Raw genomic sequence first — 55447 nt, 5'->3', positions numbered from 1 at the left:
AGGACCTCGGCCGACCCGTTCCCCCACCTCCGCGTGCCGGGCATCCTCGCCCGCGAGGCGGCGGACCGGGTCTTGCGCTGGCTCAAGACCCGGGCGCCCTGGACCCTGCGGGTGGAGAGCTTCTACGAGCAGCACGAGATCTCCCTCCTGGCGGCCGAGCTCGATCCCGAGGTGGCGGCCCTTGTCTCGCCGGCTTTCGTCGAAGCGGTCCGCCGTGAGCTGCGGTCACGCTTCGCGCTCGGTGACGAACTCGTCCTCGTCGACATCGGGGCGCACAGGCTGACCTCCGGCCAGACCATCCGCATCCACAACGACTTCCTGGGCGGCGCGGAGACCCACCGGCTCCTGATCCAGCTGAACGACGGGTGGAGCGCGGAGCGCGGCGGCCTGCTCATGCTCTTCGCGGACGAGGCGCCGGAAAGCTTGCGCAGCGTCGTGATGCCGACCCACGCGAGCGGCTTCGCCTTCGAGATCTCGCCCGCTTCCTTCCATGCGGTCTCCTCCATCAAGGACGGCGAGCGCTACACGCTCGTCTACACCTTCCGCAGGCCCGCATGAGCACGGATGCGGACCTCGTCCACGCCGTCCTCGACGTCCGGAACGCCCGCTGGTTTCCCGGCTTGGCGGGGGCGCTCGCCCGGTCCCGGTGGGATGCCGTCCAGGCGGCGACCGGCCTGACCCGGGCCGCCTACGGCACGGCCCGCTATCTCGCCGGCGACCCGGGCCTGCCGAGGGACGACTTGCTGGCCTTCGAACCGCCCGCGGAGTTTCGGGCCGCGGCCCCGATGGCCGTCGAGACGCTGCACGGGGCCGTCTCGCGGCGATACGCGGAACTCGGGCTGGAGTTCCACGCACCCGGCTTGCTCGATGCCGGTCGGCTCCGCGTCCGGCTCGACGCGGCGTTCCGGAGGCTCGGTGAGGTGCCGGACGCCGCCGCCGCCATCGGGGCGGTCCTGGCCGTCCTTCACGTCGCCAAGCCAGCCGGCCCCGACTACGACGTCAGCTACAGCGATCCGGTCCTGCCGTTCTCGATCTTCGTCGGCATCGACGCGGCCGACCAGGCGCATGGCGACCTGCGCCTCGCGGAAGGCATCCTCCACGAATGCATGCACCTCCAGCTCACGCTGATCGAGGCGGCCGTCCCCATGGTCGCGGGCACCGACGAGCGGCACCACTCCCCCTGGCAGGGGACCCTGCGGCCCGCCCAGGGCGTGCTGCATGGCCTCTACGTCTTCCGCGTGATCCAGGACTTCCATCGGGCGCTGCTCGACGGGGGCCGCTGCACGGTCGATGAGCGGGCCTATCTTGCCCGACGTGTGCGCACCATCATGGAGGAGGTCGGCGTCCTCGGCGACCTTTCGGCCAGCCGCGACCTGACCATGGCCGGCAGGCGGCTCGCCACTGCCCTCCTGGCGGCCTGAGCTCACTCCGGCCGGCCGGCTCCCGCCGGGGCGGCGAACCGACGCCGGCTGTCCGGAACGGCGCGCCCCTGCCGCGTGTCACCGCAGACCGTAAAGCGAAGTTGCGGGGATCCGGTCCGTCGCCGGGAGCGGACACCGGCCGCCGGCGTCCAACCCTGCTTCGAGGCCAGACTCGGCCGTTGCCGGTTCCTACGCCGACGGCACCCGACGGTGGTCTGACGCCGTGCCGTCAGTGGATCGCACCGCCGTCGCGCGGCGGACGTGCATCCATCCGGATCATCTGCATCAGGAGGTTGTGGCGGGCGGCGGGGCTGGGGGATCGGGCAAGCGCCTGCGCCGCCGCGAAGTTGCTCAGGCCCACCGAGACTTGGAGCGAGTAGTCGAGCGCTTGCCGGCCCGGGTCGAACGGGGTGCCCGAGCGCAGGTTCTGGAACCAGGGTGCCGGATCCGCCCCATGCGGCGGCACCATGGTGCCGGCGGGCGCCTCCGCGGTCGCATGGCAGGACAGGCAGGACGAGGCCGCGTTGTCGACGGGCCCGTTCAGCCGCCCTTGAAAGCCCACATGAGGCATGTGCACGGCGGGATTGAGGGATGTCTGGATCAGCGGACCCGAGCCGGGATAGCCCGGGTCGTTCCCCCACATGACCCCGACCGGCGCGACGTTCGTCCAGCCCGCCCCGGGTTGTCCGCCAGGGCCGCCGCCATAAACGAAGGTGCCGAAGACCCAACCTGTCACGTCGGCGACCTGCGGGTCCTTCACCGCGATGTCGATCTGCAGCAACCGCACCGGCAGGACGGCGCGCGGGCTGGTCGGCCCCGGCGCTGGGTCGTTCGCGTCCGCGTAGACATACGCATTCCAGGTCGGCGCGCCCTGGAGGTAGGGTACCTCGCTGACTGGGGCCGTCGTGAACAGGAGCTTCGCCGCAACCGTCCCGTTCGGCATCGAGCCGAAGGCGGGATTCGGTCGACCGCGGTCGGCCCAGACCCGTCCAATCGTCACGGCTCCGGGCGCGTTGTAGAACCCGACCGCATAGTTGTTCCAGGAGCGGGATTGGTGGGGGTCGAGCTCGAAGGGCCGTGAGACGCGTTCGCGCGTCAGGCCGTGGATCGGTTCGCGACCATTGGTGCCGAAATCCTGCCAGGGGGCGTTGTACCAACCGCGCACGGTGTTCAGCTTCGGCTCGAAGCACATCTCCACGTCGGGCCGGAGGTTGCCTTCGTAAAAGTGAGCCAGGACGGCCTTGATGTACTGGTCGGGTTGCGTCCTGGGATTGAATGCTGCCCAGGGCTGCGCGTCGTTCGGCGCCGCCGTCGGATAGGCCTGGCTCAGCTCGAACACGTGACCGTGCCAATTCGCCGGCGGTTGGACGACGGCGTTGCAGAAGTCCGTCGTCGGCATGTTGCAGGCGGGCGCGGGCTGCGCGGTCGCCTCGCGCCCTGGCCCGACGCCCACCCAAGCGGCACCCGCGGCGACGAGGGCCGTCGTCCAGGTGACGACCACGGCCGAGCGACGGGGGACCATGGGCAAGCTCCGAATCTTATCCTTGTGGGAAGCAAGACGGTCAAGCTCGCTCATCCAGCGCCCTCGGACAAGTATCCGCGCGAGCCGGTCACCGGCGAAGTTTCTCTCCCTCGACGCGGGCGAAAGGCCCCGTCGTCCCGTGCGAGCGCCTTGGCCGAACGCGCCCATGCGTGGGCCGTCCCCCTCGGGCGCCTGGCTCGGATGCACCGTTTCACCTTGCCGGGCCGCGGAAATCGAGACGGTCGCGGATAGGACCGGAGATAGCTGCCCGCCGCCCGCGGCCAGCTGCGACCGGGTATGAAAGGTTCGCCGAGACCGGCCTGACGGACGTGTAATGGAATCCTTGCGGCTCGTTCCGCACCACTCGTCCCGCCGCCGGCGACCGGAGGCGATGATGACGGGATGCGCGGCGAGGACCAGGGTCACCGCGGCGCGGCGCGGCCCTCGAACATGAAGGTGAACGGGCGCGGGCCCCGGGCGTAGCCGGTGCGCAGGTCAATCAGCCCAAAACCTGCGCCTTGGATGAGATCGGCGATGGGGCGGTTGAGGTGGCAGCCGCCGGCGAGTGGCTTCCAGGCGGGCGTGAGCCAGTCCTGCCAGCGCGCGACCCACCGGTCGGGCGCGCGGCCATGCTCCGCGAACAGCAAGGTGCCGCCGGGGCGGAGCACGCGCCGCATTTCGGCAAGGGCTGCCGTGGCGTCAGGCATGGAGCACAGGGTCCAGGTGGTCACGACCGTGTCCACGCTGCCGCCAGCGAGGGGGATGGCCAACGCCGATCCCGCGACGAACGCGACGGGTAGGCGGCCCGCCGCGGACCGCCGCTCGGCGAGCGCCAGCAAGGGACGTGAGGGTTCCAGTGCCATGAGGTGGTTCACCTCGGGGCCGTAGAACGGAAGGTTCAATCCGGAGCCGAGGCCGACCTCCAGCACGCGGCCGGCGGCTGCACCAGCCACCCGCCGCCGATAAGGAACCAGTTCCTCGTTCGCCATGGCCCGGTCGAGGAGCCGGGGCAGCACGACGTCGGTGTAGAAGCTCATGGCCGTCCCTGACCCCCCCGGATCCGCGCCGGACAAGGCCCCCACGTGCCTCCTGCCGCGCGGGCGATCAAGTGCGGCGGGCGACCGGGTTCCGTGGCCGCGTCCGACCCACGGCTCGCCTGTCGAGGCGGCGGGAAGCCTGCCAAGCTGCGCAACGTCCCTTCGCATCCCCCGGGCGCGCGGCGTCATTCATTTTCATTCATGAGTAGGAGGGCGGCATCGACCATGTCGCGAAACGCCTTCGAGCGCTCGCAGGCCGCCAGCAGGCGCCCCTGCCACGCCGCAGTGGGGGTCTCGGGTGGTGCGTGCCGCGTCGCGAGATAGGTTCGGATTGCCTTCGCCAGTTCGGGCCGGGGAGCGTGCCGTCCACGGAGCAGCTTCGAGACATTGGCCTGGCTGGAGCCGAGGGCGCGCGCGAGCGCCTGCTGGCTCAGGCCGTCCTCCCTGCGGGCCCGTTCGAGCGCCGTCGCGAGCGCGTCGCGCCCGTCGTCGGTCGATCCTGCCTTGCGCGTTTCCATCGTATGAATAAGAATGAATATTCAGGAGCGACGTCAAGGGGCCGGGAGATGATGCTCGAACCGAACCGCCACATGCCGTTCGCGGGGCGTCCGCAGCCCGATCCGGAGGCCGAGGTGGTGCCCGGGGTACGCTGGGGGCGGCCGGAATGGGTACCCAGCGCCGCGTTCTGGGCCGACATGGTCAGCCGGGCGTGCGAGCAATCCGATGGGTTCGTGAACCACGACGGGAGCCTGCAGGAAGAGGTCGGGTTCTGCTTGCTCGGCGGCTACGGCATCACGGCCGAGGTCAACCATGCCGTGCATGACCGCTTGCTGGAAGAAGGCTTGTTCGTGCCCGGACGCCGGCCGAGCGAGCGGGAGATCGAGACCCTCCTGCTGCAGCCTGTCCGGCTCCATGGTCGCCCGGTCCGCTACCGCTTCCCGCACCAGCGAGCCCGCCGGCTCTCGGTGGCGCTGCGGATGATCGAGGATGATCCGCCACCGACCGGCGAAGCCCTGGCGTTCCGGCGACACCTGATGCGGATCCCGGGCATCGGGCCGAAGACGGCGTCCTGGATCGCGCGCAACTGGCTCGGCAGCGACGAGGTCGCGATCCTCGACATCCACATCATCCGGGCCGGCGTCCTGATGGGTCTGTTCGACCGCTCGATGCGGCTTCCGCGCGATTACGAAACCCTGGAGCGGCGCTTCCTCGAATTCTGCGGCGCCCTCGGTGCCAGGCCGTCACTGCTCGACGCGGTGATGTGGCGCGCGATGAGGAATATCGGCCGCGGACCCGTTTGACGGCGTTTAACAAAGGAGGCCACAATCCTTGGGGTTTGGGTCCAGGGATCTCGATGTCAGGCGGCAATAAGTCCAGTACGCGCAAGGGGGCCCGCGTAGGCCCGGGTGCCCCGCCCGCCCAGCCGACCTTCGGTCGGGTCGGGGAGACCGGAGGCGGGACCGGCGGCGGGGGAGCGGAGACCCGTGCGACCTTCGCTACGACACGGAACTCATCAGCGTGCGTGTCCCCGTGCTGGCAACGGTGCGTGAGCGCGACGTGCTCGATGTGATCCTCCACCGGGACGAAGCTTTCGAGACGGCCGTGTGCCGCACGCGGCCGACGGCCGACATCGCGGGCTCGCTCGCGGGCATCGAGGGATTGGACCAGCTCCTGGGATGCCTGCGCGCGGGACACCGGTACGAGGCTCGCGTCATGGAGGTGGACCGCACCCGCTGCCGCGTCTTGGTCGAGCGGGTGACGCGTTGATCATCGCCGGAGGCTGTTACCTCGAAGTCTGCACCGTTCCGCGCTGGCGGCGCCTGTTCGGGTCCGGCGGTCGGGCCGCCGCGGCCGTCGGCCGGCTTTCCCCCGGCACGGTACTGCACACCTACGCCCACCGGACCTGGGTTCCCGACGTCGTGAGCTCGCTGCACGCCTTCGGGGTGACCGCGAGCGTGCGCCCCATCGACCAGCGGATCTCGTTTTCCTACTTCCATCCCCTCTCGCCCGCCCTGCTCGAACCCGCCGAGCCGACGGCCCAGGCGCCCCTGGCCGTCTCCGGCGACATCGTGCTGCGCTTCGGCTTCGTCGAGGGCGACGCCGTCGTCGAGGCACGGCGCGCGGTCCACGATCCTCAGACCGGCCAGGCGGCCCAGGCGTTCCGCGCCAACGGCTCGCGGGCCGAGACGCTCGCCGTCGTCCTGAACCAGGGCGAGGCCGAGGTCGCGACAGGCGCGGCGGGCGACGACGTCGGCGCCGCGCTCCTCGCGGCGCACCGCGCCGACGTCGTCGTCGTCAAGCGCGGGTGCGAGGGAGCCCGGGTGTTTCGGGCCCAAGGCGCACCGGCGGACATTCCGGCCTATCGCTCGGAGCGCGTCTTCAAGATCGGCTCCGGCGACGTCTTCAGCGCCGCCTTCGCGCATCATTGGGGCGAGCGCGGTCTGGAACCGGCCGCCGCCGCGGACCTGGCCTCGCGCCACGTCGCCCATTTCGTGGATTACCACGCGCTTCCCCTGCCCGCGCCCGCGGAACTCGGGGCCCAGGCCCCCTCCCCGCCGGTCGCCGGCCCGGCCTGATCTACCTGGCCGGCCCATTCTTCGACCTCGCGCAGCGCTGGCTCGTCGAGGAGGCGCTCGAACGGCTGCAGGCGCTCGGCGCGCCGGTATTCTCGCCCCTGCACGAGGTCGGGATGGGACGCCCGGCCCAGGAGACCGCGACCGCCGACCTCGAAGGCCTCGACCGATGCGCCGCGGTGCTCGCGCTGCTCGACGGCGCCGATCCTGGCACCCTGTTCGAGGTCGGCTACGCGCGGGCCCACGGGAAGCCGGTGGTCGTCCTCGCCGAGCGGGTCGAGGACCTGCACCTGACGATGCTCGCCGGCAGCGGCTGCGCGGTCGTGCGGGACCTGACCTCGGCGCTCTACCGGACTGTCTGGGCTGCGATGGAATGAGGCTCCTCCTGCTCTCTGGCGGCCTGGACTCGGCGGCCATCGCCGCCTGGCAGCGGCCCGACGTCTGCCTGACGGTCGATTACGGGCAGCGGCCGGCCAAGGGGGAGATCGCCGCGGCTGCCTCGGTCGCCCACGAGCTCGGGCTTCGCCACGAGGTCGTTCGGGTCGACCTGTCGGCCCTCGGCCTCGGACCGCTCGCCGGTCGGCCTTCCTCGGACCTGGCGCGGGCGCCCGAGTGGTGGCCGTACCGCAACCAGATGCTGGTCACGCTGGCCGGCATGCGGTTCGTCGGGGAGGGCTTGACCGAGATCCTGCTCGGGGCAATCAACACGGATGTGCACGCCGATGGGCGGCCGCCCTTCCTGCGCGCCGTCGACCGGCTGATGCACCTCCAGGAGGGCGGCGTGCGGGTTACGGCACCGGCAAGCCGCCTCTCGGCCCTGGAGCTTCTGGGGGTGTCGGGGCTGCCCCGTTCCCTCCTGGGCGCGACGTTTTCCTGCCATGTCATGGAATACGCCTGCGGGCGATGCCGCGGCTGCGAGAAGCACCGAGAGACCCTGTCCTGCCTTGCGCGGGAGGAGGACGCCCGGGACGCGACCGAACGGTTCGTCGAACAGGCAAGAGGCTGACGCCATGTCGGGATTGCCGCTCGGACGTCGGCGCGCCCTACCGAAGCCTCGCCGCCCGGACGCTGGGGCCGACGCGTGCGACCTCCAGTTCACCGTGGACCTGATCGGGGTTCGGCGGGACGTGGTGGCGCAGGTTCGTGCCGGCGACGCCCTCGTGGTCGCCCTCGTGTCGGAGAACGCAATGATCAGCGCCGTTTGCCGGACCGGCGACGGCGCGGTGGTGGGTGCGCTCGCCGCCTTCCCCGGCTTGGCGCGCCTCCTCGGCTGCCTTGAGCAGGAGGTGCCGTATGCGGCCCACGTGGAGGAGGTCGCGCCGGCCCGCTGCGTCGTGACGGTGTCCAGGGCCGATTGATGATCGTTGTCGGCGGAACCTATCGGGAGGTTTGCAGCTATCCGGAATGGGACCGAATCTACGGTTCCGGCGGTCGCGCCGCCGTGGCTCTGAGCGGTCTTTCCCCGGGCACCGCGCTGCACACCTACGCCTACAAGGGATGGGCGGCGGACGTCCGCGCGACGATGGCGGCCTTCGGGGTCGACGCGCACGTCATCGAGATCGAGGAGGAGCTCGTCTTCGAGTACTACCATCCGCTCAGCAAGGACCGTGTCCCGCATCCCACGGTCGCCGCGCCCGATATCGAGATCTCCGGCGACGTCGTGCTGAGCTTCGGCATGCTGGAGGGGTCGGCCGCCGTGACCGCCAAACGCGTCGTCTACGACCCGCAGTCCGGAAGTTCGCTCTACGACCCGAAAACCGGACGGCTCAACACCGCGTTCCTGGCGTCGGGGTCGCGGGCGGGCGAGCTGGCGTACGTGGTCCGCGACTACATGCTGGTCTCGCCGGATCCGGCGCAGGAGCCCATGGACGTGGCAACGGACATCATGTCCGAGGAAGGCGCCACGGTGGTCGTAGCCCGGCATGCCATCGGCGGCGCCAGCGTCTATGTCGGGGACATGAGGCCGACGCGCATCCCGGCCTACCGGTCGGACACCTGGTTCAAGATCGGGGCGGGAGACGTCTTCTGCGCGGCCTTCGCGTACTACTGGGGCGAGCTCAGGCTGGACCCGGTTGCGGCGGCGGACCTCGCCGCGCGCAGCGTCGCCTATTTCAATGACGGCCACCGTCTTCCCATTCCGCCTGCCGAGGCTCTCCAAGACCTTCCGGCGCAGCCGCCGGGCACGCACCGCGGGCGCATCTTCCTGTCGGGACCCTCGGGGACGCTTTCCCGGCGTTGGCTGCTCGACGAGGCCTACTGGCGGCTGAAGGAACTGGGCAGCGAGGTGTTCTCGCCCTTCCACGAGTTCGGCGACGTTCTGGGGGACCGCGCCGCCGATGCCCTCGCCGCCTTGACGGATTGCACTGCCTTGCTCGCCCTCGCGGATGGCAGCGACGCAGGGACGAGCACCCTGATCGGGCATGCGCGGGCCAGCGGGACGCCGGTCGTCGTTCTCGCCGAGGCCGTAGCGGCTGCGGACCTCGCAGTTCACGTCGGCATGCGGTGCGAGATCGCCCAGGATTTCACCTCCGCCCTGTATCGGGCGCATCTGGCCAGCCTGCGCTAAGGTCCGCGTTCCCCCACCATGAGAGCCCCGACCCGCCCTCCGCCCAAGCCGATCCGCGGCACCTCGGCAGATCCGGTGCCCGTGCCCGCCTCGACCTCGCCTGAGGACGCCGTCGAGCGGATCAAGTCGGCGCGGGCGCATTGGCACGCCTTCCAGGATTTCCTGGATCGGCGGCCGCATTCGCGCTGGGTTTTCCGTGGCTGTGCGTCCCGCGCATTCCAGTGCCTGCCGAGCGCCGGGCGTATCCCGAACCACGACCCCTTGTTCGAGGAGCACGTGTTCCGTGCTTTCAAGCGCGAGGCACGCCTTCACGTCTCGCTGCCGGGAGCCACGGACTGGGACTGGCTGGCGCTCGGCCAGCATTTCGGGCTGCCGACGCGCCTGCTCGATTGGACGACCAACCCCCTCGTGGCATGCTTCTTCGCTGTCTCCAGCGCCCCGTTCGACGAGGACGCCGTGATTTACGCGCAGCCCGTGCACGACACTCTCGTGATCAACCCGGACAACGCACCTGGGCCCTTCGAGATAGACCGCGTCGGATTCCTGCTCCCAGCCACCACCGCGCCGAGGATCGCCAGCCAACGCGGGTTGTTCTCGGTCCATCCTCGTCCCAGCGAGCCCTGGGTGCCGGACGGGCTTGCGCAGAACAGCTTCGTGATCCCGCAAGCCTTGCGGCCACGGTTTCAGCGAAAGCTCTTCAGCCTCGGCATCGATGCGGCTCACGTCTGGGCCAGCCTTGAAGGCGTGTGCCTGTCGCTCAATTGGCAGTACAGGCAGCGTCTCGGCATCGGCGCCGCCGTGTTTTGAGAGGTCGGCATGTCCAACCCTGACGCACCGAACCCGGATGCTGCGGCCGTGCTTCGTGCCGTCGCCGCGGCCGTGCGGGACATCGACGTGTCCGAGACCGAGGCTTGGGACGACCTTGATGCGCTCTCGTCGAACACGCACGTCGATGCCGTCGAAGTCTTCGCCGACGAGATCAAGCTCCGGGCCGACGGCTTCGAGGGCCTGGTCAACGTGCATTGCACGCTGAACTACGGGAACGACAAGGACGGGCTGACGCTGTCCGAGACATTTCCGGGGCGGTTCGAGGGCACCCTATCCCCCGAGGGCCCGATCATCCGGCGCCTGACCGTCGACACCAGCGGCTTCTACGCATGAGGGTTCGCAAAGGACCGAACCGGGTGCCATCATGAACCTCATGCGGATAGCGCGGCATGACTCGCCCCAGCGTTCTGCTGCAGGACGACGTCCTCCAGACCTGACAGTGTTTGGTTGGTGGCCCTGACCGCGATGCCGGCGGTAGGCGCTTGCGCCTGCCACCCTTCTGCTATCACCCGTATCGTCGGGCGCTCGTCCGCCCGTAGCGCGAACGCCCGCCGGATGCGCGGCGCATCGCCAATCTACGAAAGCGCATCTATTCGCTTTCAAGGGTCAGCCCATTCGCTTTCAAAAACAGGCTAATCACTTTCCCCAGAGCGCGTCACACGTCGAGATTTGCCACGCTCAGCGCGTTCTCCTGGATGAACTCGCGGCGGGGCTCCACCACGTCGCCCATCAGCTTCACGAAGAGGTCGTCGGCGTCGGTCGTGTCCTTGACCTTCACCTGCAGGAGCGAGCGCACGTCGCGGTCGAGGGTCGTCTCCCAGAGCTGCTGGGCGGTCATCTCGCCGAGACCCTTGTAACGCTGGAGCTGGAGACCCTTGCGGCCGAAGGCCATCACCGCCTCGAACAGGCCGACCGGACCGTGGAGCAGCGTCGCGTCGCCCTTGCGGGCCAGCGTCACGGGCTCGCCGTAGATCTCGCGGAGCGCGTCCGCCCGCTCGGCGAGGCGGCGGGCCTCCTGCGAGGCGATGAGGGAGGCGTCGAGAGTCGAGACCTGGCGCACGCCGCGCAGCGTCCGGCTGAGCACGTAGCCGCCCTCGGACGCCTCGCCCTGCCAGCCCTGCTCGATCTCGTCGGCGATGGCGTCGAGGCGCTTGGACGTCATGTCGGCCAGCACCTCCGCCTCCCCCGGATGCTCGGCCGCCTCGGGCCGGAGCGCGCCCGCGATCACCGCCTGCTCCACCACGGCGCGGTCGTAGCGGGTGTGAAGTCCCTGCAGGATCGTCCGGAAGGCGCGGGCCTCGTCGACGAGGGCCTTGAGCTGGTCGCCTGCAAACTCGATGCCCGAGGCGAGCCGCAGGGTGGCGCCCTCGACGCCCTGGTCGATCAGGTAATCCTCGAGCGCCCGCTCGTCCTTCAGGTAGATCGCCTTGCGCCCGCGCTCGGCTTTGTAGAGGGGCGGCTGCGCGATGTAGAGGTGCCCGCGCTCGATCAGCTCCGGCATCTGCCGGAAGAAGAAGGTCAGGAGCAGGGTGCGGATATGCGAGCCGTCCACGTCAGCATCGGTCATGATGATGATGCGGTGGTAGCGCAGCTTCTCCGGGTTGAAGCCCTCGCGGTCGGTGCTCGATCGCCCGATGCCGGCGCCGAGCGCCGTGATCAGCGTGCCGATCTCGGCCGAGGACAGCATCCGGTCCGCCCGCACCCGCTCGACGTTGAGGATCTTGCCGCGCAGCGGCAGGACGGCCTGGAAGGTGCGGTCGCGGCCCTGCTTGGCCGAACCGCCGGCGGAATCGCCCTCCACCAGCAGGATCTCGCACTTGGTCGGGTCGCGCTCCTGACAATCCGCGAGCTTGCCGGGCAGCGAGGCGATGTCGAGCGCGCCCTTGCGGGTCACCGTCTCGCGGGCCTTGCGCGCCGCCTCGCGGGCCGAGGCCGCGAGCACGACCTTGCCCATGACGGAGCGGGCTTGGCCCGGATTCTCCTCGAGCCAGTTCGACAGGCCCTCGTTCAGCACGTTCTCGACCGCCGGGCGCACCTCGGAGGAGACGAGCTTGTCCTTGGTCTGCGAGGAGAACTTCGGGTCCGGCACCTGCACGGAGATGACGGCGGTCAGGCCCTCGCGACAATCCTCGCCCGTCAGCGAGACCTTCTCCTTCTTGGCGATACCGGAGGATTCGGCGTAGCCCGTGATCTGGCGCGTGAGCGCCGCACGGAAGCCCGCCATATGGGTGCCGCCGTCGCGCTGCGGGATGTTGTTCGTGAAGGGCAGCACGGTCTCGTTGAACGAGTCGTTCCACCAGAGCGCGACCTCGACGCGGATGCCGTCGCGCTCGGAGGAGACGGTGACCGGCTTCGTCATGCCGTCGATCGGCTTTCGCGAGCGGTCGAGGTAGCGAACGAACGCCTCAATCCCGCCCTCATAGCAGAGCTCCTCACGCTTGTGCTCGGCGTGGCGGGCGTCGGTGAGCACGATGCGCACGCCGGAATTCAGGAAGGCGAGCTCGCGCAGGCGCTTCTCCAGCGTAGGATAGTCGAACTCCACCATCGTGAAGGTTTCGGGCGAGGGCAGGAACGTCACCTCCGTGCCGCGCCGGCCCTTGGCCTCGCCGACGACCCGGAGCGGCGCCACGGCGTCGCCGTGCCGAAAATCCATCGTGTGCTCCTGGCCGTTGCGCCAGATGCGCAGCCGCAGCAGCGTCGAGAGGGCGTTCACCACCGAAACGCCGACGCCGTGCAGGCCGCCGGAGACCTTGTAGGAGTTCTGGTCGAACTTACCGCCCGCGTGCAGCTGGGTCATGATGACCTCGGCCGCCGAGACGCCCTCCTCCTTGTGGATGTCCACCGGGATGCCCCGCCCGTTGTCGGACACGGTGCAGGAGCCATCGGCGTTCAGCGTCACGGTGACGAGGTCGGCGTGGCCCGCAAGCGCCTCGTCGATGGCATTGTCCACCACCTCGTAGACCATGTGGTGGAGGCCCGAGCCGTCGTCGGTGTCGCCGATATACATGCCCGGCCGCTTGCGCACGGCGTCGAGCCCCTTGAGCACCCGGATCGATTCCGCGCCGTAGGTCTCGGCGTTCTCAGTCTGCGGATTGTCGGCCATGAAGTTCCTCGGGCAGGCGGGTCACCGTGCGGCCCGTTCGGGGTCGCCGAAGCCGCACGCCTGCGATTCGTCTGACCCGCCTGATATAGGGGTTCCGCCTTGTAATTACGATGGTTTCCGGCGCGCGGACGGTCCGGTCCGTACCCTTTGTCGCGGCATCGCGTTAACGCCGCGTTAGGCGCGATTCCCCGGGGCCTCAGCCCTGGAGGAACGGGTTCGTCAGGCGCTCCTCGCCGAGGGTGCCGGTGGGGCCGTGGCCGGGGATGAAGGCCACGTCGTCGCCGAGCGGCAGCACCTTCTCCTTGATGGCCCGGATGAGCTCGCCGTGGTTGCCGCCCGGAAGGTCTGTGCGGCCGACCGAGCCCTTGAACACCACGTCGCCGACGAGGGCGAAGCGCGCGTCCCGGCTCACGAACACGACGCTGCCCGGCGAGTGGCCGGGGGCATGCAGGATGTCGAAGACGAGGGGGCCGACCGCGACGGCGTCGCCCTCGTCGAGCCAGCGGTCCGGGGTGACGGCGCGGGCGCCCTGGATGCCGTAGCCAGCGCCGGTCTCGGGCAGGGAATCGAGCAGGAACCGGTCGGCCTCGTGCGGACCCTCGATCGGCACGTTGCCGAGGCGCTCGCGCAGCTCCGCGGCGCCGCCCGCGTGGTCGATGTGGCCGTGTGTGAGCAGGATCTTCTCGATCCGCAGGCCCTGCTCGCGGATCGCCACCTCGATCCGGTCGAGGTCGCCGCCCGGATCGACCACGGCGCCGACCTTGGTGGCCTCGTCCCAGATCAGAGTGCAGTTCTGCTGGAAGGGCGTGACCGGGATGATTCCGGCGCGGGGCGTGCCTGGCATCGGGACTCGTTTCGGGTTCGTCGCCCGGACGGGGCGGGAAGGGCCGGCCCTTCTAGCGCGCCTTCGCGCCCCGCGCGAATCGCCCTCAAGCCGGGCTGCGCTTCAGGAGCGCGTCGAGGCCGCCGACGCGATACCAGTGGTAGCCGTAGCCTTCGAGGCACAGGAGGTGGCGGCCCGCCTCCGCCTCGCTGCGGGCACCGGTGAGGAGGTCGATCAGGAGATCGCCCTCGGGCGGCTCGATGCCGGTGCGCAGGCTGATCTCGGTCGGGTGCGCGGCGAGATTGCAGACGCAGAGCACCGCGTTGTTGCGCCAGTCGTAGCGCAGGGCGAGCACCGCGCTCTCGCCGGTCTCGACCGCCGTCACCGCGCCCCAGCCGATCTCCGGCGCCTCCTTGCGCAGGCGGATCATGCTCTGCATCCAGGCGAGCAGCGAATCCTTGTCGTGGCGCTGCTCGGCGACGTTGACGTGCTCGTAGCCGTAGGGGCCCCTGCCGATCACCGGCATGGTCGGCCGGTCCGATTTCGTGAAGCCGCCGTTCCGCTCGCCCGTCCACTGCATCGGCGTGCGGGCGCATTCGCGCTCCTTCAGGGAGAGGTCGTCGCCCATCCCGATCTCGTCGCCGTAGCGCAGCACCGGGGTGCCGGGCAGGCCGAGCATCAGGGCGTAGGCGAGGCGGATCTTGCGCGGGTCCCCCTGGAGCATCGGCGCGAGGCGGCGGCGGATGCCGCGCTCGTAGAGCTGCATGTCCTTGTCGGGCCCGAAGGCGTCGAACACGGTCTGCCGCTGCTTCTCGGTCAGCCGCCCGAGGTCGAGCTCGTCGTGGTTGCGCAGAAAGGTCGCCCACTGGGCCGAGGCCGGACGGCGCCAGGTCTTGTCGATGGCCTTGAGCAGCGGGCGCGTGTCGCCCGCAGCGAGCGCGTAGAAGGTCGCCTGATTGACCTGGAAGTTGAACATCATGTGCATGCGGTCGGCGTCGTCGCCGAAATAGTCGAGGTCCTGCTTGGGCAGGATGTTGGCCTCGGCCAGGATGATCGCGTCCCCCTGGCGCCATTGCAGGAACTCGCGGAAGTCGCGCAGCATGTCGAACTGCTCGACCGGCTCGCCTTTCACGTCGGCCCCCTTCTTGGCGATGACGAACGGGACCGCGTCCATGCGGAAGCCCGAGACGCCGAGCTCGATCCAGAACCCCATGATCTTCAGGATCTCGGCCCGCACCTCCGGGTTGGCGGTGTTGAGGTCGGGCTGGAAGTCGAAGAAGCGGTGGAAGTAGTAAGCCTTGGCCTGCGCATCGTAGGTCCAGGTCGTTTTCTGGACGCCCGGGAAGACCATGCCCTCGTCGGCGTTGGCGGGCTTCTCCTCCGACCAGACATACCAGTCCCGGTAGGGCGAGCCCGGGTCCGAGCGGGCGGACTGGAACCAGCGGTGCCGGTCCGAAGTGTGGTTGACCACGAGGTCGATGATGACGCGCAGGCCCCTCTGCTTGGCCGCATGCGTGAAGGCGACGAAATCGCCGAGCGAGCCGTAATCGGGATCGACCCCGTAATAATCCGAGATGTCGTAGCCGCCGTCCTTCTTCGGCGAAGGCTGGAACGGCATCAGCCAGATCGCCGTGATCCCGAGACCCTGCAGGTAGTCGAGCCGCCGCTCGAGGCCGACGAAATCGCCGATCCCATCGCCGTTCGCGTCCATGAAGGTACGGACCGACAGGCAGTAGACGACGGCGTTCTTGTACCAGAGATCGGTGATCATGCGGCCTCCCGGGCGGCCCACGCGGTGCGCCGGGCGAACGCGTAACGCTCACGGTTGCGAAATGGTCTCGCTGCAACCAAGCGGCGGTACCTCGCGAGAGATCGTTCACCCTGGTCCGAGAATCCGGCGGCGTGGGCCCTGTATAGGCGGGCGTTCGGTGTCTTCGACTGAACTGGTTGAGGCGACATCAATCGTCTTCGGACGATGCAAGCGCGGGGACGGATGCGTTGGTCTGCCTGAACTGAACAAGGTGGACGATGAGACGTATCCTGATGGGCGCCCTCCTGTGCGCGACGCTGTCACTGCCGGCCGAGGCGCGGAATTTCGCCGTGCCGCCGAAGAGCCCGGTCGTCACCGTCGTCGTCCCCGATACCTGGAAGGTGCGGGAGATCGACTTCGGGTATTCCGCCCAATCGCCGGACGACGAGGTGGTTTTCTACGTCGAGTACGCCAGCAAGAAGAAGCTCGAGGCGATGCTCGAGACGAACCGGGCCTGGATGCGCGAGAACGAGATCGACGACAGCGTGAAGCCGATCGAGAAGGAGATGGACTTCAACGGCACGTCCGGCACCGTGCTGCGCTACGACACCAAGGATGCAAACGGGAAGACCATCGTCGATTTCGTGCTGCTCAGCGGCGGCGAGAACCAAGTGATCATGCTCACTCTCTGGGGCTCGGAGGAGGAGCGCGCCTCCCACAAGGCCGAGATCTCCGCGATCATGAACAGCGTCCGGCCCATCAAGTGAGGGAGAGAGCCGTGATGCGCAAAATTCTTGCAGCCGCCCTGGCGGCAGGCGTCGCCGCCGGGCCAGCGGCCGCGGACGATTTCTGGTCCGGCGCGAAGGCGAAGATCGGCGGCGGACAGAGTGCCCCCACCGGCTCGAACCGCGATGCGTACGAGGCGGCCGAGCGCGCCGCCTCGGAGGCCTGGGAGCGGCTGCCCTTCTCGACACGCCGGGCGATGTTCGTCACCCGCAAGGCGGCGCTCTACGGCGACTACGACGCGCGCGGCTCGAACGTCTTCGCACCAGGCGAGCCGCTCGTCAGCTAGGTCGAGCCCCTCGGCTTCGCCTACCGCAAATCCGGCGACCTCTACACCTTCGAGGGCACGATCGACTTCGCGATCCGGACGAAGTCCGGCGAGGAACTCGGCAGCCAGAAGGCCTTCCAGAGCTACAGCCTGACGAGCCACGCGCGGGCGCGGGAGTTCTTCCTCAATCTGACAATCACGCTCGACGGGGCCCCGGCGGGCGACTACGTCCTCGCCGTCACCCTCAACGACACCGTTCGAAAGATGAGCACCGAGATCGAGCAGCCCTTCACGATCCGGGCGGCGGATGGCCGGGCACCTTAAATCAGCCGCGTTGTGATCCCCATCTGGGGTCGGGACGGCCGCGCTTGATCCGCGCGGCCTCCCCGCGCGTTGTGTGAAGCCGGCCGGTGCCCGCCCCCTGATGAACATCATCCTGATCAAGCTGTTCGCGACGGCCCTCACGTTGAGTCAGGTCACGACCCGGCCCGACGCGGTCAGGACCCAGTTCGATCCGGCGAAGGACGGGGCGGAGGTCGTGCAGATCCTGCGCGACGGCTGCGCGCACATGCGCAAGGCCTTCGACATCGAGGACATCAACCTCGACGAGTTGATCTCGACAGCGATGGAGGATCCGAGTGCGGTGGCGGGCGCGGGCGCGGGCGCGCCGAAGCTCCTGCACGGGCTCGACATTGGGGAACTCAGCACGAGCTACCGCCAGTTCTGCAAGGGCGAGAACCCGAAGGATTCACCCTTCGACGCCTCCGAGGTGATCGCCTTCTATAACAAGGCCGTCACCGACCTGCCCTCGGCCGAGGCGTTGCGGGACGCGAAGCTTCCCGGCGCCAGCGTCATCCTCGACGGGTCGGGCAAGCCCTACGCCGAGACCTTCGAGCCGAATGGGCGCCGTCTCACCGTGCCGATCGCCTCGGTGCCGCCCCTCGTGCGCAAGGCTTTCGTCGCGGCGGAGGACAAGCGCTTCGAGAGCCACCACGGCATCGACGAGCGCGGCGTCATCCGCGCCTTCATCGGCAACCTCGCCTCGCCGGGGCGCCCGCAGGGCGGCTCGACCATCACGCAGCAGGTGGTCAAGAATCTCTCGGTCGGCGACGACGTCACCTACGAGCGCAAGATCCGCGAGATGATCGTGGCGGCGCGGCTCGAACGGATTCTCTCGAAGCCCGAGATCCTCGGTCTCTACCTGAACGGCATCTATCTCGGCCGCGGCGCCTACGGCATCGAGATGGCCGCGCGCAGCTATTTCGGAAAATCGGTCGGCGACCTCACCCTGCCCGAGGCGGCCCTCCTCGCCGGCATGCCGAAGGGGCCGAACTATTACAGCCCCGACAGGTACCCGGACCGCGCCCGCGAGCGGCGCGCCTACGTGCTCTCCCGCCTCAAGGAGGAGGGTGCGATCACCGAGGAGCAGATGGCGGAGGCCGTGAAGTCCGATCTCGGCCTGAAGCCCGTCGAGACGGCCCGGCGCGATTCCGGTTTCTACGTGGTCGACCACCTCGCCCGCGAGGCGCGCACCTTCGGCGGCCTCGACTCGCTCACCGCCGCCTCCTTCACCGTTCGCTCGACTGTCAATGCCGGGCTGCAGCGGGCGATCGAGAGCGTGCTTCAGGACGGCCTCGCGAATTACGAGCGCGCCACGGGCCGCCAGAGCTTCACGGGGCCGGAATTCAACCTCGCCGACGCCGTGCGGAAGATCGAGGCCGCTGCCCCGGCGCCTTCCGCGGCCCCTGCCGCCGCGCAACCGGCACCCCCCGTCCCGGTCGAGGCGAAGGCGTTGCCGGAAGCCCGCAAGGCGGTCAAGGCCGCGAGCGCGCGGCCGCCTGCCACCAAGGTCGCGGGCCCGAAGCCGGCCTGGCTCCGGGCGCTCGAGAGCGCGCGGGCGCCTCTCTACGATGTGCACTGGCCGCTCGCCGTGGTCCTGGAGACGGGGCGCGGGGCCGTGAAGGTCGGGCTCGCCGACGGGCGGGTCGCGAGCCTCGATCCCGGCATCGCGCGCGGCAGGCTGCAGCCCTACGACGTGGTGCGGGTCAAGCTGCGTGACGCCAAGGGCGCGCTGCGCGCCGAGATACGGGTGCGGCCGACGGTCCAGGGGGCCGCCCTCGTCCTGGAGAACCGCACCGGCCGCATCCTCGCCATGTCCGGCGGCTTCTCGTACCCGGTCAGCCAGCTCAACCGCGTGACCCAGGCCGTGCGCCAACCGGGCTCGACCCTGAAGCCCCTCACCTATCTCGCCGCCCTCAACGCTGGGCTGCAGCCGAATACGCTGGTGATGGATTCCGCCGTGACGCTGCCCCCCATCGGCGGCGTCGGCGATGCCTGGTCGCCCAAGAACTACGACGGCGGCGGTTCGGGCGCGACCACGCTGCGGCGGGGCCTCGAATTCTCGAAAAACCTTGTCACCGCCCGCCTCCTACAGGGCGGCATCGCCGAGAAGGCGCCTGCGAGCCTGCAGCGCGTCTGCGACATCGCGCTCGAGGCCCAGATCTATGCCGAGTGCGAGCGCTACTATCCCTTCGTCCTGGGCGCCCAGCCGGTGCGGATGCTCGACCTCGCCGCCTTCTACGCCACGGTGGCGAACGAGGGCGCGCGCCCGACGCCCTACGCCCTGGAGAGCATCGAGAGGGACGGCAAGGCGATCTACGCACACGCCGCGCGCGAGCCCGTGCGGATCGGCTCAGCCGACCGGGTCGCCTTCTATCAGCTCAAGACCATGCTGCAGGGCGTGACCAACCACGGCACCGCCGCGGCGCTCGCCCGCAACTCCGCCTACGTCGCGGGCAAGACCGGCACCTCGGAGAACGAGAATGACGCGTGGTTCGCGGGCTTCACCAACGAGGTCACAATCGTGGTCTGGGTGGGCTATGACAACGCCGACGGCACCCGCCGCACGCTGGGGCGTGGCCAGACGGGCGGGCACGTGGCGGTGCCGATCGCGGGCTCGATCCTGCAGGCCGCCTGGGCGAACGGGGTGGCGCGCACGCCACTCGCACCGCCCTCGCAGGAGGCGCGTCGCAACCTGATCGACCTGCCCGTCGACCCCCGCAGCGGCGAGCGCATCGCCGGCGGCGGCTTCCTGGAGCATTTCCGCACACAAGCGGACGGCCGCATGGCCGACACCCAGTACCGTCTCGTGCCGCGCGAGACCCTCTACGCGATGCGGCCGGACGCGGAGGACGGCGATGCCGGCCTCGGCGGCGCGGAGGACGGCGCCGACACGCGCGGCGACTTCTTCGGCAACCGCGCGCCCGATGGAGACTTCCTCGATCCTTATGGCGGACGCAGCCAGCAACCGGGCCGCACCCGCCGTGCGCAAGACGACATCGACGGCTACCAGGACGGCGCGCGGGCCTGGCCCGGCCAGACGAGCCGCTCGCCCTTCGGAGACGAGGAATGGCCGCGGCCCCGCCGCCGCGACCCGGACTGGCTCTTCGGCGACGATCCGCGCTACTGAGCGCCCATCCCCACAGCCCCACATCCCCGAACCAGAGGCCCGAGACGTGCGGACGCATCTGACGGCATCCCTTGCCTACGCGCTGGCCCTGCCCCTCCTCGGCGGGTATTCCGCCCCGGCGCTGGCCCAGGCGAAGGAATCGACGCCCGGCATGGCGGCGCAGGCCCCGGCCGCGCCCGAGCGCATCCGCGAGGTGCCCTCGGTCACGGCTCTCGACCCTGCGCAGATCAGGCCCGGCACGATCCTGTTCACCGACCACAGGGACAACCCGTCGGCGCCCGAGAACGGCCTGACGCCCTATCTCGACTGGGTCCGCAACCGCCCGGCCGAGGCGGCCGCTCTCGCCCCCTTTCCCGGCTACAAGGAGCCTGATTACACGGTCACCGTGAACGGCGTGACGAAGCCCCGGCACGAGACCCTCAAGGTCTACGTGGCGGAGGGGCGCTTCGTGGTGGCCCGCCCGCCCGAGGCGGTCGACCTCGCGGCCTTCGCGACTCTCGGGTTCGTCCAGACGATGGATCCAGCCATCAAGCACAGGGCGCTCAGTCCCGCCGACGTGACCCCGACGAAGGACCCTGCGGCCGCTTTCGCCAAGCGGCCCGATCGGCCCTGGTGCGCGGACGGCGCCGCCTGCATCGAGTCGCGCTACGATCTCGAGGGCAAGCTGCCGCTCGGCGTGAAACTCGCGAACAAGCTGGAGGAGGGCTCGTCGAAGAAGATCGCCGAGTTCGTCTCCTTCCAGAGCGAGTTGCGCACCCTTCCCCCGACGGAGGCCGCCTCGCTCGCCAAGCTCACGAAGCTCGACACGGCGGTGACGGGCGGTCTCGAGCAGACGATTTTCTGGGTCAACCAGATCCTGCGTTTCGGCAAGTTCCTAGCCGTGTTCCAGCCGATGCCGGGCGACCCGGCGAAGACGGTGGTGACGACCTACATGGCGCTCGCCATCAAAGCTGACGTCCTCGACCGCAAGGCGGAATACGCCCGCGTGCCGGTGCTGAAGAACCTGCTGCCGGCGCAGGTGCTGATGGGCAATTCGAGCTTCAACACCGGCAACTCGATCAGCGCAGGCCTGCCGACCTACGCCCGCAACCGCATCGCGGCCTTCGCCGACGCGCTGGCGAAGCGGTAGGGGCCGCAACATCGTCCGGTGAAGCCCGGCACAGGCTCCTCTCCCGTATCGGGAAAGGGTCGGGATGAACGACCATCTGATCCGTCAAGCGGGTCGGATCCGCTGGCGCGGACCAACGCCTCTCGAACGGGTGCGGTGGTCGGCCCGCGCTGCGGCCGACCTCAGTTGCCCCGGTTCGCGATCGAGGGCATCGACGGCTGAGTGTAGAGGCGGTTCACGTCGCGGCGGGTCTGGGTGCCGTTGGTGTCGTTCGAGCGGCGGAAATTGTCCGAGCTGAAGGTTTCGGCGAAGCCGCTGCGGCTGTCGGTGCCCTCGACGCTGTTGCAGGCGCCGAGGCCGGCCGCGAGGACCGCGATGAGGGCGAGGGGCTTGAGGCGCATATCGTCTTCCAGATCTCGTCGCTGAGCGGTCTCGCTCGGGGTCGCGCCGTGGTGGTGCCGCCTGGGCAGCCCCGTCAAGCGCATGGTTCATGGGCGGTGCAGCATTGCCGACAGGGTGATGCCGGGCGGCCACGGAAAACACACCAATCCGCGTCGAATCGGCCACGCAACCGCGGCAATCGTGTGGAGGATCGGGTGCGGACTCTGGCGAATCCTCCCGCTTTTGAAGAAGACTGGCGTCGATGAGCAACGTTCTGCCCTTCCGCCAGCGTCAGCCCGCCGTACAACTCGCGCGGTGCGAGGTCGTGGCCGTCGCCGGCGACCTCTTGGACGTCCTGGAGCAGTTGGAGGCGCTCAGCGCGCGCGCCGCCGCGATGGGCCGTCCGCCTCTCGAGGTGGAGCGCACGGTGCAGAATCTCCTCGACGCGGTCAGCGCCGTCGAGCGAGCCCTCGATTGCATCGGCGAGGGCGACGAGGCCGCCCCCGGCTGATCGTGCGGATTTCTCAAACCAGGAATTGCATCGGAACTGTCACGTTAACCCTCCGTTGAAGGTGGGACGTCCCGCCGCAGGCGCGGGAGAGCCTGCCGGAGGGGACCGATGCCGACGACCCAAGCCCGACTCGCCCGTCATTCACGGAATCACGGTATCGTGATAGCCCTCGCCGCGGCCGGGATGGTGCTGGGCACCGCAGCCGTTCAGGCGCAGGAGGAGGGGCTCGGCGGCCTCTTCCGCCAGCTCTTCTCCCCGGCGCAGCCCGCGGCCCAGCCGGAGCCGGCCGACGTGCAGATGCCCTCGCCCGAGCGCTATTACGGGCGACGTCATGCCCGCACCGCCCGGCTTCGCCCGAAGGTCCGCTACGCGGCGCTGCCGAAGCCCGAGCCGCTCAAGGTCCGCGTCACCGACCGTCAGCAGCCTCTCGACATGAAGGCCGGCCCGGCTGCGGCGCTCCTCAAGGACGAGACCCTGCGTCCCGGCGACATCGTGATCCTGAAGGATGGTGCCCGCGTCTTCACCGGCAATCCGGACAAGAAGCACGCACTGCACGAGTTCGAGCCCGTCGATCGCTCGCGACAGGTCGACAAGAAGACCCGCCGGCTCCTCGCCGCCATGATCGCCCCGGTTGGCGCGCTCCCCGCCGACGAGGCCCGTCGTCAGATCCCCCGGCTGAAGCGGGACGCCGCACCGCGGGATTCCGCGCCGGTGCAGACTGAAGCCGCCGCAATCCGCGTGATCAACCCTTGGGTGACGCAGCCGTAGCTCGGACAGCCTGTCAGGCTGCCGTCGCGCCGGACAGGCTCGCCCACACCGTCCCATAATGGCAGGCCGTGGCGACGAGCACGAAGCCGTGCCAGATCGCGTTCTGGAAGGGCAGGCTCCGCCAGACGTGGAAGACGACGCCGAAGGAGTAGAGCAGGCCGCCTACCGCCAGGAGCCAGAGCGCGGTGGGCTGCAGGGCCGCGATGACGGATTCGTAGGCGAGAAGGCCGCTCCAGCCGAGCATCAGGTAGAGGGCGATCGAGAGACGGTCGAAACGGCCGGGCAGGAACAGCTTCACCGCGATGCCGATGCCGGCCACGACCCAGATGAAGGCGAGGAGCCCGTAGGCCGTCGGGCCCGTGCCGACGAGAGTGACAAGCGGCGTGTAGGTTCCGGCGATCATCAGGTAGATCAGGGCGTGATCGGCGCGTCGCAATAGCCACTTGCGCGGATGAACCGGGTGCAGGTTGTAGATCGCCGAGACGGCCAGCATCGAGACGAGGACGGTGGCGTAGACGACGATGGCGGCGCGTGCGCCCCAGCCGAGATGGGCCATCGTAGCCGTGACCACGAGAGCGACGGCACCGGCAAGACCGAGCGCCACGCCGAGACAATGGATCACCCCATCGGCCATGATCTCGCGACGGGTATAGCTCCAAGTCAGCCCAACGGGTCGTCCATCTTCCGCCAGGAACATCTCTGCCTCCAGCACCACGTCGAGCTTAAGCTTTTTCTCGGCAAGTCGTTCCGTGGACAAACTACCGAGGCGCGGTTACTCCCAGCTATTTCCACCCACATAGTGAAGATTGGTGCGATGCAAGACGTTTCGCCGCAGGGCGAAGACGTGCCGCACCTGTAGAGTGCGACGGCGATGCGGTGCCCGTCCGCCCTCCGACTCGGTTTGCTCTCGTGAGCATTGGCAACCGTCGCGTCACGCCCGGGTGGCGGCCATCGCTTCGTAGCCGAAGGGGACGCTCGCCGGGCCGAGACGTGAGGATGCAGGCAGCGTGCCGCGGCTGAGGCGGGCATGGACCACCGCCATGACGAGCACCGCCATCGCCGAGACCTGATGAGCGAGCGCGGCCCAGAGAGGCACGGCGAGCAGCAGCGCCGTGATGCCGAGTGTGGCCTGGGCGAGGGTGAGCGCGGCGATGCCGGTCGCACGCCGGGCCAGGGCCTTGCCGCCGGACAGGCGCGCATCGACCGCGTGGACGAGCGCCACCGCGACGATGAGGTAGGCGGTCAGGCGGTGGTTGAATTGGACCAGGGTGACGTTGTCGACGAAGTTCTCGATCCAGGGCTTGACCACGAACAGCCCCGATACGGCCGGCACCCACTCGCCGTTCATGGTGGGCCAGGTGTTGTAGACGAGCCCGGCATGGGAGCCCGCCACGAGGCCACCGAGGAAGATCTGCATCAGCACAAGGATCGGGAGGGCGTAGGCGGTGCGCCGCAGCCGTGCCTTGGCCGGCGGGATCGACGCCCCCCGTAGGCCGGTCGCGAGCCAGACGAGGCCCGCGAGGATGAGGCTCGCGGTGGTCAGGTGCAGGGCGAGCTTGAGGGGGGCGACCGCCGTCATGCCGGGCTGCAGGCCAGAGGCGACCATGATCCAGCCTATCGCGCCCTGGAGCCCGCCGAGGACGCCGAGCCCGAGCAGGGCGAGGCCGAGGCGGCCGCCGAGGCTCCCGCGCAGCCAGAACCAGATGAGGGGCAGGAAGAAGGCGAGGCCGATGAGGCGCCCCAGCATCCGGTGCCCCCATTCCCAGGCATAGAGAACCTTGAAATCGGCAAGCCCCAGACCCTGGTTGAGAATCCGGTATTGCGGCGTGTCCTTGTACTTGTCGAATTCCGCCGCCCAGGCCTCGGCCGAGAGGGGCGGGACGGCTCCGGTGACCGGACGCCACTCCGTAATCGAGAGGCCGGAGCCGGTGAGCCGGGTCGCGCCGCCCACCGCCACCATCGCCACCACGAGGGCGGCGAGCAGATGGAGCCAGGTGCGCACGGCGCGGTTTGCCGGGGGAGTCGCGGTCGCGGCGGAGATCATCGTGTCGCTCGCTCGGGGCTTTGTCGGACGCCGCCCGTCGCGGGATGAACCGAAGGGAGCGGGCGCTGTCGGGGCAGGCTCTTACGGCAGCCTGCGCGGGCGGGGCAACGCCTGCCGGTGACGCAGAGCGCCCTCGCCGGGGATCCCGCCGATGCGGCGCCGAGCCGTGTTGCCATCGGATGGGGGGCGCAGTAGCCCTCGCGGCGTTCCCGGTGGGGCAGATGCAATCCCACCGGACTGCCCTGTCCGCTTCCGCCCGGCTGGGGAGAGACGATTGAGGAGACGATCCCGATGGCCCGCCGGACCCGCACGTTGATCGGAACGATCGTGATCCTGGCTTTCGTCATCATCTACGCGCCGCTCGCGATGGCGCTCGCCGACAGCCGCATCGCCGAGGCCCCCGCCCCTGTGCAGACCGTGCTCTACTGCCTGCTCGGCATCGCCTGGATCTTTCCCCTGATGCCCGTGATCCGCTGGATGGAGCGGCCGGATGCCTGACCGATCCCGTTGGACGGCGGAGCGCCCGCGATTTCGCCGCACTCGGGCGCCAGAAGCGGGGCATCAGTGTCTGCGAACCCCGATTCTGGTCCTTCCCCGCCCCATGCCCCGTGCTCTTCCGCGCCGCCTCGGCCTCGTCGGCTTCCTTCTCCTCGCGTGCACCCCGCTCGCGGCGCAAGAGACGCCCCGCTCGATCGGTGATTGCGAGCGGCTGAAGAACGATCTCGCCTACAACCAGTGCCTGTCGATATTCGGGCCCGCCGCCAAGAACATCGCGGGTGGTGACGGGGCGGCGTCATCGGCGCCGCCGGTGACGGCCGCCGCGATCCCGATGGCCGAGGATCCGACGCCGGAGGTCGGCCGCGGCCGTCGCGGGCGCTCGCGCTACGGGCGCCGGGGCCGTCAGGTCGCCGTCTTCACCGCCGGCGGCTCCGAGGAGACACGCAGCTACCGGCGCCGCCGCAGGCGCTGAGGCGCGTCAGGAGACGTCGAGGCGCCGGCCGCGATTCCAGGCGAGGAACGGCACGCCCGAGAGGAGGCCGTTCAGGGCGGCCCGCGATTGGTGACAGCCGTTGACCGAAACCCGCGGCAGGGCGTGCAGGTGGTCGGCATGCTGCGCGAACAGATGCCCCGGCCGCGTCGTCACCGCCGTGGCGAAACCGAGATCGCGCGCCAACGCGAAATCCCGCGGCCCCGCCGAAGTCCGGTCTCCCACCGGGTAGGAGAGATGGCGCACGGGGCGCGCGAGTGCCGCTTCAATGCGGGCGCGGCCTTCCGCGATCTCGGCGCCGGCGACGTCCCTGTCGTGCTTGGCGAGCATCGGGTGCGAGCGCGTATGCGCCCCGATCGTCACGGCGGGGGCGCGGGACAGATCCCGCAATTCGCTCCAGTCGAGGCAGAGCTCCGCCGCGATGCTGCCGGCCCGGACGCCGGCCCGGTCGCAGAGATCCGCGACGACGCTCAGGAGCCGATCCTCCGACCCCGTTCGCAACGCCCGGTAGACCGCCTCGAATGCGGCTGTCTTCTCGGATGCGGTGCGGGCCGGAAGGTCGATGCCGGCCCCCTCCCCGCTCGCGACCCGGACCCGGTCGAGACGTCGGATTGCCCGCTCCAGTTCGAGCCACCAGAGCCGGCCCCGCTGGTCGGCGAAATCGCTTGTCACGAACAGCGTCCAGGGCGCGCGATGGCGGGCGAGCACCGGCGCCGCGTGGATCGCGTTGTCGCGGTAGCCATCGTCGAAGGTGAGGGCGGCGAAGGGCTTCTGGCCGGCCCGGGTCAGGCGCTCCGGCACCTCGTCGAGGGGAACGATGGAGAAACCCCGCTCGCGCAGAGCCGTCAGGGTCCGGTCGAGAAAGCCCGGCGTGATGCTGAGGAGGCGGTTCGGTGCGAAGGGACCGGGTGCATCGGGCGTGACGTGGTGAAAGGTCAGGATCAGACCACGCCCCCGGGCCGCCGGCTCCAGCCAGCGGTCGGCCGCGAGGCCGGAGACGACGCGGAATCCGGCCTCGAACAGGCGACGGCGATTGCGTGGAGAGAGCAAGGGAGGGCCTCCCGGCGCCGCTCGGGGCGGTTCCGTGACCTCTAACCCGAGGACCGACAAGGTTTCGTTACCCACACCAGCAGGTCACAGGCGCAGCGACACCCGGCCTTAGGACAGGGCCCCCTAAATGTACCCGATCTGGCGCCCACGGGCGGCGCTGCGGGAGAGTTCGGCCGATGTCGGTTCTCGTCCAGGACTGGTCCGGAGCATCCCTGGTCGCAGAGGGCGTGCAAGGAGCACACGGGGGCATGCGGGCGGAAGTCTGGTCCGATCTCGGTGCCGTCGAGGCGATCTGGCGGAAACTGGAGAGCGGTCCCGACTGCCTCGGCACGCCCTACCAGCGCTTCGACTGGGTGGCCGCCTTCCTGCGCAAGGGCGCCGCGGCGGGGCCGCTCCGCGTCGTCGTCCTGCGCGACGCGAGCGGGTGGCCGCGCCTCCTGATGCCGCTCGCCATTCGCCGAGAGCGAGGCGTGCGGGTCGCGCGCGTCGTCGGCGGCACCCACGCGAACTATCACCTGCCCCTCTTCGCGAGCCGGGAGGCGACCGCGATCCGGCACGAAGATCTCGTCGATCTCCTCGTGCGCGTCGCGCCGAAGGCCGGCATCGATCTCTACCTCCTGACGCACCAGCCGCGGACCTGGGACGGCGCCGTCAACCCGCTCGCGATCGGGGCGCGACCGGGCGCGAACGACGCCTACGGCCTGATGCTGGGGCCCGACTCCGAGGCAACCCTGCGGCGCGCCTTCAGCGCGGATGCCCGCAAGAAACTGCGTTCGAAGGAGAAGCGCCTGATCGAGGCGGTCGGCCCGCTTGACTATCGGCGGGCGGAGACGAGAGCCGAGATGGATTCCTACCTCGGCGCCTTCTTTGCCCATAAGGCCGCCCGCTTCGCGAGCCTCTGCATCGCGGATCCTTACGCCGACGAATCCATTCGGAGCTTCCTCGCCGCAGCGGCCGATCCGGGTGCGGGCACGCCCGCAATCGAGATCCACGCCCTGGTCGCCCGGGAGACCGGGCGGGTCCTCGCGACCTTCGGGGGCGCCGTGGATTGCGGCCGCTTCAGCGGCATGATGACGGCTTTCGACGGGGCGGCGGACGTCTCCCGCTTCAGCCCCGGCGATCTCCTGCTGCACCATCTCGTGCGCGATCAGGCAGAGCGCGGGCGCCGCGCCTTCGACCTCGGGGTGGGAAAAGCGCGCTACAAATCGAGCATCTGCGACGAGACGATCGAGCTCGCCGAGTTCGTCCTGCCGGTGAGCGCGCGGGGCCGCCTCTACGGCGTCGCGGCCGGCGCCGCCACCCGCCTGCGGGCGCGCATCAAGCGCGACCCGCGCCTCTGGGCTCTGGCTCAGCGCCTGCGGCGCCTGCGCCCCGCCACCTGACGGTCCGGCTCAAGCCGCCGAGAGGCGCAGCGGCATGTCATGGTCCAGCGCCTCGGCGGCGGTCGCGACCTTGTCCTGCGCGACCAGAACCTGGCCCGCACCCGCATCCTCCGCGATCCCGTACAGGGCGACGAGGTCAACATCGTCGGCCGATGCGTTCGAGGCGATGACGACGCTGTCCATCCGTCCGGCGACCTCCGCAAGGAGGGCCCGGGACGCCTCCCCGGGCCGGAAGCGCTGGCTGCACACGACCCAGTCGTAGGCCTCCGCCATCGCGTCGAGGGAGATGGCGAGTGCCTGCGGCTCTTCGAGCAGCACCTCGCCCTCGACGAATCCGTGGGCGACCCGGTGGAGACGAGAGCCCGGCACGGGCTGGATCACGTCCAGGAAGGCGGCGTCGCCGGCGACGAGATCGGTCAGTCCCGGCTCGTCCGGCCCGCTGGCCGGACCATCGAGATCGACCGCGAGAACCCGGGCGCCGCCGGCCAGGGTGTCCGCCAGGGTCTCGGCGAGCCCTTTCGGGGCACGCCGCCCCGAGCCGCGCATTGCGGTCTCGGTCTCGACGACGAGGATGGTACGGCCGCCCTCGCCCCGAGCCTGTGCACCGAGGCGGTCGATCAGGAGGCCGAGGTCGAACGGAGCGCCCGTTTCCGCGCGCGGGTGGGTCGGCTTGTCCGGGCCGCTCGCGGGCGCCGGTCCGACGGTCGCCTGCGCGAGCGGCGGCCAAGAGGCCGGCGGAGCGGCTTCGGGGAAGGTGAAGCGCGCGGGCTCCGGCCGGGTCGCTGCCGCCTCGCTCCCGTCGGACCGCCCCGCTTCCGCCGGAGGTGCGCCGCCCGGGTTGGCGAGCAGGCGCCGCGCGATCACCGCGCCCGCCGAGAACAGAAAGGCGAACAGCATTGCGAGTCCGACGATCGGCAGCTTCTTGGGGAAGGACGGTAGCTCCGGAACGACCGCCCGCGAGACGATGCGCACATCGGCCGGGCTCGCGCTCTCCGCATCGCGGGCCGCAGCCTCGCGGTAGCGGGAAAGATAGGATTCGAGCTGCTCGCGCTGGGCCTTGGCCTCACGCTCCAGTGCCCTCAGCTGAACCTCGCTCGAATTGCCCTTCACGACGACGTCCCGCTGTCCCTCGACCGTCGCCTGAAGGCTCTCGACGCGGGCCCCCGCGATCTTGGCGTCGTTCTCCAGCGTCCGCCCGATCCGCTCGGCCGCGGACTTGATCTGCCCGTCGAGGTCGGCGACCTGCGCGGTCAGCTCCTTGATGCGCGGATGAGCCGGGAGGAGCGTGCGCGACTCAAGGGCGAGTTGCGCTCGCAGGGTGATGCGGCTCTCGACGACGCGACGGATCAAGTCGTTGTTGGCGACATCCGGGATCTCGAAGGCGCGTCCGTCCTTGATCATCTCGCGGATGAGCTTCACGCGCCCATCAAGGTCCGCCTTGAGGGTGCGGGCGTGCGAGAGCTGGCTCGACAATTCGGCGAGTTGCTGCCCGCTCAGCGGCTGGCCGGCAATGCCGCCCGCCGCCACGAGCCCGTTCTTGGCCCGGAAGGCTTCGACCTTCGCCTCCGCTTCGGCCACCCGGCTGCGCAGGGTCTCGATGTTGCCGCCGAGCCAGGTCGAAGCGTAGCGGGCGGTGTCGACCTTCGCGGCCTCCAGCGAGGCGATGTAGAGTTCCGAGATGGTGTTGGCGCCCTGCGCTGCGAGCGCCGGATCCTTCGAGCGGAACTCGACACTGAGGATCCGCGACTTGCCGGCCGGATAGACGAGGAGCCGCTCGAAATAGGCGTCGAGCACCCGGTCCTCGGAGGGGCGCTCCAGCGGGTTCTGGGCGAGTCCGACGAGCATCAATGCGCGCTGCACCGGGCCGAGCCCATCGACGCTCGGGTCGAATTCCGGGTTGCCGACGAGCTTCAGCCGCCGGATCGCCTCGCGGGCGAGATCGCGCGACATCACGACTTGCGCCTGACTCGCCACTGCCTGCTCGTCGATGGGCTGGGGCTGGTCGGTCCGCTCCTGGGCCGTACGGGCGAAGCCGGCCTCGCGGCTCTCCAGGAGGAGCTTGGCCTCACCGGTGTAGCGGGGCGGCACGACCTGAACGAAGGCGACGGCCGCCGCTCCGGCAGCGATGGTCGGCAGGGCGATCCAGAGCCAGGACCGGCGCAGGACGCCACCGACCTGCGACAGGGCGAGCCCCTCCGGCGGCGGGCCGGCTTGCGCTGTGCGCCCGGCCTCGGGGACGGCACGGAGCGTGGAACGATCGGTACGCAAGGTCTTCGGTGTCCGCTGCACGGGATCGGATCAGGGCGCAGTAGAAACCGTTAAGATTGATCAGGGGTTAAGGCCGAAGCCGTCGTGGCTGCGTCCTTCCGGGACGTCAGCCTTCATTAACCATATCCGCCTACACCGTCGCCGTTGAGCACAATCACGGCGGCATGGGTCGATGAACCGGCGCGCACTCCTTCTAGCTCTCACTTCCAGCCTCGCGTTGGGCGGCTGCCTGCGCCCGGACTTCCGGACAGAGCAGCTCGATGCGACCGGCACGGGGTCTATCGGCGCGCGCTACACCCTGTCGGCGGGCGACCGTCTGCGCGTGATCGTGTTCGGCCAGGACAACCTCTCGAACATCTACGCGGTCGACGGCGCCGGCCGCATCGCCATGCCGCTGATCGGCACGGTAGCGATCGGCGGGCAGACGACCGCGGCGGCCGCGCGCACCATCGAGGGCAAGCTGGCGGCGGGCTTCGTGCGCGAACCCCACGTGACGGTCGAGGTCGACGCTTACAGGCCGTTCTACATCCTCGGCGAGGTGACGACCTCGGGCCAGTATCCCTACGTCAACGAAATGACGGTGGAGACGGCAGTGGCCATCGCGGCGGGCTTCGGACCACGCGCGGCCCGCGACTACGCCGTGCTGACCCGCGAAGGCCCGGGCGGCCTCGTCTCCGGTATCGTGCCGATGACCTATCCGGTGCGACCGGGCGACACGATCATGGTCAAGGAGCGCTTCTTCTGAGGCGGTCCGCGGCAGCGCTCGTGCCCGCCGGTCCGGAAGGCGTGCGTCCCAACGGGGGCGGGATGCGAATGCCGGACGCTCCCCGGCCGGTGCCGGACCGCCTCGACGCCGAGGCTCCCCCGGAGCCCGTGTGATCGACAGGTCCGCCTCGCCTTCGCCGGATCGGCGCAAACTGCGCCATTTCCTTATCCCGGCCCTAACCCTGCGCGCAGATCGTCGCCGCGTCGGATGTCCCGCCGCCGGATCCTTAACCCGCCGCGCAAGGGTCGAGTCCTAGCCTCCGAGCCGGTTCCGCGCCGTCCTCGGAGATGCCGTCCGTGCTCGCCCCCTCCGCCCCCCTGCTCCTGCCCGCCCAGCCGCACCGGATCCTGCACGTCTTCCGCGCCCCGGTCGGCGGGCTGTTCCGGCACGTCGTCGATCTCACCCGATTGCAGGCCGCTTCCGGGCATCAGGTCGGCATCGTCTGCGACGCGACGACCGGCGGCGCGCGGGCCGAGGCCGCCCTTGCCGACCTCGCCCCCTGTCTCGCGCTCGGGGTGACGCGGGTGCCGATGCGCCGCAACCCGCACCTCTCCGATGCCGCCGCGCTGCTGGCGGTGGCGCGGCGCGCCCGCGCGGTCGGCGCCGACGTGCTGCACGGACACGGCGCGAAGGGGGGCGCCTACGCCCGGCTCTGCCCCATCCCGGGTCAGGCTCCGGTCATCCGCGCCTACACGCCGCACGGCGGCAGCTATAATTATCGGCCCGGCACACCGATGCACCGGCTCTACATGGCGGCCGAGGGCGTGCTCGCGCGGCGCACCGACGTGTTCCTGTTCGAGAGCGAATACGTCGCGCAGCGCCACCGTGCCTATGTCGGCACCGCGGCGGGCCTCACCCGGATCGTCCACAACGGCATCGCGGCGTCCGAGTTCGCGCCCGTCGAGCCGGCCTCCGACCCCTTCGACCTCCTCTACGTTGGCGAGTTGCGGGACGCCAAGGGCCTGCCCGTCCTGTTGCAGGCGCTGGCGCGATTGCGTGCGGAGGGGCGGCCGGTGCGACTCCTTATGGTGGGATCGGGCCCGGACGCCGAGAGTCTCGCCGGACAGGTTCGCACCCTCGGACTCGCGGACGCCGTCGCCTTCGAGCCCGCTCAGCCCATCCGGCCGGTTCTCGCCCGCGGCCGCATCATGGTGGTGCCCTCCTTCGCCGAGTCGTTGCCCTATGTGGTTCTGGAGGCCGCGGCGGCGGCCCAGCCACTCGTCGCGACGAATGTCGGCGGCATCCCGGAGATCTTCGGCACGGCCGCGGACGATCTGGTGCCGCCCCGCGATGCATCGGCCCTCACGGCCGCGATCGCCCGCGTTCTCGACGAGGCGCCCGAGACCCGGCGCAGCCGCTTCGCCGCACTGAGCGCCTCCGTGCGTCTCCGCTTCTCCATGGAGCGGATGGGGGCCGACGTGCTCTCCGGCTACGCCGCCGCCTTCCGCGCCCGCCGCCTTGACGAGGCGGCATCGCGTGCGGGCGCGACGCCGGGCACGGTCCGCGTCCGATCTGGGCTTTAAGCTTTTCGAGATGCGGTTGTGCAACCCTAGGCTGGACCAAAGCACGGCCGCGACAGACGGCAGCCAGGGGCTGAGTGTCCGATGAGTGCCTTCGACGTCCGCGATCTCCTGAAGGTTGCCGGTCAGCCCGAGGTGGCGGCCGTGGCAGCGGGCGACATGCCTCACCGGCCGCCCGCGGAGGCGACCGCGCCCCAGTCCAAACCGATGATATCCCCGGTGGTGCTCGCCGGTTGCGTCAGGGCCGCGGAGTTCGTCCTGATCGCCAGCCTCGGTCTTGCCCTGCATCAGGCGATGCTGCGGGGGCTCGTGCCGCTCGGGATGCCCTATGGTGCCGCGATCCTGGCGGTCTCGGCCCTCGCGCTGGCCCTGTTCCAGGGGGCGGGCACCTACCGGATGGCGGCGTTCCGCGCCTTCTTCCCGGCCGCTCTCAAGCTGTCGGCGGGCTGGGCCCTCGCCTTCCTGCTCGTCGCCGCCGGCATGGTTCTCGCCAAGGTCGCCGACAACTATTCCCGGCTCTGGCTCGCCGCCTATTTCTCGGGTGGCCTCCTCCTCGTCCTCGCCGGCCGCTTCCTGCTCACGCAGGTCGTGAGCGCGCAGGTGCGCATGGGACGCTTCGACCGGCGCACCGCCATCGTCGGGGGTGGCCCCGTGGCCGTCGACCTTATCCGCGCGCTCGAGGCCCAGGGCGACACCGGCATTCGCATCGTCGGCGTGTTCGACGACCGCAACGACGACCGCTCCTCGGACGTCGTCGCGGGCTACCCGAAGCTCGGCACCGTGAGCGACCTCGTCGCCTATGCCCGCAACGCCCGCCTCGACCTGATCGTCTTCACCCTGCCGATCTCTGCCGAGGGGCGCATCCTGCAGATGCTCGCCAAGCTCTGGGTGCTGCCGATCGACATCCGGCTCTCGGCGCATGCCACGAAGCTGCGCCTGCGCCCCCGCTCCTACTCCTATATCGGCTCGGTGCCGGTGCTCGATGTGTTCGACAAGCCGATCGCGGACTGGGACGTGGTGGTCAAGGCGGCCTTCGACCGGGTCGTCGGGCTCGCCCTCCTCGTCCTTCTGGCGCCCGTGATGCTCGCGGTCGCGCTCGCCGTCCGGCTGACCTCGCCGGGGCCGGTCCTGTTCCGGCAGAAGCGGCACGGCTTCAACAACGAGCTGATCGAGGTCTTCAAGTTCCGCTCGATGTATGTCGACCAGTGCGATCTCGGTGCGGCCAAGCAAGTTACCCGGGGCGATCCGCGGGTGACGCCGGTCGGCCGCTTCATCCGCAAGACGAGCCTCGACGAGCTGCCCCAGCTCCTGAACGTGATCAGGGGCGACCTTTCGCTCGTCGGCCCCCGCCCGCACGCCCTCCAGGCGAAAGCCGCCAACACCCTCTACGATCAGGTCGTGGATGGCTATTTCGCCCGCCATCGGGTCAAGCCCGGCATCACCGGCTGGGCCCAGGTGAACGGATGGCGGGGCGAGACCGACACCAGCGAGAAACTTCAGCGCCGGGTCGAGCACGACCTCTATTACATCGAGAACTGGTCGGTCCTCCTAGACCTGCAGATCCTTCTGACGACGCCCTTCGCGCTGTTCAGGACGCAGAACGCGTACTGACGCGCGCACTCCCCGAAACGTGCGGGAGCGAGGCGCGGGAAGACAGCCTCCCGCGCCGCTGCCCACTTACGGAAGGGCGCCTGCCTTCTCCTTAGCCTTCATGATCGTGTCCCGGCACCCGTCCGCATTCCCGGCCTTCTCCTCGGTCTTGGCCTTCTGAACGAGGTCGCGGGCCTCCTTCACGCCGGAGGCGCTGGGCTGGACGCTCGGATCGCTTGGCTTGCCCGCGGGCGGCTGGGCGAGCGCCTTGTCCGAATGGGAGGAGGTCGGGCCGCCCGGGGGCTCCTTGCCGGTCACCTTCTCCGCGCCCGCGCTGTCGAGACGCCGTTCGAGCGTCGCGATCTCCTCGGCGCAGGGGGTGGCGAGGGCCGGCCCGGCGGCGAAGGTGGCGAGGGTCGAGGCCGCCAGCACGGCCGGAATCAGGGCGGATATCCGCATCAGACGCTTCTCCCGAATGTGGAACGGGCCGCCGGGATCGGCGGCCCGCCATCAGAGTGGGGAGAGAAGCGATGTCCGGAGGATCAGTTCCTCCCGCCGAGGTTGCAGACTTGCGCTCGGGCGTGCGGCGTCCGGGCGCAGGCGCGTGCCATCACCACGTGTAACGCAGGCCGCCATAGACCGACAGAGGCTGAACCAGGGTCGTGGTGCGCGGGTCGTTCAGGACGTACCGGTTGGCGAAGTTGTTGTCCCGCTCGAGGAAGGTGCCGAAATTGGCGTAGCGGTTGTTGAACAGGTTCGTGACGAGCAGGAAGATCTGCGCGTTGTCCGTGATCTGCACGCTCGAGTTGAGGTTGACCGTGTAATAGGCGGGCAGCTTGCGGTTGATGTTCGACTCGTCGCCGCGGAAGAAGGACGAGGAATAGGCGGCGAGGTTCGCGCCGAAGCGCCAGATCGGCGTGATCGCGTAGTCGAAGCCGATCTTGAACTGGTGCTCGGGGACGAGCGGCAGCTTGTTGCCGGGCCGGATGTCGATCGAGCCGTCGGGATTCGCGAGCGGGTTGTTCGGCGACGAGAGCGTTCCGGTGAACTGGAAGGTCGCGTCGATCAGCGCGTAATTGGCGTAGACGCTGAGGCCCGGCATCGCGTACTCGGCCTGCACTTCGATGCCCTGGCGCTGGGTGGCGGGCACGTTCACGAAGTAGCCGCGGGCGGCGTTGCCCGGCACGGCGAGCTGGAGGATGTCGTTCGAGAGGTCGGTGCGGAAGAAGCCGAGCTTGTAGTTGAAGATGCCGTCCTCGTAGAAGTTCGGCACCGTGCCGCGGAAGCCCGCCTCGTAGGTGCGGCCCACCACCTGCTCCAGCGGCGGGTCGGCGACCAGTGAGTTCGGCAGCAGGCAGGGGCGCTGCGGGTTGGCGCAGGCGAGCTCCAACGGGGTCGGCGCGCGGTTCGATTCCGAGTAGCCGCCGTAGAGGGTCATCCACGGGAAGAACCGGTAGGTCAGGCCCGCCACCGGGTTGATCCGGTTGAAGTAATGCGTGCCGTTGACGTCCGGCGAGAAGCCGGTGAGGTCCGTCGTCGAGATGCGGGCGAAGTTGAGCCGCGCGCCCGCCGTGACCGAGAGGGCGTCGGTCACGTCGAACGTGTCGAGGGCGTAGAGGCCCATATAGAGGTTGGAGCCGGTGACCGAGCTCGGCGCGATGCCGAGTGCCGCCGCGGTGCGCAGCTGCTGCGTGCCGACGCCGGGCACGAACCCGTAGGTCGGGTTGTTCGGGTTCGTGGTGACGGACAGGTCCGGGTTGATGATGCCGAGCGTGCTCTGCGACTTGAACCCGTAATCCGCGACATCGATGCTGCCGCCGACGATGAAGGTGTTCGTGTGGTCGAAGATCCGGTCGCGGTTCGTCGCCTGCAGGGTGCCGCCCCAGCCGAGCGCCTCCGTGCGCACCGTGTCGAGGGTGCCGTAGGGCACGCCCGGCGTGAAGGGGATGCGCGGCGTGTTCCGCCCCTGCAGGAGGAACTGGTTCCGGAACGCGAGTTCCGATTGTCCCGGTGCACGGATGAAGCCGTCATCCTCGGCGCAGAGCGAGCCGCGGAAGGACGATTGCCGGCTGCAATTCTCGAACTCGGCGTCGTTGCCGTCGATCACGAACTGGCTGAAGCGGCGGACATAGGCGTTGCCGGCCAGATCCCAGGTCGGCGAGATGTTGACCTTTCCGTTGACCTGGATCTGACCCATCTCGGTCGCGATCGATTGCGGATAGGTGAAGATCGCGCGCTCGTCGACGCGGGTGAAGTCGACCGGGGCGGCGGCCGCCGCGCCGAAGAAGGTTTTGGCGCCCGAGGCGACGATGTGGAACTCGGAATCGAGGGTGCGGTAGCCGAGGTCGGCGTAGACGCGGCCGATCTCGGAGGGCGATTGGAAGCGCCAGCCCCGGTCGCGAAGGCCCTCGCCCGCGAAGTAGAAGCTCCAGGGGCCGATGACTTCGCCGTATTGCAGCGTGCCGGCGATACGCCCGTCCGAGCCGCCGAAGACCGTGACCTCCTTACCCTGCCAGGTGAAGCCGTTCTTCATCTCGATGTTGACGGCGCCGCCGAGGGCGTTGAGGCCGAAGATCGGGTTGCCGGTGACGATGTCGATCCGGTTGATCGCGACGGAGGGGATCAGGTCCCAGTTCACCACGTCGCCGAAGGCCTCGTTGATGCGCACACCGTTCTGGTAGACGGCGAGGCCCTGCGGGGCGCCCTGCAGCGGCGAGGCATCGAAGCCGCGGTAGGTCAGCGTCTGCCGGAAGCTGTTGCCCTGGCCGTCGGAGAGGTTCACTCCGGCGGTGCGACGGGCCAGGGTGAAGGTGGGATCGAGGGTGGCGCGATCCTGGGCGATCTCGGCCGCGGTCACGGTCTCGACCGTGAAGGGCACCTTGGAGACCGGCTGGCGCCCGAGGCCGGAGACCCCGCTCGCGCCGCCGGAATTGCCGATGCCGCCGACCGGCGTCGTCGCCACAACGTCGAGCTCCGGCAGGGTGACCGCCTGAGTGCCGCCCTGCTGTGCCTGCGCGAGGCACGGCAGCATGGCCACCGATGCGATCAGGCTGCCGCGAAGCGCCCGCATACCCATTTCCCCAACCCCATGAAATTCGAGACGCGGCCCCATTCGACGGGGCTCTCCCTCCCTTCATGAGGGGCATCGGGGATCCGGACAATCGGGGCCGCCACGCTTTCGACGCGAAATCGGCGCACCGGCCCCGTCGGCAGCGCCTCGTGGCGTCGATGCAACAGATTTCTTCTACAATTTCAGCGTGTTAGGGTACTTCCGGCAAGCAAGTTCGGGATGAAGTGGCAAGGCCTCTTTCGGTCGCACTTTGGGCGAGGCTGCGCGACGTTGGGAAGGTCCCGGCGCCGATGCAACCTTCAGTTTCGTCGATGGCGAATTTCAGAGCCGGGCCTGGATCTTGCGCGCGATCTCGCCGAGCCGTTGCTCCAAGAGCGTGGGCACCTCGCAGACATAGGTCAGCGACTGGCTGCGTTCCTGGAAGATGCGCCGGTCCCAGGCGAATTTCGTCTCGATCTCCGACTGGTCCTTGGGGATATCGCGAGCGTCCTGGGCGCTCGGCGCATCCTTGGTCTGGCTGATCTGGTCGGCCTCCTGGCGGATGCGCTCGGCCATCCGGCGCTGCCCCTGGGCGTAGCGGGTGATGCCGCTCATCACGCGCGAGCGCTCGCCGTTGATCACTTCGAACACGCCCGCGAAGACGTGGGTCAAGTGCTTCGCCTTCTCGGGGTCCTTTGCCTCGTCGAGCTTCGCCACGTAGGCGTCGAGGAGGCTATCGACCTCGGTCACGTCGGTGCGGCGCGAGGCCAACTTCTGGGCAAGCGCCGCCGCCTCGAAATCGTCGCCCCAGGGTCCGGCCGCCTCGAGGTCGGGGCCGTTCCAGACCGTGCCGGCGCTCAAGCTCGGCACCTTGCGCTGCACGCAAGGCCAGTCCGGGTCGGGCTTCGGGTGGGCGAGCGCCGTGCCGGCGAGGAGGCCGAGTGCGGCCAGGGCGAGCGAGGTCTGTCGGATCATGAATTGTCTCCGGCCGGACCACCGCGCCGGGCCATGATGCCGCGGCCGGGGTCGTAGGCGATCACGGCGAGGGTGAAGAAGGCGAGCGTGGTGCCCAGGACGACGGCGCAGGCGAGCGGCTCGAACTGCCCGTAGAGGGCGAAGCGCACGAGCTGCACCGCGTGCGTGAACGGGTTGCACTCGCAGATCCAGTAGAGGGTCTCCGAGGATTCCCGGATACGCCAGAGCGGATAGAGGGCCGATGACGCGAAGAACATCGGGAAGATCACGAAGTTCATGACGCTGGCGAAGTTCTCCAGCTGCCGCACCATCGAGGAGAGGAGCAGCCCGATCGCGCCGAGCATCAGCCCCGAGGCGACGAAGGCGGGCAGAGCCGCGAGGTAGCCCATCGGCGGGATGTCGGTCTCCCAGAACCAGGCGACGGCCAGGAAGGCGTAAGCCTGCACGACCGAGACGGTGACGCCGGCGATCAGCTTGGCGAGCAGCAGCGTCCAGCGCGGGTAGGGACTCGTCAGCAGAACCTTCATGGAGCCGACCTCGCGGTCGTAGACCATGGAAAGCGACGATTGCATGCCGTTGAAGAGCTGGATCATCACGGCGAGTCCGGGCACCACGTAGACCTCGTAGAGCACGTAGGTCTGGTAGGGCGGTTCGATCGAGACGCCCAGCGTGTTGCGGAAGCCCGCCGCGAAGATGAACAGCCAGACGAGCGGGCGCACCAGCGCCGAGAAGAACCGTTCCTTCTGATTGAAGAATCGCAGCAATTCCCGGCGGACGATGCCACCGAGGCAGGTCAGGTAGCCGACGGCGTCGAGGCGGCCGTGATGGGAAGCGGCTTGCGTCCGCGCTGGCGCGGCGGGGCCTGCGGCGGTGTGGGTCTGCGTACTCATGCGGCCTGCCAGGCTCCGTCCTTCGTGTCGGCGACGAGGCGGCGAAAGGCGGTCTCCAGGCTCTCGCCCTCGGTGCCGATGCTGCCCGCCTGACCGCGGGCGACGATGCGGCCCCGGTGCAGCACCACGGCGTCGTCGCCCGGCTCGATCTCCTCGAAGATGTGCGTGGCCCAGAGCACGGAGAGCCCCTCCTCCCGCACCAGCGCCCGCACGATGGCGACGATGTCGGCCCGCGACTCGAGGTCGAGCCCCACGGTCGGTTCGTCGAGCAGCAGCAGGCTCGGCCCGTGCACGAGCGAGCGGGCGATCTCGATGCGCCGCGACTGGCCGCCCGAGAGCGTGCGCACCTTGTCGTCGCGCCTGTCGGCGAGGCCGACCCGGTCGAGAAGCGTTGCGATCCGCGCCCGCGCGGCCTTGCGGCCGATCCCGTGCAGGCTCGCGTGGTAGTGGAGGTTCTGCGCCACCGTCAGGTCGGTGTCGAGGGTGCGGGCCTGGAACACCACGCCGAGGCGGGCGAGCGCCCGCGAGGGCTCCCGGTCGAGCCCGTGCCCGAAGATCGCGACCCGCCCGTCCTGGTTGTTGTAGAGGCGGGTGATCACCGAGAAGAGCGTCGTCTTGCCCGCGCCGTTCGGCCCGAGCAGCGCCATGAAGCGGCCCCGCTCGACGCGGATCGAGACGTCGGAGAGGGCCGCCCGCGCTCCGAACCGGTGGCTCACATGCGCGACGTCGAGGGCCGCCTCCGCCTCGCGGCCCGCGGTCATTTCCCGAGGGCCCGTTTGGCGTCGGAGACGGCGTCGACGCACTCGTCGAACTCGCCTTCCCCCTGCTCGCGCTCGGCGACGCGCAGGGCCTTCTTGGCTTTGGAAGCGGCGGCCTCCGGCGGGTTCTGGGACAGCGCCGCCTTGATCGCGGCGATGCCCTCCGTGCAGGCGGTCTTGTCGTCGGCGAGGGCCGGCGCGGCGGCGAGGCAGGCCGCGAGGGCGAGTGCTGTGAGGCGCATGCGGGGCTCCTACTTCACCGAGATCGTGCCGGTCATGCCCTTCGACTCCAGACCGCGGGCCTCCCATTTGTACTCGCCCGGCTTGATAGCCACGAACTCGATGGCGATCTCGCCCGGATCGTCGAATTCCAGGTGGTCCGGCGGGCCGCCCCCGTGGATCTCCAGATGGTTGATGACGATCTGGTTGAGCCAGATGTACCGGAAGAACTCCGGCGCGTAGAATTTGTACTCCTGCCGGCCTTTGGCGACGATCCGCAGCCGGTAGGCCTTGCCGGCCTCCATCTCGATGTCCTTGTTCTCGACGACGAAGTCGTTGCCCTCCTCGTTGCCGAGCACGAGGTCGGGCAGGTTCTGGCGCTTCTTCGTGAGGTCGAGGGCGAGTGCCGGTCCCGCCGCGAGGAGACCCGCGAGGCCGAGCGCCGCGAGCCGGAATGTCCGCTTCATCCTGTGTGCTCCTCCCGTGCCGCCTCTTCGGGCGTCCTGCCACGTCGATGTCCTGGCCGAGGTCTCGGCTATTGCGGCGAAACCGCCACACCCCAGGGCAGCAGCCCGACGGGGATGCTCTTGACCACCTTGCCCGCCTCGACGTCGATCACCGAGACGTCGTTCGAGGTGCCGTTGGTGGAGAACAGGAGCTTCTGGTCTGGCGTGAAGGCGAGCTGCCAGACCCGCTGGCCGACCGGGAGGTACTTCTCGACCTCGTAGGTCTTGGCGTCGATCACCGCGACGCGGTTGGCCGGACCGAGAGCCACGAAGGCCTTCGCGCCGTCCTTGGTGATGCGGATGCCGACGGGCTGGATCGCCTCGTCGTTCACGCTCGGGATCTTGAAGCTGATCTTCTTCACGACGCGCCGCGTCGCCACGTCGATGACGCTGACCGTCCCGCCGACCTCCGCCGAGACCCAGAGGAACTTGCCGTCCGCTGTGAATTCGGCGAAGCGCGGGCGCGCGTCGACCAGCACGTTGTCGATCACCTGGAAGGTCTTGGTGTCGATGAAATGGGCCATGTTGGTGGTCTCGGAGGTGTTGACGAGCACCTTCCCGTCCGGAGACAGGCCCATTCCCTCCGGCTCCACGCCGACCGGCACCTCGGCCAGGATCTTGTTCTTCTCGATATCGAGGACCGTGACCTGGCTGTCGTCCTCGTTGGCGACGTAGAGGGGGTTCCCCTCCGGCGCGAGGATGAACTGCTCGGGGTCGGGGCCGGAGCGGAGCGAGCGCACCACCTTGCCGCTCGCGGTGTCGAGCACGTCGATCCGGTCGTCGTCGCTTGCACAGACGAAGAGTTCCTTGCCGTCCTTGCTCGTGGTCACGCCTCGCGGGCGGCGCCCGACCTTCCAGGTCCCGGTGACGGTGAGCGTGCTCGTGTCGATGACGCTGACCGAGTTGCCCTTCTCGTTCGTGACGTAGACCGTGTAGGCCTCTGCCGAACCCGAGGCTGCGAGCAGCCCGGCCGCGAGGGCCGCGACGCTCAACCCCGCCTTGACGCAGCGGCTCATAGGACCTCCTCCCCTGGCGCCCGCCATCTTCGGGCGAGCGATTGCGCGCGATAGTAGTGCGTTTCCCGCAGGTTGCGAGGCTCGGAGCCCGCGCGGGCCCGATCACGATTGCCGCAGGCCGGCGGGAATCCCCGCCTATCGGAACTTGCAGGCCGTCTCTGGCAGGTCGATGCCGAGCGTGTCCAGCGGCGTGCGCTGGTGCAGGTAGCCGGATTCCGGCGAGACCGAGACCACCGCCTTCGGCTGCACGACGATGAGCGGCTGGCGCAACTGGTGGTCCCAGGGGCGATAGCTCAGCGACACGCCCTTGTAGGCCGGCAGGCTGAAGGCCGGATCGGTGAGGAACGGGCCGATGGCGGCGGCATCGTTCGTCTTCTTCGCGGTCACCGCGTCCCCGACCGTGCGAACGGCCGCCCAGGCCTGATAGTCGAGGGGGCGCATCAGGCGCCCCGCGAGCCGACGGAACCGGTTCTGCGCCTGCGCGGCGCCCCAGGTCTCCAGCGTCGGATGCCAGGTCGTGGCGATCAGGCCCTGGGTGCCGCCGACGGGGCGCGGATCGACCGTCTTGTAGGGCACGTAATCGCCCCAGTCGTTCGCCTCGTCGGCCACGATCGCCATGTCGTAGTCGATGCCCCGGGTGAAGACCATCGCCTCGGCCCGGGTCGGCGTGTCGCCCCGCGCCCGGGCGAGCGGCCCGAAGGTCCACGGCTTCTCCGCTTGGATCTTGAGGGCGAACTTGCGGGCCGAGTTCTTCCAGGCCTCGGCATAGAGCCGGTCGGCCTCGTTCGGGCCGACGATCAGGAAGAGCTTGCGCCAGCGCATGAAGGTGAGGAACTGCGCGAGCGCGTCCGTCTGCATCGCCCGGCTCGGGACGACGTGGAAGACGTTCTGGCGGCATTCCGCACCGCGCAGGGCGTCGTCAGCGGCGGCCGCGTTAAAGACGACCGCGCCGTCCGCCTTCACGGCGTCCGAGACCGCCAGGACCTCGGCGGCGGGCAGCGTCAGGACGAGGTACTTCACGCCCTTGGCGACGAGGCCCTTCGCGGCCTCGACGGCGCTCGGCCCGCCCTCCGTGAGCGCGACCTCGTCGAGGGCGTAGGTCTGCTTGGTGAAGCGGCCGGTGGTGTTGTTGTCTTGGATCGCCATCCGGGCGCCGGCTACGCCCTCGTCCTCCGGGACGGCCTCGGCGTCGTAGGAGGCGGGGGAGGGCTGAGGCTGGTAGAGGATGCCGATGCGCGTCTCGAGCGCCTGCGGCTGGGCCGGCACCGCCGCCGGCTCCTGCGCGCGCGCCGGTCCGAGTGGCACCGGCCCCGCGAGCGACAGGGCGAGGACGGCGAGGAGAGAGCGGGAGGGAATGCGCATGCGGGCGGCACGCTAGCAATATTGTCCCCGCGCACTCAACGCCGGAAGCATAAGGGAAGCCTAAGGGCGCGAACGCCCGCGCCGCGAAGGGCGCCGGAGGGGGAGCGTCGAGCCGCTTGCATCCGCCCGTTGCCAAATCCTCCTCCCGCCCGAGGTGTAGGGCCGGGCGCGGCCAGTCGCGGCATCCGGCGCGCCTTTTCTCATCCCGGGCCGCCCGCACGAGACCGTCACGCATGTCCCGACGCGCCCCCGCCCTTCCCCTTTTGGTCCTGCCCCTCGTGCTCGCCGCCGCGCCGGCCTCGGCCGCCCCCGAGAAGGCCGCGATCTTCCCGGTCGAGCTGCTCGATCCCGGCGTCGTCGGCGGCCGTAAGCCGCGCCCCGACGAGATCCGCAAGCTCGCCCTCGTCACCGAGGAACTGCGCAAGGCGCTGCAGGCGAACGGGGCTGTGGAGCCCGTCGACGTCGCCCCGCAATCGGCCGAGATCGCCAAGCAGGCGCCCCTCTACAAATGCGAGGGCTGCGCGGCAGGCATTGCCAAGACGCTGGGTGCGGACCTCGCCGTGACCGGCTATGTGGAGAAGGGATCGAACCAGATCTTCAACCTGAACGTCGTCATCAGCGACGCGGCCACCGGCAAGGTCGTGCGCGGCGGGCAGGTGGTGATCCGGGCCGATACCGACGATACCTGGGCCCACGCCATGCGTTGGGTCGTTAAGAACCGGCTCCTCGCCGAGCCCCTGCCGAACCGGTCCTGAAGATCCTGTTGAGCCAACATCCGAAGCCCGCCGTGCCGAACCCGTCCGTTCCCTCCCCCGCCGCGCCGCGCCTCCTCGTCAGCGTCCGGGACGCGGCCGAGGCGGCTCTCGCGGCGGGCGCCGGGGCCGACCTCGTCGATGCGAAGGACCCGGAGCGGGGCGCCCTCGGGGCGCTCCCGGAGGCGAGCGTCGCTTCGATCCTCGCCGCCGTGCGGGGACGCGCCGCCACGAGCGCGGTGGCCGGCGAGCCCGAGGGCGCGGCGGATCTTGCGCGGCGCGTGGCAGCCTTTGCGGGCACGGCCGCCGACTTCCTCAAGGTGGCGGTGCCGCCGAACCTGAGGCGGAGCCCGACGGCGCTCGCCGCCGCTGCGGGCGCCGCTCCGGGGCGCCTCATCGCCGTGCTCTTCGCCGAGGACGGGGTCGGGCCGGAGGATCCGGCGGTATTGGCCGCCGCGGGCTTCGTCGGCGCGATGATCGACACGGCGGGGAAGGACGGGCGGCGCCTGCCCGACATCGTCGCGCCCGCCATCCTCTCGGCCTTCTGCGCCGGATGCCGGGCCGGGGGCCTCATGACCGGGCTCGCCGGCTCGCTCCGGGTCGAGGACATCGCCGGACTGGCGGTCCATCGGCCGGACTACCTCGGCTTCCGGGGCGGCCTCTGCCGCGGCGGGGACCGGCGGGGCGGGCTCGATCCCGTCCGCATCGACGCTGGCGTCGCGGCGCTCCGGGCACTTGGCCGACGGGACGCCGCGTGAGCGCGCCCGCCCTCAGCGTGGTCAAGCTCGGCGGGAGCCTGCTCGGCGACCGAGCGCGCCTGCGCGCCATCCTCGCGGGCCTGGCCCAGGGGGCGGAAGGGCCCTGCATCCTGGTGCCGGGGGGCGGACCTCACGCCGACGCGGTGCGGGCGGCGCAGGTCTCCGAGGGTTTCGACGACGCGCACGCCCACCGCCTCGCCCTCGCCGCGATGGGGCGCGTGAGCGATCATCTTCGCGACCTCGAGACGTTGATCGCGATCATCCGGAATCCGGCCGCGGCGGCGCGCCACGCCCGCGCCGGCGGGCTGCCCGTCTGGGATCCGGCGGATCTCGCATCCGGTCATCCGGACATCCCCGAATCCTGGTCCGTGACCTCGGACAGCCTCGCCCTCTGGCTGGCGACGGAGACCGGAGCCGAGCGCTGCCTCCTCCTGAAGGCCGCCCCCTGCCCGCCCGGCGCCGGGCCGGAGGAACTGGCCCGGCTCGGCCTCGTCGATGCCGCCTTCCCCGACTTCGCCGCGCGCTACGGCGGCCGCATCGTCGTGCGGGGCGCCGACATGCACCTGAAAGTTGCGGCGTGAGCACCTCCGAGCAAGGCGCCCGCGCCCCCGAGCACCTCGTCTTCGTGACGGGCAAGCTCGCCCGGGCGCGGCTGGAAAAGGTCGCGGCCGGCCTGCCCGCCGACCGCTTCGCCTGGACGATCGCCGATGCCGGGGTGAAGGTCGCCGCCTTGATGACGGAGGAGATCATCCGCCGCCGGGTCCGGATCCCGGACGGCGCCACCCGCATCCTCCTGCCCGGGCGCTGCCGGGCGAACCCGGAGGCGCTCGCTTCCCATTTCGGCGTGCCGGTGGAGCGGGGGCCCGACGAGATCGTGGACCTGCCGGCCCATCTCGGGCTCGCTGGGCGCACGGTCGACCTGTCGCGGCACGACCTGCGCATCTTCTCCGAGATCGTCGACGCCTCGAAGATGACGCCCAACGCGATCCTGGCCAAGGGCCTCGACCTCGCCCGCCGCGGCGCCGACGTGATCGACCTCGGCGGCCTGCCCGACACCGACTTCCCGCATCTCGAGGACAGCGTGCGCCTCCTGAAGGGGGCGGGGCTGAGGGTCAGCGTCGATTCCTTTTCCCTCGACGAGCTGCGGCGCGGCGCCGGGGCGGGGGCCGACTACCTCCTCAGCCTCAACGAGGAGAATCTCGACCTCGCCTTCGAGACCGACGCGGTGCCGGTCCTCGTGCCGATGCGGCCGGACGACATGCCCTCCCTCGACCGGGCGATCGAGCGGATGGAGCGCGCCGGCCGCCCCTACATGGCCGACCCGATCCTGGAGCCGATCCATTTCGGCTTCGTCGACTCGATTGCCCGCTACCGCGAGGTGCGAGCCCGTCATCCCGGCATCGAGATGATGATGGGCACCGGCAACCTGACGGAGCTCACGGAAGCCGACAGCCTCGGCGTCACGGCGCTCCTCCTCGGCATGTGCTCGGAACTCGCCATCCGCAACGTGCTGATCGTGCAGGTCTCGAACCACACCCGTCGCACGGTGGAGGAGCACGACGCGGCCCGGCGCGTCATGTACGCGGCCAAGGCCGATTCCGCCCTGCCGAAGGGCTACGGCCGGGCACTTCTGGCACTTCACGACAAGCGCCCCTTCGTGCAGACACCCGACGAGATCGCGACCCTCGCCGCCGAGGTACGCGACCCGAACTACCGGATCGCGGTCGCCGAGGACGGCATCCATGTCTACAACCGCGACGTCCACAAGGTCGGCACCGACGCGATGGCCTTCTTCCCGGACCTGAACGTGGAAAGCGACGGCGCCCACGCCTTCTACCTGGGCGCCGAGCTCGCCAAGGCCGAGACGGCCTTCCGGCTCGGCAAGCGCTACGTGCAGGACGAGCCCCTGCGCTGGGGCGCGGCCGCCGACGACGAGGCCGAGGACACCACCGCCTTCAAGAAGGCCGGCCACACCAAGCATTCGGGCCCCGGCGGTCCGCCGCCCGGCACGCGCGATGCCGCGAAGGTGCCGGCCGAGGCCGATGCCGCGCCGCCCGAGACGGTCGACGAGGGCGCGGCGCGGGCGGAAGCCGAGGGCCTGACCGAAACACCCGGTGACCGGCCGGCGCGGATCGTCTGCGGCAAGCTCGTGCCGGCGGACGAGGCCTGACCCATGCCCTTGATCCTCGAGACCATCGTGACGACGCTCTCGCCCGCGGGCGAATTGCACCTCGTGCCCTTCGGGCTGATCGAGGACGGCGAGGACCTCATCCTCGCGCCCTTCCGGCCCTCGCCGACGATTCTCAACCTCGACGCGAGCCCGGTCTTCGCGGCCTCCGCCCCGCGGGACGTGCGCGTCATCGCGGGCTGCGTCACGGGGCGGCGCGACTGGCCGGTCGTTCCCTGCGCGAAGATCCGCGGGATGCGGCTCGCGGAATGCTTCGCCCATGCCGAGTTCGAGGTGGTCTCGGTCGAGGACGACGCGACGCGCCCGCGCTACCGGGGGCGCGCCGTGCATCGGGAGAGTCATGCCCCCTTCCTCGGCTTCAACCGCGCCCAGAGCGCGGTGCTGGAGGCCGCCATCCTCTCGACGCGCCTCCACATGCTGGAGCCGGAGAAGATCCTCTCCGAGATGCGCTATCTCGCCATCGCGATATCCAAGACAGCCGGGCCCCGCGAGCGCGAGGCCTGGGGCTGGATCGAGGACAAGGTCTCGGCTGCCCTCGGCACGGACCGAATCCTCGCAAACCCCGACGCCGCCTGAGAAAAGCGGCGCGTGAAGGAGACAGGGACCCCATGAAGATGCTGGCACTCGCGACGGCGGCGGCGCTCGCCGTCGTGTCGTTCTCCGCCGAGGCCCACGGGCCGACCCGCCGGAAGATCTCGGAGAGCGTCGAGATCAACGCGCCCGCCGACAAGGTCTGGGCGGTCGTCGGCAATTTCCAGGACATGAGCTGGCTGCCGCCGGTCGAGAAGACGGAAGGCACGGGCGGCAACGACGCCAAGGCCACCCGCACGCTGACGCTCAAGGGCGGGGCCACGGTGGTGGAGGAGCTGTCCAAGTACTCCGCCGAGAAGAAGAGCTACTCGTACCGGATCGACAAGGTCGACGTGAAGACCCTGCCGGTGAACGACTATTCCTCGACGATCGAGGTCGAGGACGCGGGCGGCAAGTCGAAGGTCACCTGGAAGGGCGCCTTCTACCGCGGCTACATGAACAACGATCCGCCGCCCGAGCTGAACGACGAGAACTCCGAGAAGGCCGTGCGCGGCCTCTACCGCACGGGCCTCGACGCCCTGAAGGCCAAGGTCGAGAAGGGCTCGTAGCCGGCGTGCGAAGCCTCGCCGAGGCGGGAGGCCGGCTGCGCGCCGGTCTCTCGGGCCTCACACTCCTCGCCGCGCTCCCGGCCGCTGCCGCCGAGGCGGTGGTGACGGTGCAGGGCGCGAATGCCGTCGAGATCCTGGATCTCGACGCGGCCAAGGTCGCGGCGCGCATCCCCGTGCCCGGCTCGCCCGCGGGCATCGCCCTCTCGCCCGACCGGAAGACCGCCTACGTCACGCGGCCGGACGGGCCGGGCCTCGCCATCCTCGACCTCGACGCCCGCAGGGTCACCGGCACGGTGCCGCTGCCCGGCGGCCCCCTCGGCATCGCCTGCAACCCGCGCTCGGGTATCGTCTACGTCGCCGACTGGTACGGCAAACGCCTCTTCGTGCTGGTGCCGCGGGAGGGGACCCTGGTGCCGGACGGCGAGATCGCGGTCGGCGCCTCGCCGTCGGGCATCGCGGTCACGCCGGACGGCGCCACGCTGCTCGTAGCGAACCGGGAGGCCGACACGGTCTCGGTGGTCGATGCCGCGAGCCGGCGCGAGACCAAGGTCGTCCCGGTGGGCCGCCACCCGTTCGGCCTCACCCTCGATCCGGAGGCCAGGCGTGCCTACGCGGCCAACGTCCTCTCGGACGACGTCTCGGTGATCGACCTCGCTTCGGCGCGCGAGATCGCCCGGGTGAAGACGGGCGAGCGCCCCTACGTCGTGGCGCTCGCCGGGGACGCGGCTTCGTCACCGACCAGTACACGGCGAGCGTCACGGTGTTCGACCTCGCCACCCTCAAGCCCGTGACGGCGATCGACGTCGGCGACCATCCCGAAGGCATCGCGGCCACCCGCGACGGCAGCCGGCTCTACGTGGCGAACTGGGGCGCCAACACGGTCAGCGTGATCGACGCGCTGACGCTCGGCGTGACGAAGGAGATCGAGGTCGGCGACGGGCCGAGGGCGTTCGGGGACTTTCTGCGGTAGCGGTTCGTCCGCCCGGGCTGAGCGGGAGCCCACCTCTCCCGTCCGGGAGAGATCGCGCCCGCCGCAGGCGGACCGGGTGAGGGGTGCGAGGTCTCCGGAGAGGTCGCATCCCTCACCCTGTCCCTCTCCCGAACGGGAGAGGGGACCCGCGCCATGCTCCGAAGCACGAGCCGGGAGGCCCCCCTCCCGTTCGGGAGAGGGCGTGCGTCGTGTCTCCGGCGTATGCGTGAGCGCCCAGCCCCCGATGCGGGCGTGCGAGACGTCCCGACCGCTCGCTCCTGTGGGGCGCGGTTCGCCGTGCGGCCGTGCTTCGCTCAGACCGCCACGCCGGCACGCTGGAAGTCACCGATCTTCTCGGGCGAGAAGCCCTGCCGCCACGCGGCCTCCCGCCCGGGCTCCGGCAGGATGCGGCCGAACTCGATCATCTGCTCGGCGACGATGTCCTGGACGTAGACCCAGACGTCCTCGTGCCCGATTCCGGCCGCCGTCCCGACGCGCGTGCAGAGCGCCTCGATCAGGCCGCGCTTCTGCTCGGCCGTGCGCCCCGCCCTGATGAGCCCGTGGACGAAGACGTGCGGGACGTCGTTCGGTCGTCCGCCGATGAAGTGCGTTCCCGGGCCAGCGGCCTCGAAGAACACCTGCGCGAAGTAGCCCGGCGCGCCCGTGTTGCCGCCGTGGGCTTCGGTGATCGCGGTCGCGATCCGCTGCCGTTGCGCCTCGGACAGGACCAGATTGGCCGTCCTGACGATGTAGGTCGGCATGGCTCAGCTCTCCTCCTCGACGGACGGTGAGTGGAGCACGCCGCCCTGCCGCTCCGCAACGGACCGGCGGCGGTGGGCACCGGGATGTCGGGCCGCCCCTCCGGCCCTACGCCGCCTCCGGCGGTCCGCCGGGCGCGTCCTCCGTGGGCGAGTTGAGGATGTCCTCCAATTCGTCCACCAGCATGTCGATCTGCTCCTGCGTGGCCAGCACCTTCAGGGTCTCGCCGGTCGCGGTGGCGATGGCGAGCTCGATGCCATCGCCGGAACGGGTCGCCAGGATGCGGGCAAGTCTCTGCGTCGGGCGCATGCGGGTCTCCGGAATCGGGTGAGGGAAACGTTTCAGGTCACGGAAGGTCCGCGGCGCCGATGAGGGCGACCGCGACGGCGGGACCGCAGGTCGAGGCCCATTCGGGGCTTCCCGCGATGCGCTCGGCCACGAGGTCGGTGAAGGCGCGGCAGGGACGCCCGAGGCGGAGCGCCAGCCGCTCGGCCAGGAACGCGCCCGCGCCGCAGGCGACGAGGGGCGCGTCGGACGCGAGGTCGGGGCGCGACAGCAGGGTCGCGGCGGCGTCGTGGAGGAGGCGCAATTGCGCCTCCGCGAAATGCGCCGCGAGCGCCCGCCACTCGGCGGCCGTGCCCTCCCCCGGTCTCGGCCGATGGTGCGGGCGAGCCGGGTCTCGCTCTCGGGAATCGACTTGCCCTTGAGGTCGGCGCTGTGCTGCTGGTCCGCGCCCTCGGGCAGCTCGCCGGTGAGCCGGTAGAGGTCGGCCGTGTTGGCGAAGGTCTCGGCCATCAGGCGGGTGCGGCGCCCGCGCCAGGGCGCGTCGGGGCCGAGCGCCACGAGGTGACTGCGCACGACGCCCGTGTAGACGAGTTCCCCGGTCTCCAGGCGCTCGGCGTCGCTGTAGCCCGACGCGGCCGGGCGGCCCGCGACCACCGGGATCAGGTCCGCCGTGGTCGAGCCGATATCGACGAGGAGACCCTCGGCGAGGTGGCGCCCGACCAGGGCTGCGGTGGCGTGCCAGTTGGCCGAGGCGATGTCGGCCGCGCAGGACTCCGCCGCCTCCGGCGCCACGAAGCCGCCGCGGCCGGCGTAGATCGCGACGCGTCCGGGCAGGTTCGCCCGCGCCCAGCCCGAGAGCTGCGCGACGCCGTCCGTGCGGTCGCTGAAGCAATCCGTCAGCTCGCCCGTCATCGTGACCGCGTGGCGGGCGTTCCCGCGGCCCAGTCCGGCAGATCCGCGAGGGTCTTGTCGAGGGCCGGCAGGCCCCGCCAGAGAGGGCACGGCGCCTGCACCACCGCCCGCACCCGGCCCCCCGAGACGAGGGCCGCCTTGACATGGACCCCCCGAGATCCCAGCCGATCGTGGGCTCGGCGTCTGGCGCGGCGTCTCGGGTCAAGCGTTCGGTTCCCGGCAAGAGAGGGAGGTGGGCATGGGGACGTCCTTCTCGGTCATCCCGGTGATCGACCTGCGCCACGGCCGCGTGGTGCGGGCGCGCAGGGGCGAGCGCCACTCCTATGCCCCGATCGAGACGCCCTTGGCAAAGGGATCCGAGCCGGGGCCGATCGCGGCGGCGCTGGCCGGCGCGGTCGACGCGCGGATCCTCTACCTCGCCGACCTCGACGCCATCATGGATGGCGCCCCGCCTAACCTCGCCGCCGTCGCCGCGGTAGCCCGCGCCTGTCCCGGCGTCGCCCTCTGGCTCGACGCGGGCTTCGCGGAGGCCGGAGCCGTCGAGTCCGTGATCGCCTCCGGCCTCGCCCGCCCCGTCCTCGGCAGCGAGAGCCAGCGGGACCCGGACCTCGTGCGGGCCTGCGGGGCGCGCGCCATCCTCTCGCTGGATCGCAGCGGGGCGGAGCGCCTCGACCCGGCGGGGCTGCACGCGCGGCCCGGGATCTGGCCGGACGACGTGATCGTGATGAGCCTCGACCGGGTCGGCGCCGGGCTCGGCCCGGATCTCGACGGGCTCGCGGCGGCGCGGGCGCTGGCGCCGCGGGCAAGGCTCTACGCGGCGGGCGGGGTGCGGGGCGCGGGCGATCTCGCCGCCCTGCGCGCGGCCGGCGCGGCGGGCGCCCTCGTGGCCTCCGCGATCCACGACGGGCGGATCGGGGCGGCCGATCTCGGCGAAGGCTGACGGCAAGAAAAGCGGCAAGAAAAAAGGTGGGACGGCGTGTGCCGTCCCACCTGAAGGGCCTTAGCGGCCGAGGAAGATGGAAGCCAGTCGCTGGAGCAGGCCCCGCGGTGCGGGCGGAGGCGCGCTCTGCCCAGGACTGTCCCCGATCTACGCGTTGGCGGCGAAGGGGTGCTGAGCGGAGTTGCGCTGCTCGGTGACGACGGACGCCTTCGGCTCGCCGTTGACGGCGCGCTGGATCGACAGCTTCGTCGCCTCGTAGTTGTACTTCTGGATCTTGGCGTCGTCGGCCGCTTCCCAGTGGATGAACACGCCGACCAGGATGTAGAGGTCGTCGGCCTCGTCGGCCGGGATGATGCCCTCGGCAACCGCGTCCTGGACGGCCTTGGCGACGCCGTGCTGGGCGGGGCCGAACATCTGGACGGCCTGGCGGGCGTCGTTGATGGTGACCTTGTTGAACATCAGCGTGTTCGGCTTGCACGGCAGGTTCGGCGCGATCACCGCGAGCAGGCTGGTGAAGCCGTGCTTGTTGTTCACGAGGCCGTTGCAGAAGGCCGTCTCGGCCGGCGAGCCGCGCGGTCCGATGATGAGATCGATGTGGGCGACCTCGTTGCCGTCACCGACGAGAGCCTCGCCGACCTGCACCTTGTTGATCTTTGCCATTCGGGGTCTCTCCCTGCTAATCGAAAGACACGGCCGCCCCGGAATCAGGCACGGCCGACGGCCATCCTTGTTTGCGACGTTCGGCAAGGGGCCGAACCGGTTAGCCCGGATAGCGGCGCGGACCCTACAGCGGGGCCCTCCCCGTAACAACCCTGCTCCCCGCCCCGGAATCGGTAAATTATCGCGGGCTCCCCCCGCACTGCGCGCAGGGCTCCGGCGCGGGCCCGGCTAAGGTCTGACGAGCCCCGCGCCAGCCTCCGTCAGGGCCGCGTGGAACAGGGTGGCGACGGTGAGATCGGCGCTCGTGCCGGGGTTGAGCCCGGCCTCCTTCATCGCCCGGTCGTGGGCGAGGAGCGCCGCCGCCGCCCCCTCCCCGAGGACGAGATCGGCGAGCGCCGCCTGCGCCTCGGCCCTGGCCGCCTCCGCGCGCGCCGCCCCGTGCTTGCGGGCGATGTGGCTGTCCGGCAGCCGCGTCAGATAAGCGAGGTGCACGGCGGTCGTGGTCCAGGGCGGTGCGAGGCCGGCTGCGCGGGCGCGGGTGAGGGCCTCGAGGCCGATCGCGCGAAGCTCCGCGTAGTCGGTGACGTAGGCCCGGGCGATGGCGTCGCGATCGGCCGCCTCCGCCATCGCCTCCCGCAGCGGCGGGACCGGGTCCGACGCCGTCACGTCGTGACGGGCCGCCGCCCCGAGGCCGCCGGGATTGGCCCGGCGGATCGCGGCGAAGACCCCCTCCGCATCCGCCTCGTCGAGCCCGGCGAGCACGGCGGGGAGCGTCGCGCCCCGCTCGGCCGCGACGGCGAGCGGAGCGCAGAGGAGCAGGATGCCGAGGTTGGTGTTCTGCCCGACGGCCCGCATGGTCGCGTCCATCGCGCCCGCGACCCGGGCGCCGACCCCCGCCCCCGCCGCCGCGAGATGGGGCGCCGAGACCTCGGCGCTCGCGACGAAATCGGCGACCTCCATCCGGTGGCCGGCTCCGTGGACGTGGACGTTGCCGGGCTTGATCGCGTCGAGCTCGGCGAGGCAGGCCGCCCGGTAGAGCGTCGCGATCAGGCCCGGCGCGAGGGCCGCCATCTCAGCCCTGCGCCGCGACGAGGGCGGGGCGCGACGCGGGCCGGGCCGCCCGCACCGCGTTGAGGAAGCCGCGGGCGACGGCACCCGCGATGTCGACCTCGGTCACCCGCTGCAGGCCGGACCAGGCCGGCATGCTGTTGACCTCCAGCACGAGGAAGCCGCCCTGCCCGTCCTCCACGAGATCGATGCCGGTGTAATCGACCCCGACCGCGGCGGCCGCGGCCTCGGCGAGCTCCGCGGCGCGGGCCGGCATCGCCCAGGCGTGCGGGCGCCCGCCCCGGTGCACGTTGGTGATCCAGCCGTCACCCTCGCGGATCATGCCGGCAATGGCGCGGCCCTCGCAGACGAAGACCCGGTAGTCCCGCCACAGCCCGTCGCTGCGCGGCACGTAGCGCTGCAGGTAGTAGACGCGGTTCACGGCGTCCTCGGGGGGCAGGTCCTCCGGCCGCTCGACGAGCTGCAGTCCCTCCCCCTGCGAGCCGAAGAGCGGCTTCAGCACGAGAGGCCGGCCGGGCCTCGCCTCGCGGGCGACGATCTCGGCCGCCGCCTCCCGCCGCGAGACGACGAAGGTGTCGGGGGTCGGCAGCCCAGCCCGGGCGACGAGGAGCGAGGTCGCCGCCTTGTCGACGGAGCGCTCGATCGCGACGGGGCTGTTCCAGACGGTGACGCCGGAGGCGACCAGGGCGTGGAGCACGCCGAGGCGCATCGTGGTGGCCTCGAAGGTGCCGCCCGCGATGGTCCGCAGGAGCACGCCGTCCGGCAGCGCGTCGGAGAATCCGGGCACGCGCAGCGGCTCGCCCCCGCCCGTCACGACGGCGACGTCGGCGAGGGAGAACAGCACGGGCTCGTGCCCGAGCGCGGTGAGCGCCGCCTTCAGGCGGCCCTTGTGCCAGGACCCGTTATCGGCCGCGAGCCCGATGCGCATGGAGGGATGGTTCCGGTGGAGGACGAAGGGTTTTTGCGAGAGGCACGCTCCCTCTCCCGTTCGGGAGAGGGTTGGGGTGAGGGGTGCGCCGTATCCGGAGAGGTCGCATCCCTCACCCGGTCGACTGATGCCGACTCGACCTCTCCCGGACGGGAGAGGTGGCCGAAGCTTACGCGAACGACGCGTCGACGAGCTCCGGCATCAGGCGACCGCCCCGGAAGCTCTTGCCGGTGTTGACCGAGGTGACGATCACCTCCGCCGGGCTGAACAGGGCGCCGTCGATCTTGTAGAAGTCCCCGTTCACCCGGGCGAAGATCTCGGCGAAGGGGGCGCCGTGGTCGTTCGAGGTGGTCGAGGGGAGCTGCTCGGCGAGCTGGCGCGCATCCGCCTCGTCGGCCTCAACGAAGAGCTGCACCCGGCCGCCGTAGATGATCGCGTCGTTGGTGCGGCCCATCGCCTGGACGAAATCGGGGTGCTGCGGCGAGAGCGGCGCCGATCCGATGCCGTCCACGATCTTGTGCAGGTCGAAGCCGACCGTGTGCGCCTTGTGCAGCGCCACTTCGAGGACGCGGGCGACGACCTGCGTCGAGCCGGCCAGCGACTGCGTCGGCGCGAAGATGAAGGTCACGTCCTCGGGGCTGAGGCCCGCGGCCTCCGCCACCTTGGCGACGACCGAGGCCGGCGGCCCGCTCGCCGCCTCGAGGACCAGGGCGGTCTTCGTGGCGGTGTCGCGGTAGCCGAGTTCCTTGTAGAGATCCTCCACGACCGCGACCGCCCGGCCCGGCCCCGAGCCG

General features: G+C 70.3%; 56 protein-coding genes and 2 pseudogenes (2 of these 58 cut by a window edge). 31 read left to right on the top strand and 27 right to left on the bottom strand.

Annotation, left to right across the window (positions count from 1 at the left end; translation table 11 throughout):
* A protein-coding gene (yhhC, locus tag DK389_RS20935) for a cyclophane-containing peptide 2OG-Fe(II) oxygenase YhhC (protein ID WP_109892470.1) crosses the window boundary here: on the top strand, window positions 1-558 show its 3' portion. 27 nt of this gene lie to the left of the window's left edge; 558 of the gene's 585 nt are visible here — the last part of the coding sequence; its start codon lies off the left edge, out of view; it ends in the stop codon at window positions 556-558.
* Complete coding sequence (locus tag DK389_RS20930) at window positions 555-1421, top strand: aKG-HExxH-type peptide beta-hydroxylase (protein ID WP_109892468.1); 867 nt, start codon at window positions 555-557, stop codon at window positions 1419-1421. Before yhhC ends, DK389_RS20930 begins: the two co-directional genes overlap by 4 nt.
* A gap of 229 nt (window positions 1422-1650) precedes the next feature.
* Here the strand turns inward: DK389_RS20930 and DK389_RS20925 are convergent, their stop codons facing one another.
* From DK389_RS20925 to DK389_RS20915, 3 genes are all read right to left on the bottom strand, one after another.
* Entirely contained in the window at window positions 1651-2943 is a 1293-nt protein-coding gene (locus DK389_RS20925) for a hypothetical protein (protein WP_109892466.1), read from the bottom strand.
* 422 nt (window positions 2944-3365) lie between these two features.
* Complete coding sequence (locus DK389_RS20920) at window positions 3366-3980, bottom strand: class I SAM-dependent methyltransferase (protein WP_109892464.1); 615 nt, start codon at window positions 3978-3980, stop codon at window positions 3366-3368.
* A 185-nt stretch (window positions 3981-4165) separates the two neighbouring features.
* Window positions 4166-4498: a helix-turn-helix transcriptional regulator gene (locus DK389_RS20915; protein WP_109892462.1), complete on the bottom strand. Its 333-nt coding sequence runs from the start codon at window positions 4496-4498 to the stop codon at window positions 4166-4168.
* Between the two features lie 48 nt (window positions 4499-4546).
* Here DK389_RS20915 and DK389_RS20910 point away from each other — a divergent pair, with 48 nt between their 5' ends.
* From DK389_RS20910 to DK389_RS20875, 9 genes are all read left to right on the top strand, one after another.
* A complete protein-coding gene (locus DK389_RS20910; RefSeq protein WP_236960206.1) occupies window positions 4547-5281 on the top strand; it encodes an 8-oxoguanine DNA glycosylase in 735 nt (244 codons plus the stop codon).
* Between the two features lie 217 nt (window positions 5282-5498).
* Window positions 5499-5747: a hypothetical protein gene (locus DK389_RS20905; protein WP_162560743.1), complete on the top strand. Its 249-nt coding sequence runs from the start codon at window positions 5499-5501 to the stop codon at window positions 5745-5747.
* Window positions 5744-6556, top strand: a complete 813-nt coding sequence (locus tag DK389_RS20900; RefSeq protein ID WP_236960205.1) for a PfkB family carbohydrate kinase — start codon at window positions 5744-5746, stop codon at window positions 6554-6556. Before DK389_RS20905 ends, DK389_RS20900 begins: the two co-directional genes overlap by 4 nt.
* On the top strand, window positions 6553-6930 hold the full coding sequence (locus DK389_RS34395) for a nucleoside 2-deoxyribosyltransferase (protein WP_236961022.1): 378 nt from the start codon (window positions 6553-6555) through the stop codon (window positions 6928-6930). The genes DK389_RS20900 and DK389_RS34395 overlap by 4 nt, the downstream gene beginning before the upstream one ends.
* Window positions 6927-7559, top strand: a complete 633-nt coding sequence (locus tag DK389_RS20895) for a 7-cyano-7-deazaguanine synthase (protein ID WP_109892458.1) — start codon at window positions 6927-6929, stop codon at window positions 7557-7559. The genes DK389_RS34395 and DK389_RS20895 overlap by 4 nt, the downstream gene beginning before the upstream one ends.
* Before the next feature lie 4 nt (window positions 7560-7563).
* Entirely contained in the window at window positions 7564-7911 is a 348-nt protein-coding gene (locus tag DK389_RS20890; protein WP_109892456.1) for a hypothetical protein, read from the top strand.
* Window positions 7912-7994: 83 nt separating this feature from the next.
* On the top strand, window positions 7995-9119 hold the full coding sequence (locus tag DK389_RS20885; RefSeq protein WP_236960204.1) for a carbohydrate kinase family protein: 1125 nt from the start codon (window positions 7995-7997) through the stop codon (window positions 9117-9119).
* Window positions 9120-9200: 81 nt separating this feature from the next.
* Window positions 9201-9926, top strand: coding sequence for an FRG domain-containing protein (locus tag DK389_RS20880; protein WP_236960203.1), 726 nt, complete (start codon window positions 9201-9203; stop codon window positions 9924-9926).
* A 9-nt stretch (window positions 9927-9935) separates the two neighbouring features.
* Window positions 9936-10280 (top strand): pPIWI-associating nuclease domain-containing protein, encoded by a 345-nt coding sequence (locus DK389_RS20875; RefSeq protein ID WP_109892450.1) that lies wholly within the window; start codon window positions 9936-9938, stop codon window positions 10278-10280.
* A gap of 322 nt (window positions 10281-10602) precedes the next feature.
* Here the strand turns inward: DK389_RS20875 and gyrB are convergent, their stop codons facing one another.
* The 3 genes from gyrB to DK389_RS20860 all read right to left on the bottom strand — a co-directional run bounded on the left by gyrB (window position 10603) and on the right by DK389_RS20860 (window position 15644).
* On the bottom strand, window positions 10603-13050 hold the full coding sequence (gene gyrB, locus DK389_RS20870) for a DNA topoisomerase (ATP-hydrolyzing) subunit B (protein WP_109892448.1): 2448 nt from the start codon (window positions 13048-13050) through the stop codon (window positions 10603-10605).
* Between the two features lie 196 nt (window positions 13051-13246).
* The gene (locus DK389_RS20865) at window positions 13247-13894 is read right to left on the bottom strand and encodes an MBL fold metallo-hydrolase (protein WP_109892446.1); all 648 of its coding nucleotides are present in this window, start codon (window positions 13892-13894) and stop codon (window positions 13247-13249) included.
* Between the two features lie 85 nt (window positions 13895-13979).
* Window positions 13980-15644 (bottom strand): alpha-amylase family protein, encoded by a 1665-nt coding sequence (locus DK389_RS20860; protein ID WP_109892444.1) that lies wholly within the window; start codon window positions 15642-15644, stop codon window positions 13980-13982.
* 257 nt (window positions 15645-15901) lie between these two features.
* Here DK389_RS20860 and DK389_RS20855 point away from each other — a divergent pair, with 257 nt between their 5' ends.
* The 4 genes from DK389_RS20855 to DK389_RS20840 all read left to right on the top strand — a co-directional run bounded on the left by DK389_RS20855 (window position 15902) and on the right by DK389_RS20840 (window position 21272).
* On the top strand, window positions 15902-16390 hold the full coding sequence (locus tag DK389_RS20855; protein WP_162560742.1) for a hypothetical protein: 489 nt from the start codon (window positions 15902-15904) through the stop codon (window positions 16388-16390).
* A gap of 11 nt (window positions 16391-16401) precedes the next feature.
* Window positions 16402-16695, top strand: a complete 294-nt coding sequence (locus DK389_RS20850; RefSeq protein WP_162560741.1) for a hypothetical protein — start codon at window positions 16402-16404, stop codon at window positions 16693-16695.
* 403 nt (window positions 16696-17098) lie between these two features.
* Window positions 17099-20143 carry a penicillin-binding protein 1A gene (locus tag DK389_RS20845; RefSeq protein WP_109896672.1) on the top strand — a complete coding sequence of 1015 codons (3045 nt, stop codon included), beginning with the start codon at window positions 17099-17101 and terminating at the stop codon, window positions 20141-20143.
* Between the two features lie 46 nt (window positions 20144-20189).
* Window positions 20190-21272, top strand: a complete 1083-nt coding sequence (locus DK389_RS20840) for a hypothetical protein (protein WP_109892438.1) — start codon at window positions 20190-20192, stop codon at window positions 21270-21272.
* A gap of 161 nt (window positions 21273-21433) precedes the next feature.
* On the opposite strand, the gene DK389_RS20835 is transcribed toward DK389_RS20840, so the two are convergent.
* The gene (locus DK389_RS20835; protein WP_109892436.1) at window positions 21434-21652 is read right to left on the bottom strand and encodes a hypothetical protein; all 219 of its coding nucleotides are present in this window, start codon (window positions 21650-21652) and stop codon (window positions 21434-21436) included.
* 242 nt (window positions 21653-21894) lie between these two features.
* Between DK389_RS20835 and DK389_RS20830 the strand changes: the two genes are divergently transcribed.
* Both DK389_RS20830 and DK389_RS20825 read left to right on the top strand, forming a co-directional pair.
* On the top strand, window positions 21895-22143 hold the full coding sequence (locus DK389_RS20830) for a hypothetical protein (RefSeq protein ID WP_109892434.1): 249 nt from the start codon (window positions 21895-21897) through the stop codon (window positions 22141-22143).
* Between the two features lie 159 nt (window positions 22144-22302).
* Window positions 22303-22911 carry a hypothetical protein gene (locus DK389_RS20825; protein ID WP_236960202.1) on the top strand — a complete coding sequence of 203 codons (609 nt, stop codon included), beginning with the start codon at window positions 22303-22305 and terminating at the stop codon, window positions 22909-22911.
* A 13-nt stretch (window positions 22912-22924) separates the two neighbouring features.
* Here the strand turns inward: DK389_RS20825 and trhA are convergent, their stop codons facing one another.
* Together trhA and DK389_RS20815 are read right to left on the bottom strand one after the other, a co-directional pair.
* Window positions 22925-23608, bottom strand: a complete 684-nt coding sequence (gene trhA, locus DK389_RS20820) for a PAQR family membrane homeostasis protein TrhA (RefSeq protein WP_109896670.1) — start codon at window positions 23606-23608, stop codon at window positions 22925-22927.
* Between the two features lie 234 nt (window positions 23609-23842).
* Window positions 23843-24955, bottom strand: coding sequence for a COX15/CtaA family protein (locus DK389_RS20815; RefSeq protein ID WP_109892430.1), 1113 nt, complete (start codon window positions 24953-24955; stop codon window positions 23843-23845).
* A gap of 291 nt (window positions 24956-25246) precedes the next feature.
* Between DK389_RS20815 and DK389_RS20810 the strand changes: the two genes are divergently transcribed.
* Together DK389_RS20810 and DK389_RS20805 are read left to right on the top strand one after the other, a co-directional pair.
* A complete protein-coding gene (locus DK389_RS20810) occupies window positions 25247-25453 on the top strand; it encodes a DUF2842 domain-containing protein (protein ID WP_109892428.1) in 207 nt (68 codons plus the stop codon).
* A gap of 103 nt (window positions 25454-25556) precedes the next feature.
* A complete protein-coding gene (locus DK389_RS20805) occupies window positions 25557-25925 on the top strand; it encodes a hypothetical protein (protein ID WP_109892426.1) in 369 nt (122 codons plus the stop codon).
* A gap of 6 nt (window positions 25926-25931) precedes the next feature.
* On the opposite strand, the gene DK389_RS20800 is transcribed toward DK389_RS20805, so the two are convergent.
* A complete protein-coding gene (locus DK389_RS20800; protein ID WP_109892424.1) occupies window positions 25932-26993 on the bottom strand; it encodes a polysaccharide deacetylase family protein in 1062 nt (353 codons plus the stop codon).
* Window positions 26994-27169: 176 nt separating this feature from the next.
* On the opposite strand from DK389_RS20800, the gene DK389_RS20795 reads away from it, so the two are divergent.
* Entirely contained in the window at window positions 27170-28375 is a 1206-nt protein-coding gene (locus DK389_RS20795) for a GNAT family N-acetyltransferase (protein WP_109892422.1), read from the top strand.
* 9 nt (window positions 28376-28384) lie between these two features.
* Here the strand turns inward: DK389_RS20795 and DK389_RS20790 are convergent, their stop codons facing one another.
* Window positions 28385-30643, bottom strand: a complete 2259-nt coding sequence (locus DK389_RS20790) for a GumC family protein (RefSeq protein WP_418291957.1) — start codon at window positions 30641-30643, stop codon at window positions 28385-28387.
* Between the two features lie 172 nt (window positions 30644-30815).
* On the opposite strand from DK389_RS20790, the gene DK389_RS20785 reads away from it, so the two are divergent.
* From DK389_RS20785 to DK389_RS20775, 3 genes are all read left to right on the top strand, one after another.
* On the top strand, window positions 30816-31388 hold the full coding sequence (locus tag DK389_RS20785) for a polysaccharide biosynthesis/export family protein (protein WP_109892420.1): 573 nt from the start codon (window positions 30816-30818) through the stop codon (window positions 31386-31388).
* Window positions 31389-31696: 308 nt separating this feature from the next.
* Window positions 31697-32932, top strand: coding sequence for a glycosyltransferase family 4 protein (locus tag DK389_RS20780; RefSeq protein WP_109892418.1), 1236 nt, complete (start codon window positions 31697-31699; stop codon window positions 32930-32932).
* A gap of 81 nt (window positions 32933-33013) precedes the next feature.
* Window positions 33014-34540: an undecaprenyl-phosphate glucose phosphotransferase gene (locus DK389_RS20775; RefSeq protein WP_109892416.1), complete on the top strand. Its 1527-nt coding sequence runs from the start codon at window positions 33014-33016 to the stop codon at window positions 34538-34540.
* A 66-nt stretch (window positions 34541-34606) separates the two neighbouring features.
* On the opposite strand, the gene DK389_RS20770 is transcribed toward DK389_RS20775, so the two are convergent.
* The 9 genes from DK389_RS20770 to DK389_RS20730 all read right to left on the bottom strand — a co-directional run bounded on the left by DK389_RS20770 (window position 34607) and on the right by DK389_RS20730 (window position 43294).
* Window positions 34607-34978, bottom strand: a complete 372-nt coding sequence (locus DK389_RS20770; protein ID WP_109892414.1) for a hypothetical protein — start codon at window positions 34976-34978, stop codon at window positions 34607-34609.
* 151 nt (window positions 34979-35129) lie between these two features.
* Entirely contained in the window at window positions 35130-37550 is a 2421-nt protein-coding gene (locus tag DK389_RS20765; protein WP_418292070.1) for a TonB-dependent receptor, read from the bottom strand.
* A 360-nt stretch (window positions 37551-37910) separates the two neighbouring features.
* Complete coding sequence (locus DK389_RS20760; protein WP_109892410.1) at window positions 37911-38543, bottom strand: hypothetical protein; 633 nt, start codon at window positions 38541-38543, stop codon at window positions 37911-37913.
* Window positions 38540-39433, bottom strand: coding sequence for an ABC transporter permease (locus DK389_RS20755; RefSeq protein WP_109892408.1), 894 nt, complete (start codon window positions 39431-39433; stop codon window positions 38540-38542). Before DK389_RS20755 ends, DK389_RS20760 begins: the two co-directional genes overlap by 4 nt.
* On the bottom strand, window positions 39430-40194 hold the full coding sequence (locus DK389_RS20750; protein ID WP_109892406.1) for an ABC transporter ATP-binding protein: 765 nt from the start codon (window positions 40192-40194) through the stop codon (window positions 39430-39432). The genes DK389_RS20755 and DK389_RS20750 overlap by 4 nt, the downstream gene beginning before the upstream one ends.
* Window positions 40191-40433 carry a hypothetical protein gene (locus DK389_RS20745; protein WP_109892404.1) on the bottom strand — a complete coding sequence of 81 codons (243 nt, stop codon included), beginning with the start codon at window positions 40431-40433 and terminating at the stop codon, window positions 40191-40193. Before DK389_RS20745 ends, DK389_RS20750 begins: the two co-directional genes overlap by 4 nt.
* Before the next feature lie 9 nt (window positions 40434-40442).
* Window positions 40443-40877 (bottom strand): cupredoxin domain-containing protein, encoded by a 435-nt coding sequence (locus DK389_RS20740; protein ID WP_109892402.1) that lies wholly within the window; start codon window positions 40875-40877, stop codon window positions 40443-40445.
* A gap of 68 nt (window positions 40878-40945) precedes the next feature.
* Window positions 40946-41932: a YVTN family beta-propeller repeat protein gene (locus tag DK389_RS20735; protein ID WP_109892400.1), complete on the bottom strand. Its 987-nt coding sequence runs from the start codon at window positions 41930-41932 to the stop codon at window positions 40946-40948.
* A gap of 135 nt (window positions 41933-42067) precedes the next feature.
* Window positions 42068-43294: an ABC transporter substrate-binding protein gene (locus tag DK389_RS20730; protein WP_109892398.1), complete on the bottom strand. Its 1227-nt coding sequence runs from the start codon at window positions 43292-43294 to the stop codon at window positions 42068-42070.
* A 233-nt stretch (window positions 43295-43527) separates the two neighbouring features.
* Here DK389_RS20730 and DK389_RS20725 point away from each other — a divergent pair, with 233 nt between their 5' ends.
* From DK389_RS20725 to DK389_RS20695, 7 genes and pseudogenes are all read left to right on the top strand, one after another.
* Entirely contained in the window at window positions 43528-44049 is a 522-nt protein-coding gene (locus DK389_RS20725; protein ID WP_109892396.1) for a DUF3280 domain-containing protein, read from the top strand.
* A gap of 8 nt (window positions 44050-44057) precedes the next feature.
* Window positions 44058-44804 (top strand): (5-formylfuran-3-yl)methyl phosphate synthase, encoded by a 747-nt coding sequence (locus DK389_RS20720; RefSeq protein ID WP_236960199.1) that lies wholly within the window; start codon window positions 44058-44060, stop codon window positions 44802-44804.
* On the top strand, window positions 44801-45385 hold the full coding sequence (locus DK389_RS20715; protein WP_109892394.1) for an amino acid kinase family protein: 585 nt from the start codon (window positions 44801-44803) through the stop codon (window positions 45383-45385). The genes DK389_RS20720 and DK389_RS20715 overlap by 4 nt, the downstream gene beginning before the upstream one ends.
* Complete coding sequence (locus DK389_RS20710; RefSeq protein ID WP_109892392.1) at window positions 45382-46974, top strand: DUF6513 domain-containing protein; 1593 nt, start codon at window positions 45382-45384, stop codon at window positions 46972-46974. Before DK389_RS20715 ends, DK389_RS20710 begins: the two co-directional genes overlap by 4 nt.
* A 3-nt stretch (window positions 46975-46977) precedes the next feature.
* Window positions 46978-47568 carry a DUF447 domain-containing protein gene (locus DK389_RS20705; protein WP_109892390.1) on the top strand — a complete coding sequence of 197 codons (591 nt, stop codon included), beginning with the start codon at window positions 46978-46980 and terminating at the stop codon, window positions 47566-47568.
* A 32-nt stretch (window positions 47569-47600) separates the two neighbouring features.
* Window positions 47601-48131, top strand: coding sequence for an SRPBCC family protein (locus DK389_RS20700; protein ID WP_109892388.1), 531 nt, complete (start codon window positions 47601-47603; stop codon window positions 48129-48131).
* Window positions 48132-48166: 35 nt separating this feature from the next.
* A pseudogene (locus DK389_RS20695) lies at window positions 48167-49101 on the top strand (YVTN family beta-propeller repeat protein).
* Window positions 49102-49415: 314 nt separating this feature from the next.
* Here DK389_RS20695 and DK389_RS20690 read toward each other — a convergent pair.
* The 3 genes and pseudogenes from DK389_RS20690 to DK389_RS20680 form a co-directional block, all read right to left on the bottom strand.
* The gene (locus DK389_RS20690; protein ID WP_109892386.1) at window positions 49416-49862 is read right to left on the bottom strand and encodes a tautomerase family protein; all 447 of its coding nucleotides are present in this window, start codon (window positions 49860-49862) and stop codon (window positions 49416-49418) included.
* A gap of 106 nt (window positions 49863-49968) precedes the next feature.
* Window positions 49969-50169 carry a hypothetical protein gene (locus tag DK389_RS20685; protein WP_109892384.1) on the bottom strand — a complete coding sequence of 67 codons (201 nt, stop codon included), beginning with the start codon at window positions 50167-50169 and terminating at the stop codon, window positions 49969-49971.
* 37 nt (window positions 50170-50206) lie between these two features.
* A pseudogene (locus DK389_RS20680) lies at window positions 50207-51262 on the bottom strand (hydantoinase/oxoprolinase family protein).
* A gap of 33 nt (window positions 51263-51295) precedes the next feature.
* Between DK389_RS20680 and DK389_RS20675 the strand changes: the two are divergent.
* A complete protein-coding gene (locus tag DK389_RS20675; RefSeq protein WP_109892382.1) occupies window positions 51296-51997 on the top strand; it encodes a HisA/HisF-related TIM barrel protein in 702 nt (233 codons plus the stop codon).
* A 147-nt stretch (window positions 51998-52144) separates the two neighbouring features.
* On the opposite strand, the gene fae is transcribed toward DK389_RS20675, so the two are convergent.
* The 4 genes from fae to mch form a co-directional block, all read right to left on the bottom strand.
* Window positions 52145-52657, bottom strand: a complete 513-nt coding sequence (fae, locus tag DK389_RS20670; protein ID WP_109892380.1) for a 5,6,7,8-tetrahydromethanopterin hydro-lyase — start codon at window positions 52655-52657, stop codon at window positions 52145-52147.
* A gap of 228 nt (window positions 52658-52885) precedes the next feature.
* A complete protein-coding gene (locus DK389_RS20665) occupies window positions 52886-53728 on the bottom strand; it encodes a triphosphoribosyl-dephospho-CoA synthase (RefSeq protein WP_109892378.1) in 843 nt (280 codons plus the stop codon).
* 1 nt (window position 53729) lies between these two features.
* A complete protein-coding gene (locus tag DK389_RS20660) occupies window positions 53730-54653 on the bottom strand; it encodes an ATP-grasp domain-containing protein (protein ID WP_109892376.1) in 924 nt (307 codons plus the stop codon).
* A 169-nt stretch (window positions 54654-54822) separates the two neighbouring features.
* A protein-coding gene (gene mch / locus DK389_RS20655; RefSeq protein WP_109892374.1) for a methenyltetrahydromethanopterin cyclohydrolase crosses the window boundary here: on the bottom strand, window positions 54823-55447 show its 3' portion. 350 nt of this gene lie beyond the right edge of the window; only the last 625 of its 975 coding nucleotides appear in the window; the start codon falls outside the window, past its right edge; its stop codon occupies window positions 54823-54825.

It is taken from the genome of Methylobacterium durans, assembly GCF_003173715.1.
Taxonomy (GTDB): Bacteria; Pseudomonadota; Alphaproteobacteria; order Rhizobiales; family Beijerinckiaceae; genus Methylobacterium; species Methylobacterium durans.
The sequence above is the reverse complement of the archived record's forward strand: the minus strand, read 5'-3'. Positions and strand labels throughout refer to the sequence as shown.

Excerpts from the sequence above, each read along its gene's own strand:
- DK389_RS20865 (WP_109892446.1), bottom strand. The coding sequence starts at position 13,894 with ATGCCAGGCACGCCCCGCGCCGGAATCATCCCGGTCACGCCCTTCCAG.
- DK389_RS20775 (WP_109892416.1), top strand. The coding sequence starts at position 33,014 with ATGAGTGCCTTCGACGTCCGCGATCTCCTGAAGGTTGCCGGTCAGCCC.
- DK389_RS20930 (WP_109892468.1), top strand. The coding sequence starts at position 555 with ATGAGCACGGATGCGGACCTCGTCCACGCCGTCCTCGACGTCCGGAAC.
- DK389_RS20890 (WP_109892456.1), top strand. The coding sequence starts at position 7,564 with ATGTCGGGATTGCCGCTCGGACGTCGGCGCGCCCTACCGAAGCCTCGC.
- DK389_RS20925 (WP_109892466.1), bottom strand. The coding sequence starts at position 2,943 with ATGGTCCCCCGTCGCTCGGCCGTGGTCGTCACCTGGACGACGGCCCTC.
- DK389_RS20665 (WP_109892378.1), bottom strand. The coding sequence starts at position 53,728 with ATGGCGGCCCTCGCGCCGGGCCTGATCGCGACGCTCTACCGGGCGGCC.
- DK389_RS20740 (WP_109892402.1), bottom strand. The coding sequence starts at position 40,877 with ATGAAGCGGACATTCCGGCTCGCGGCGCTCGGCCTCGCGGGTCTCCTC.
- DK389_RS20705 (WP_109892390.1), top strand. The coding sequence starts at position 46,978 with ATGCCCTTGATCCTCGAGACCATCGTGACGACGCTCTCGCCCGCGGGC.
- DK389_RS20830 (WP_109892434.1), top strand. The coding sequence starts at position 21,895 with ATGAGCAACGTTCTGCCCTTCCGCCAGCGTCAGCCCGCCGTACAACTC.
- DK389_RS20795 (WP_109892422.1), top strand. The coding sequence starts at position 27,170 with ATGTCGGTTCTCGTCCAGGACTGGTCCGGAGCATCCCTGGTCGCAGAG.
- DK389_RS20780 (WP_109892418.1), top strand. The coding sequence starts at position 31,697 with ATGCCGTCCGTGCTCGCCCCCTCCGCCCCCCTGCTCCTGCCCGCCCAG.
- gyrB (WP_109892448.1), bottom strand. The coding sequence starts at position 13,050 with ATGGCCGACAATCCGCAGACTGAGAACGCCGAGACCTACGGCGCGGAA.
- DK389_RS20750 (WP_109892406.1), bottom strand. The coding sequence starts at position 40,194 with ATGACCGCGGGCCGCGAGGCGGAGGCGGCCCTCGACGTCGCGCATGTG.
- DK389_RS20730 (WP_109892398.1), bottom strand. The coding sequence starts at position 43,294 with ATGCGCATTCCCTCCCGCTCTCTCCTCGCCGTCCTCGCCCTGTCGCTC.
- DK389_RS20845 (WP_109896672.1), top strand. The coding sequence starts at position 17,099 with ATGAACATCATCCTGATCAAGCTGTTCGCGACGGCCCTCACGTTGAGT.
- DK389_RS20700 (WP_109892388.1), top strand. The coding sequence starts at position 47,601 with ATGAAGATGCTGGCACTCGCGACGGCGGCGGCGCTCGCCGTCGTGTCG.
- DK389_RS20735 (WP_109892400.1), bottom strand. The coding sequence starts at position 41,932 with ATGAGCCGCTGCGTCAAGGCGGGGTTGAGCGTCGCGGCCCTCGCGGCC.
- DK389_RS20810 (WP_109892428.1), top strand. The coding sequence starts at position 25,247 with ATGGCCCGCCGGACCCGCACGTTGATCGGAACGATCGTGATCCTGGCT.
- DK389_RS20815 (WP_109892430.1), bottom strand. The coding sequence starts at position 24,955 with ATGATCTCCGCCGCGACCGCGACTCCCCCGGCAAACCGCGCCGTGCGC.
- DK389_RS20875 (WP_109892450.1), top strand. The coding sequence starts at position 9,936 with ATGTCCAACCCTGACGCACCGAACCCGGATGCTGCGGCCGTGCTTCGT.
- trhA (WP_109896670.1), bottom strand. The coding sequence starts at position 23,608 with ATGTTCCTGGCGGAAGATGGACGACCCGTTGGGCTGACTTGGAGCTAT.
- DK389_RS20690 (WP_109892386.1), bottom strand. The coding sequence starts at position 49,862 with ATGCCGACCTACATCGTCAGGACGGCCAATCTGGTCCTGTCCGAGGCG.
- DK389_RS20745 (WP_109892404.1), bottom strand. The coding sequence starts at position 40,433 with ATGCGCCTCACAGCACTCGCCCTCGCGGCCTGCCTCGCCGCCGCGCCG.
- DK389_RS20725 (WP_109892396.1), top strand. The coding sequence starts at position 43,528 with ATGTCCCGACGCGCCCCCGCCCTTCCCCTTTTGGTCCTGCCCCTCGTG.
- DK389_RS20910 (WP_236960206.1), top strand. The coding sequence starts at position 4,547 with ATGATGCTCGAACCGAACCGCCACATGCCGTTCGCGGGGCGTCCGCAG.
- DK389_RS20760 (WP_109892410.1), bottom strand. The coding sequence starts at position 38,543 with ATGATCCGACAGACCTCGCTCGCCCTGGCCGCACTCGGCCTCCTCGCC.
- DK389_RS20755 (WP_109892408.1), bottom strand. The coding sequence starts at position 39,433 with ATGAGTACGCAGACCCACACCGCCGCAGGCCCCGCCGCGCCAGCGCGG.
- DK389_RS20915 (WP_109892462.1), bottom strand. The coding sequence starts at position 4,498 with ATGGAAACGCGCAAGGCAGGATCGACCGACGACGGGCGCGACGCGCTC.
- DK389_RS20685 (WP_109892384.1), bottom strand. The coding sequence starts at position 50,169 with ATGCGCCCGACGCAGAGACTTGCCCGCATCCTGGCGACCCGTTCCGGC.
- DK389_RS20675 (WP_109892382.1), top strand. The coding sequence starts at position 51,296 with ATGGGGACGTCCTTCTCGGTCATCCCGGTGATCGACCTGCGCCACGGC.
- DK389_RS20835 (WP_109892436.1), bottom strand. The coding sequence starts at position 21,652 with ATGCGCCTCAAGCCCCTCGCCCTCATCGCGGTCCTCGCGGCCGGCCTC.
- fae (WP_109892380.1), bottom strand. The coding sequence starts at position 52,657 with ATGGCAAAGATCAACAAGGTGCAGGTCGGCGAGGCTCTCGTCGGTGAC.
- DK389_RS20660 (WP_109892376.1), bottom strand. The coding sequence starts at position 54,653 with ATGCGCATCGGGCTCGCGGCCGATAACGGGTCCTGGCACAAGGGCCGC.
- DK389_RS20805 (WP_109892426.1), top strand. The coding sequence starts at position 25,557 with ATGCCCCGTGCTCTTCCGCGCCGCCTCGGCCTCGTCGGCTTCCTTCTC.
- DK389_RS20920 (WP_109892464.1), bottom strand. The coding sequence starts at position 3,980 with ATGAGCTTCTACACCGACGTCGTGCTGCCCCGGCTCCTCGACCGGGCC.
- DK389_RS20895 (WP_109892458.1), top strand. The coding sequence starts at position 6,927 with ATGAGGCTCCTCCTGCTCTCTGGCGGCCTGGACTCGGCGGCCATCGCC.
- DK389_RS20785 (WP_109892420.1), top strand. The coding sequence starts at position 30,816 with ATGAACCGGCGCGCACTCCTTCTAGCTCTCACTTCCAGCCTCGCGTTG.
- DK389_RS20860 (WP_109892444.1), bottom strand. The coding sequence starts at position 15,644 with ATGATCACCGATCTCTGGTACAAGAACGCCGTCGTCTACTGCCTGTCG.
- DK389_RS20765 (WP_418292070.1), bottom strand. The coding sequence starts at position 37,550 with ATGCTGCCGTGCCTCGCGCAGGCACAGCAGGGCGGCACTCAGGCGGTC.
- DK389_RS20770 (WP_109892414.1), bottom strand. The coding sequence starts at position 34,978 with ATGCGGATATCCGCCCTGATTCCGGCCGTGCTGGCGGCCTCGACCCTC.
- DK389_RS20855 (WP_162560742.1), top strand. The coding sequence starts at position 15,902 with ATGAGACGTATCCTGATGGGCGCCCTCCTGTGCGCGACGCTGTCACTG.